This window comes from Thalassolituus sp. UBA3500 (assembly GCF_002377545.1).
In the GTDB taxonomy this organism is placed as follows: domain Bacteria; phylum Pseudomonadota; class Gammaproteobacteria; order Pseudomonadales; family Oceanobacteraceae; genus Thalassolituus.
The window spans coordinates 23,757-66,511 of record NZ_DFQB01000028.1; the positions used below are offsets into that span (position 1 = coordinate 23,757).

The window sequence follows — 42,755 nt, forward strand, 5'->3', positions numbered from 1 at the left end:
ACTCGACCGCGGCCACGGCATTCCTTATCAGGGCAACTACACCACCTGGCTTGAAGCGAAAGAAAAGCGATTAGAGCAGGAGAAGAAAGAAGAAGAAGCCCACACCAAAGCGATCAAGCATGAGCTGGAGTGGGTACGCAAAGGTGCAAAAGGTCGTCAGGCTAAGAGCAAAGCGCGCCTGGCTCGCTTCGAAGAAATGAACTCCCGTGAGTTCCAGACCCGTAACGAAACCAACGAAATCTACATTCCACCGGGTCCGCGTCTGGGCGACAAGGTCATCGAGTTCCACAACGTGACTAAGTCGTTCGGTGACCGCGTTCTGATCGATAATCTCGATTTCGCCGTGCCACCGGGTGCGATTGTCGGCATCGTCGGCGGTAACGGTGCAGGTAAGTCGACTTTGTTCCGTATGATTGCGGGTACAGAGCAGCCAGACTCAGGCGAAGTGGTCATCGGTGAGACCGTGAAGCTGGCCTTCGTTGAACAGCTTCGTGACGAACTCGATGACAGTAAAACCGTGTGGGAATCTATTTCTGACGGCCTCGACATGCTCGATATCAACGGCAAAGAGTACCCAAGCCGTGCTTATATCGGTCGCTTTAACTTTAAAGGTGGTGACCAGCAGAAGCGCGTCGGTGAGCTGTCTGGTGGTGAGCGAGGACGTCTGCAACTGGCGTATACGCTGAAGCAGGGCGCTAATGTACTGCTGCTCGATGAACCGTCTAACGACCTCGATGTCGAAACTTTGCGTGCGCTGGAAGAGGCCATTGATGCCTTCCCGGGTACCGTGATGGTGGTGTCGCACGACCGCTGGTTCCTGGATCGTATTGCGACCCACATTCTGGCGTATGAAGGCGACTCGAAAGTGACCTTCTTCGACGGTAACTACACTGAATACGAAGAGGATCGTAAAAAGCGCCTGGGCAGTGATGCGCAACCTAAGCGTATGAAATATAAACGTTTAGCCTGATAGTTCGGTCAGATCGCTGAAAAGTGACCTGACTGGAATAAATCGCATTCGCGAGCTTGCGGTTTTGCCATAACAGGCTAAACCTGTTGTATCCCAAACAGGAAACAACCATGGAACAACGACAAGCAAAGCGCGTTCACCTGTTTCAACGGGTTCAGGTAGACGACGGCACTCAGAAGCTTGAAACCTTCTGTCTGGATATCAGCATGCGAGGCATCCTGCTGGTCATACCAGAAAACGTCAGCTGGCAGCTGGAGCAATCGCTGAAGATCAGCCTGACGCTGGAAAACGGCGGTATTATTGATATGGACTGTTCTTTGGTTCATATCGATGATGATGTTGTAGGGTGTGCCTGCGATTCGATGGATTTCGAGAGTCAGGAAACTTTGCGAGGTGTACTTGAAAGCAGTCTTGAAGTGCCTTCTCAGGCAAACCGTGAACTTGCAGAACTGATTTCCTTTCCTGGCGGTAAATCCTGATTTTTAGCCCTGAGCAGTGATGAACCCCGGCGTGTTATAGTCGGGGTTTTACCTTGTTGCAGGTCGATTATGTTTACCCCTTCCCTTGATGGTGCGCCATTTTCATCGCCGGTTGGCAAGATTGTGTGCATTGGCCGTAACTATGCGGCACATACAGCAGAACTGAATAATCCGGTTCCCGACACCCCTGTTTTGTTTATTAAACCGGCCGATGCCGCATGCGACCTGCAGGCGCCGTTAAGCATTCCTCTGTCTCAGGGCGATGTGCATCACGAACTCGAAGTGGCGGTATTGATCGGCCAGAGGCTGACAGCTGCGTCTGAAGCTGATGTCGCTTCCGCGCTGGCCGGTATCGGTCTTGGGCTTGATCTGACCCTGCGGGATGTTCAATCCGTATTAAAAGAGAAAGGCCTGCCCTGGGAGCGCGCAAAAGCGTTCGACGGTTCGTGCCCTCTGAGCCCATTTGTATCTGCGGCGCGGGTATCTGACTGGCAGAACCTGAATTTCTCCTTGCATCGTAATGGTGCTCAGCAACAGTCAGGCAATAGTTCCGATATGCTGAATCCCGTTCTTTCTCTGATTGCTCATATGTCTCAGACTTTTACCCTGAACCCCGGCGATGTCGTCATGACGGGTACCCCTCCGGGGGTCGGGCCACTTGAAGCTGGCGATACTCTCGAACTGTCGTTAGAGGACTGGATATTGGTCACGACGAGCGTTTCGAGTCCAGATTCTGTGGAGGCCAAGTCATGAATCCTTGTGATCAGCCGGGATTAACTCCGGTCGATACAGCAATTGAGTATCTGTTATCGCAGGTAACGCCCGTTAGGGAGCAGGAGCTCTGCCCGCTTGAGCAGGCGTGTGGTCGTGTGCTGGCCAAGGACGTGATCAGCCCTGTGAATGTTCCCCCTGCGGATAACTCAGCCATGGATGGGTACGCTGTGAATCCTGGTTCTCTTGATAGTGGGCGTACGCCAATCGGTCTTTTCCGTCAGCGTGGCATCGTTCTGGCTGGTGAGGTCTTTGAAGGTGTACTCAGCGCTGGTGAATGCGTTCGTATTATGACCGGAGCCGTTGTTCCTGACGGCGCTAAGCTTGTGGTGATGCAGGAAAATACCGAGGTGGTGGATGCCGGTGTGCGGGTCGATCACCCGGAGTCTCTTCGCGACGGCGATAATATTCGTCGTGCCGGAGAGGATATCCGCCATGGCGAGGTTGTTCTGGCTGCAGGGCGTCGCCTGACCCCAGCTGATTGTGGTCTTCTCGCCAGCATTGGCATTGCTGATGTCGATGTTGTAAGACCGTTGCGAGTCAGTCTGTTAACTACAGGCGACGAGTTGGTAGCTCCAGGCAGTGAGTTACCTGCTGGAAAAATCTACGAGAGCAATTCCTTTGTATTGCGGCCGATTCTTGCGCGACTGGGTGCTGAGATATCTGCAGTTACTGCGGTGAGCGATACGCTTGAAGCTATTCAGGAAGCGCTGGAGACAGCCGCCGCGGATGCCGACATCATTATTACCAGCGGTGGCGTATCTGTCGGCGAAGCGGATTTTACCCGCACTGCGGTCGAGGCTCTGGGTAAGTTGGATCTCTGGAAGCTGGCGATGAAGCCGGGCAAACCGTTGGCGTTTGGGCGAATCGGCAAAACGCTCTTTCTGGGGCTGCCCGGTAACCCTGTATCGGCCCTAGTAACCCTACACCAGATCGGGCTGCCTGTGTTACGCAGCCTTTCTGGCGAGACGATATCTCCGCCTGTACGCATACCGGCTATTGCCAGCGAGCGCTTGAAAAAGCGTCCGGGTCGGGCGGATTACCAACGAGGCATTGCTGAATTACATGACGCTGGCCAGTGGCAGGTACGCAGTACAGGGCAGCAGGGCTCGGGAATTCTAAGTTCCGTCAGTAAAGCGAACTGTTTTATTGTGCTTGAGCAGGAGCGAGGCCATGTCGAGCCGGGCGAGACGGTGATGGTCGAAATGTTTGATCAATGGCTCAGCTGAAGTCGGATGTAGAGCGTGAAGAAAACAAAAAGCCCCGGCAACATGAGTTCCCGGGGCTTTTTTATGGTCAGGGCTGACCAGTGAATCAGCGTTCCAGATACTGGATCTTGTCTGGTACACCGTCCCATTCTTCTGCGTCTGGCAGAGGATCTTTCTGCTCAGTAATGTTGTTGTCAGCCCACTCTTCAGACAACTCAGCATTGAGTTCAATATACTGTTCCTGTCCTGCTGGAACTTCGTCCTCAGAGAAAATCGCTTCGGCAGGACACTCTGGCTCACAGAGTGCGCAGTCAATACACTCGTCCGGGTGAATAACGAGGAAGTTCGGGCCTTCGTAGAAGCAGTCTACCGGGCAGACTTCAACACAGTCTGTGTACTTACACTTAACGCAGTTATCGGTTACGACGAAGGTCATCTGATCTTCTCCTGAATCATCATTCGGGGCTCTTCGGCCCTGCTTATCACGGTTGCGGGTATTCTAGGTAGTCGGCGATGGTCAGGCAAGGCGCCGGGTCTTCTTTTGTTGGGGAAAATTCGGGAGACACCGTTCGGTTATACCGAACAATGCTCCTCATTTATCCTCTATATCAGGTCCTTCAATGAGTAGACCAGCTCCAGTGCCTGTCGCGGTGTCAGGTCATCCGGATTAACCTTTGCCAGTGCCTCTTCAGCCGGGCTGGGGCCTGCGGCAAAAAGATCGGACTGCATTGGTGCCGGTTCGCTGTTGCGCCCGGTTTTGATGGGTACGACAGGCGTGACTGGGCCTGTTTGCTGCTCGAGTTGTGCCAGTTGTTGACGGGCATTGGAGATAACGGCAGGTGGAACCCCCGCCAGCTGTGCGACCTGTAAGCCGTAACTCTGATTGGCCGGGCCTTCCTCCACACTGTGCAGAAAGATAATCCGCTCATCGTGCTCGGTCGCCTTAAGGTGAACATTGATGGTGTTGGTGTATTGCTCGGGCAGAGCGGTCATTTCGAAGTAATGCGTCGCGAACAGCGTAAAAGCTTCGGTATTCTCGGCGAGATGAGCGGCGGCTGCCCAGGCGAGGGACAGGCCATCAAAGGTTGAAGTGCCGCGTCCGACTTCGTCCATTAACACCAGGCTGTCGCACGTGGCGTTATGCAGGATATTGGCAGTTTCTGTCATCTCGACCATAAAGGTAGAGCGACCACCGGCGACGTCGTCAGCCGAACCCATGCGGGTGAAAATACGGTCGATGGGTCCGAGCTTGCAGAATTCAGCCGGTACGTAAGAGCCGATGTGTGCCAGCAAGGTGATCAGGGCAACCTGACGCATGTAGGTCGATTTACCGCCCATGTTCGGCCCGGTAATAATCTGCATGCGGCGTTCGCCATCCAGGCAGGTATCGTTGGCGACAAACGGATCGGTAATCAATGATTCGACCACCGGATGACGCCCCTGGCGGATATCAACCACACTGTCATCAACCAACTCCGGAGCATTAAGGCGGAGTGTCTCTGCCCGTTCCGCCAGGCAGGTAAGCACATCAAGTTCCGACAGGGCAGCTGCAGCTACCTGCAGTGGGATAAGGTCTTCAGCGAGGTCTGTGAGCAAGGCGTCGTAGAGCATTTTTTCACGGCTGAGTGCCCGTGCTTTCGCGCTCAGCGCTTTATCTTCGAATTCTTTCAGCTCCGGGGTGATAAAGCGTTCGGCGTTCTTCAGTGTCTGGCGACGGATATACTCGGTGGGCGCAGACTCAGACTGCGCCTTGCTGATTTCAATGTAGTAACCGTGCACACGGTTGTAACCCACCTTGAGGGTACTGATGCCTGTGCGTTCACGTTCGCGTTCTTCCAGTTTAACCAGATAGTCGCCTGCGTTCTCACTGAGGGAACGTAGTTCATCAAGCTCAGCGTCATAGCCTTCTGCGATGACACCACCGTCGCGGATAACGACCGGCGGGTTATCTATAATCGCTGCTTGTAAACGGCTCACCCATTGCGGAAATTCTGGGGCTCGCTCACAGATATCGGTTCCGAGGGGCGCTTCCAGTTCAGACAGCCGCTGACGTATGTCCGGAATAACCGCAAGTGCATCACGCAGCCTTGCAAGGTCGCGGGGACGGGCGGAGCCCAGGGCCACACGAGAGAGAATACGTTCAATATCACCGACCTGCTTAAGATGCTGATGCAGATCTTCATGCGCGTATTGTTGCAGGCATTGTGCGATCAGGTTTTGGCGAAGCCCCAGAATCGTATGATCGCGCAGCGGACGATTGAGCCAGCGGCGCAACAAGCGGCTTCCCATTGCAGTGGCTGTTTTATCGAGCACCCAGGCGAGCGTGTAGAGATTGTCGCCTTTCTGGTTGATGTCGATTTCGAGATTACGGCGGCTGGCCGGGTCGATGATGATGGCATCGTCTGGCTGCTCTACCGTTAAAGAACGAATATGGGGCAGGCTGTTGCGCTGCGTCTCTTGGGCATAGTTGAGCAGGGCGCCTGCGGCACGAATGGCTGTCTTCATGCCTTCGCAGCCAAAACCGCGCAGATCGCGGGTCTTCAACTGAGTCGTCAGCAGGCGCAGTGCCGTATCGGACTCATAATGCCATGGTGCTTGTTGGGTGGCACCGGCACGGTTGGCAACCGCCTCCGGAAAAATCTGATCTTCCGGCAGTAGCAATTCTGCCGGGCGGAGTCGTTCAATCTCTGCCAGTAGGGCATCCTCACCATCAACTTCAAACACACTGAAACGGCCAGATGAAATCTCAAGAACGGCAATGCCGTGGCGCTGTTGATGAGAGCACACAGAGACAAGCAGGTTATCCAGGTGCTCATCGAGCAGGGCTTCATCGGTCAGGGTGCCCGGCGTCAGAATACGCACAACTTTGCGCTCTACTGGGCCCTTGCTGGTGGCTGGGTCGCCAACCTGCTCTGCAATGGCAACCGATACGCCATTTTTAACCAGCTTCGCGATGTAGTTTTCTGCCGCGTGAAAGGGTACTCCAGCCATAGGAATGGGTTGTCCGCCACTCTGTCCACGGGCCGTCAGCGTAATATCGAGAATCTGCGCAGCGCGTTTGGCGTCATCGTAGAAAAGTTCGTAAAAGTCGCCCATTCGGTAAAACAGCAAGGTGTCCGGAAATTCAGACTTAATCTTGAAGTACTGCTGCATCATCGGGGTATGTGAAGACGCCTTGCTCATTCCTGTGTTTCCTTGGGCTTGAGGATGAGGGCGGATTGTACGGCAAACCTTTTTGATTCTGAAATGCGCTGCCGTACAAGGCGTACCGATACGACTGTCAACCCGCGGTAAAGCCACACAAAGACAATGTAACGGCAATGTAACTGAATGCGTTTTCAGGTATAAAAGCAATCATCAGAAATCTGTGACTGTCGAGGGCTTTATGTCCGGGGGACACACGTTTTATCACGATGTGATCAGATGGTCTGAAATGACAGCTTGTAAAGAAGAAGCGTGATCATCGCTCTGCCATGACAAGCTACAATTATGGAAATCAAAATAATACTGCGGCCGAAATGCCCAGCGGGCATTCGGTAACATTTGGAAAGTTGGCAGTATTCTAATTATTGAGCAATCGTAAGGACCCATAGATGTCCCGTTTTTTTAAGGCAAGTTGTATCGCCGCGTTGGCGTATGCCTCATCTCTTCACGCTGAAGAAGTGCTCCCACTCAGTAATTCACAAGTCACTGTTGATACCATGGCAGAGTTGCTTGCCGGGCCGGGCGTTTCGGTGTCTGGCGCAACATATTCGACAAGTTACCAGGTACGAACCGGGTGGTTTACTTACGTGTCGAACACTCAACAGGGCGGACAGTTCAGCGGATATAGCACTCTGTTTGGCAGTGCTTTTGATTCTGGCGTTATTCTCAGTACGGGGAATGTCGAATCGGTTGTTGGTTCGAATGACGCCTCAAACACCACAACAGCCTGGTCTAACAGTGCAGTAGATGACACTGATTTAGGTGATGGCCTTTACGACGTTGTTAAGTTCTCGTTCGACGTTGTTCCGGAAAATGACGTTTTAATTATCGACTTTATCTTCGGCTCGGAAGAGTACCTTGAGTATGTTGGCGACAGTTATAATGACCTTGCGCGCGTGCTGGTTAACGGTAACAACTGCGCACTTACGCCAGCGGGTGATGAAGTGCGGATTAATAATATCCACTCGCTGAATCTTCCTGCACCTGAGGGAGCTAACAACTATCCCAATAATACGGACGGCGTGAGCAACAGTGGTATCTATGTAGACAATACCAATAGTGGCATCAATACGGAGATGGATGGCTTCACGCGCAGGCTTTCCTGTCGTGTACCTGTGACTCCGGGTCAGAGCGTCAACGTCGTTACTGGCCTCGCAGATGTCAGTGATGCAGGTTACGATACCTGGATCTTTTTCAGAGCAGATAGTATACGTTCTGAGCCTATCAGTGATTATGGCGATGCCCCGGATAGTTACGGAACCTTGGCTTCATCGGGCGGTGCCGAGCACGACATCGTTGAAGGTGTGCATTTAGGGCCTGTAGGCTTGACAGGTGACGTTGATGGCTTTGTTGACGGAGTTGATGACTCTCAAGGTGGAGCCGTAGATGACGCAGACAATGCTTTAATTGATGTTCCGAATATCAGCCTTTCCGAGACGAGCTATAGTGTCACTTTTGCTGCTACCTCCATTAACGGCAGCAGTTCGGATGTCGTGGGGTGGATTGATTTTGACCGTGACGGGCAGTTTCAGCCGGATGAGGCGTCTACTTTAGCGCTGGTAGATAGTGATTCGTACGAAGTGCCGGTTACGCTGACCTGGAATGACATTGGAACAGCCGGCGCAGACGTTGTTGCTGGCCCAACATACCTCCGTTTACGTATTGCCAACCTGGGGCTTACAGCATCTACGCCGGCGGGGGCATTTGCTTCGGGTGAAGTCGAAGATTATTTCGTAATTATTTCGGACGGCATGAGCCCCTCTATCTCAGGTTTAACAAGGTTGAACCCGGCGGAGGAATTTACTAACTCAAGCGCCGTTACCTTCCGTGTCAGCTTTTCGGAATACGTTGAGAATATTGACACTACTGATTTCGTTACGACGCTCGGAACGATAGCGTCCGTAACGCCTGTTTCTGAAACCGTGTTCGATGTTACCGTTTCTAGTATTTCGGGAGCTAATGGCACACTGGCACTGTCCCTTTCAGACGCTCAGAACATTGTTGATGCTGAGGGCAATGCAGCTTCCGTCACACTCCCTGCTGATGCAGAAACCTACACGCTTGACCAGACCGCACCAGCCGCGCCTGTTGTCTCTTCCATCTCGGCCGACACTGGTTTATCCGACAGTGATCAGGTTACTAACGACACATCTCTGGTTTTCTCTGGTACTGCAGAAGCGGGAAGCACCGTTGCTGTTCGTATCGACGGTAATCAGGTCGCAACCGTGGTTGCCGATGCCAGTGGAAGCTGGTCGTATGATCACTCAGATACAGAGCTTGATGACGCGATATACTCAGTAACTGCAATCGCGACTGACAGTGCGGGCAATACCAGTGGCGAATCTGATTCATTGACTGTCGTCGTCGATACCGCCGCGCCTGCTCCTACGGCAATCACGGGTATCAGTGACGATACCGGGCGTTCGAACAGTGATGCTCTGACTAACGATACTACGCTGGTACTCACAGGGCAGGCGACTGCGAATCAGCGTATTTCAGTGTTTGTCGATGGCGGCTTTGCTGGTTTTGTGGACACCGACCCAACTGGGGCATGGGCCTATGATTACTCGTTCGTAAGCCTGAGTGACGGAGAGCATGTCTTTACGACGGTGGCGTCTGATATCGCGGGCAACACGTCGACGGAGTCAGCATACACAGTGACTGTCGATACCGAAGCCTCTGCAGCGCCTGTGATTTCAGCAATATCTGATGATACGGGTACGCCGGGCGATGGTATTACCAGTGACAATACTCTACGCATTCTGGGTACAGCAGAAGCGTTTGATGATGTGGTTGTTTCAATGGACGGTAGCGTCGTTGGCACTGTCCAGGCAGACGGTAATGGCGATTGGGTTTATGACAACCGGGCAGTCGTTCTGGACGACGGCAGCTATGTGATCACTGCCGTGGCAGTGGATGCTGCAGGCAATGGATCTGCTGTGTCTGATAATTACTCCATAACTGTTGATACGACGGGCCCTGTAACGCCAGCCATCACTGCAATCACCGATGATACGGGCGTTGCGGATGGCATTACTTCCGATGCGACTCTGCTTATCCGTGGTAGTGGCGGAGCTGACACCAGAATTACGGTCTTCCTCGATGGCGCTGCTATCGGAACCACGACTACCACGGCTGCGGGTAGCTGGACGTTTGATTACTCTGGCGTAGAGCTTACTGAAGGCACCTATCAGCTGACAGCCCAGGCAGAGAGTCTGGCAGGCCTGATGAGTCCTCTTTCTGTGGCTTACTCTCTTATCGTGGATCAGACAGCACCGGACGCACCGCTGGTTTCTTCTGTGACTGAAGATACTGGCATCGCCGGGGATCAGGTCACTTTTGATAACACGCTGATTCTGAGTGGCACCGCAGAAGCGGGAGCCGATCTTGATATCCGGATTGATGGCGCTCTCGTCGGTATGGTGAAGGCGAACGCTAGTGGAGATTGGACGTTCGACTATTCCGGGATCGTGCTGGCGGATGGTTCGCATCAGATCACTGCCATCGCCACTGACATCGCAGGTAATCAGAGCAACGAGTCGTCAGCACTTGTGTTGGTTGTTGATACGCAGGCACCTGATGCGCCTATCGTCAGTGGCATTCTTGATGATACCGGCGCATCGGCTGCCGACGGCGTGACGTCAGACAACGTTGTTGTGTATGTGGGAACGGCAGAAGCGGGCAGCGATATTGATATCCTGCTGGATGGTAGCGTTATTGGTTCGACTCAAGCGGGTGACGCGGGTCAATGGCAGTTTGATAGCGCTCCGCAGGCGTTGCCAGATGGCACGTATCAGGTGATTGCGCGAAGTCGAGATTTGGCTGGTAACCAGTCAGACAGTCAGCCTTTGCAGCTTGTCATTGATACCACTGTGCCAGCGCCAGCGACTCTCGCGGGTATCAGTGATGATACGGCGACGCCAAATGATCGTATTACGGCGGATAACGAACTGATTATTTCGGGTTCGTCGGAGCCATCAAGCCAGATCGAGGTCTTTGTCAATGGTAATCCTGCGGGCGTTGTTGCGGCTGACGAAGCGGGCCAGTGGCAGCTGGATTACACCGACGTCGCTCTGACGGACGGCGAGTATCAGATCACAAATCAGGTCACTGACCTGGCTGGCAATACCGGCGTTGTTTCTGCGCCTGTTCTGGTCGTGGTCGATACGACCACGCCAGAAGCGCCTTCCATTACTGGGATTTCAGGCGACACAGGCGCCGACAGCAACGACGGCCTGACCTCTGATAATAGTCTGGTGATCAGCGGTACAAGTGAGCCGGGAGCAGAGATTAACATTTATCGTGATGGTAGCCTGATCGGCAACGTTATCGCCAATGCGTCCGGTGAGTGGAGTCTCGACTATGGGCAGACCGCACTGGATGATGGTGAGTATTCACTGACGGCCACTGCCACGGATGCCGCGGGTAACCTCTCTGGATTGTCAGAGTCGTTCGCTATTACGATTGATACCATTGATCCGGTTGAGCTGTCGCTTACCCAGGATGGCACCACGATTGTGGATTATACGCCGGAGCTGTCTGGTAATGCAGAAGCAGGAACTCAGATTACAGTATCCGTGAATGGCAATGATTACGAAACCAGCGCAGATACGAATGGCCTCTGGAGCATTACCCTTGTCGATGCGCTGGATAACGGTAGCTATCCAGTGACCGTGGTGTCTGAAGATGGGGCAGGAAATACGCGCGAAATCATTGGCCAGATCACCATTGAAGTGCTGGTCAGCGCTGACAATTCATCCACCTCTGCAACGCCTTTGTCGGTTCCTGCCGATGGTTCTTCTGCATCAGTAATCAAGGTCATTGTTCGTGACACTGCAGGCGACATAGTGACTGAGGTACCGGCCGAGTTCACCACGGATCTGGGGGCACTCTCTGCCGTGACAGATCAGGGCAACGGTGTTTACACCGTTGAACTGACTTCGCTTTTTGAGGTGGGCACTGGGACGGTATCCATCAGTGCTGCAGGCGAAGCTCTGACGCCAGTGATGATTGAATTCTTTGCTGCAGACGGTGATGGCGATGGCCTGACCGACCTTGATGAAGACAGAAATGGCGATGGCGATCCAACCAACGACGACCTCGATCGCGACGGCACACCAGATTACCTTGACGACGACGATGATGGTGATGGCCGTACGACGGAAGAGGAAGATGTTAATGGTGACGGCGATCCAACCAATGACGATAGCGATGGCGATGGTATCCCGGACTATCTAGACCGTGATGACGACAGTACCGATGGTACCAACGACAGCGATGATGACGGCATCCCGGATACCGTTGAATGTCCGGATGGCATTCCTTGTCAGGACAGTGATGCGGACGGTATCCCGGATTACATGGATGAAGACGACGACAACGATGGCATTCTGTCAGCCGAAGAAGGCGGCGAGCGCGACTCTGATGCAGACGGCATGCCCGACTTCCGTGATGAAGACGATGACAACGATGGCATTCTGACGCGCGACGAAGACCTGAACGACGACGGTGATTTCACCAATGACGATCAGGACAGCGATGGCATCCCTGCGTACCTTGATCCGAACGACGCGGATGACACTAATGCAGGCGACAGCGACTCTGATGGAATTCCTGATGATGTCGAGTGTGCTTCCGGGCACCCATGTACTGACATCGATAACGATGGCATCCCCGATTTCGCTGACGCCGACGACGATGCTGATGGTATCCCGACGCTGAGCGAAGGTTCAAATCGTGACACCGATGGCGATGCTGTTCCTGATTATCTGGATCGCGATGATGATGGCGATGGCATCGCCACAATTGACGAAGATAGCAATACCGATGGCGACGCGAATCCTGCGACGACGCCGGGGCCGGATGCAGACAATGACGGAATCCCAGCGTATCTGGACCCTAACGACAGCCTGACGGCGGCGCCTGGTGATGCTGACGATGACGGCATCACAGATGATCGTGAATGTGCTTCTGGTCTGCCGTGCCGTGATAGCGACAACGATGGTCGTCCGGACTATATGGATTCAGACGATGACAACGATGGAATTCCTACCCGTACTGAAGGCGCCGAAACCGACTCTGATGGTAACGGTGTCGAAGATTATCTTGATAATGACGATGATGGTGATGGCACTCTGACCCGCGATGAAGATGCTGACACAGATCTTGATGGGAATGCCGCGACCAATCCGGGCCCGGATGCAGACAGCGATGGTATACCAGCGTATCTCGATCCTAACGATGGTGAGGCTGGAGTAGGTGATTCGGATGGCGATGGTATCGCGGACAACACCGAGTGTGGTACCGCGTTACCGTGCCAGGATACCGACTTCGACGGCATTCCTGATTTCCGCGATGAAGACGATGACGGGGACAGCATTCCAACCACTCAGGAAGCGCCGGGGCGTGATACCGACGGAGATAATATCCCGGATTACCTCGACGCTGATGACGACGGTGATGACATTCCAACACCGACGGAAGATGCGAATACTGACCTCGATAACAATGCGGCGACCAATGCCGGACCTGATTCAGACGGTGACGGCATTCCGGCCTACCTCGACGCTAACGACGGTGTAAGTACGTCACCGGGCGACGGCGATGGAGACGGTATTCCAGACAACATTGAGTGCCCGACAGGGGTTCCTTGTATCGATCGTGATTTCGATGGCGTGCCGGATTACATGGATGCCGATGACGACGGCGATGGTATACCGACTGCAGACGAAGACGCGGACCTGGATGGCGACGGCAACCCAGCCACCAATCCAGGGCCTGACGGCGACGATGACGGCGTGCCTGATTACCTTGATCCTGACAGTACCGATGACGATGGCGATGGCCTGACCAATCTGGAAGAGGACGCCAATGGCGATGGTAATCCGGATAACGATGACCTCGATCGAGACGGTATTCCTGACTACCTCGACCCTGACGATGATGGCGATGGCCGTACAACGGCCGAAGAAGATCTGAACGGGAATGGCAATCCGCGCGACGATGATGCAGACGGTGACGGCATTCCAGCGTATCTGGACCCGAACGACGAACTGAACGGCTCGCCGGGTGATGCTGATGGCGACGGTATCTTCGATGATCTTGAGTGTGACACTGGGTTCCCATGCCGGGATACCGATGGTGATGGCCTGCCTGATTATCTTGATGCTGATGACGACAACGATGGTGTGCCAAGCAGCATTGAGGGTTATGAGCGCGATACGGATAACGACGGTATACCAGACTTCCGCGACGCTGATGACGACGGCGATGGCGTGAATACACGCAGTGAAGACGATGACACCGATGGCGACGGTAATCCATCAACTCAGGCAGGCCCTGATTTCGATGAGGATACTATTCCAGCGTATCTGGACCCGAATGACAGCGACATCAGTGGGCCGGGTGACAGTGATAATGACACCCTGTCAGACCTTGCAGAGTGTCAGTCAGGCGCGCCATGTAAAGACACCGACCAGGACGGTCAGCCGGACTACTACGATCCGGATGACGACAATGATGGTCGTATGACCCGTGCCGAAGATCCGAACGACGATGGCAATCCGGCGAATGACGATACCGATGGTGATGGTATTCCTGACTACCTGGATCGTGACGATGACGGCGATGGCGTTCTATCCGATGAAGAAGGTAACGGTGACGCTGATAGCGACGGCATTCCGGATTATCTCGACCCGGATGGCAGCACAGCGTCAGGAACCGGCGGTGATTCTGATGGCGATGGAATTAATGACATTACAGAGTGCCCGACTGGTATCCCGTGTCGTGACACTGATGGTGATGGCACACCTGACTACGCCGATGACGACGACGACAATGACGGGCGTCCAACTCTGGAGGAAGGTCCGAACCGAGATACCGATGGTGATGGCATACCGGATTACCGTGATGAAGATGACGATAACGATGGGTTCAACACCATAGACGAGGGCACTGGTGACAGTGACGGTGATGGTATTCCGGATTATCTCGATCCATCCGCTGGCGATTCAGACGAAGATGGAGTTCCAGATGGTGCCGAGTGTCCGGACGGTGTTCCGTGTCGTGATACAGACGCCGATGGCGTTCCGGACTATCTCGACGAGGACGACGACGGTGATGGCATTCCTTCCATTGAGGAAGACCTGGGCGCGGATGGCAATCCTGTGAACGATGACACCGATGGTGACGGACAACCGGACTATCTGGATCGCGATGACGACAATGATGGTGTGCCGACGGATGACGAGCAGGGGCTGGATGCCGATAACGACGGTATCCCAGACTACCTCGATCCGGATGACAGTAACGAAGCCATGACTCCGGATGGTAGCGGTGATAGTGATCGCGACGGCGTGAGTGATGCCCGTGAGTGTCTGACCGGTATTCCTTGCCCAGACAGCGATGGAAACGGTGCTCCGGATTACCTGTCTGAGGATGATGACGGAGACGGTATTCCGACCGTGGACGAAGATCGCAATGGTGACGGTGATCCGTTGAACGACGATACCGATAATGACGGACGTCCAGACTACCGCGATCCTGACGACGACGGTGATGGTGTACCGACCGCAGAAGAAAATGAGGGCGACAGCGACTTTGATGGTATTCCGGATTATCTGGACCCGTCAGGTGGTGACTCGGACCGTGATGGCATCAGTGATGCTATTGAGTGTCCGGGGCTGATTCTCTGTTGGGACAGTGATGGCGATGATTTGCCGAACTTCCGCGATCCGGACGATGATGGCGATGGCGTTGCGACGGCATTTGAGGATGCCGACGGCGATGGTAATCCACGCAATGACGATACCGACAATGACGGTATCCCTGACTACCTTGATCCTGATGACGACAACGATGGCATCCTCACCAGCGAAGAAGGTGGCACAGGTGACGCCGATGACGACGGCATCCCGGATTACCGTGACCCGGACAGCAACAATGCTGCAGGTATGCCGGATGGTTCGGGCGACTCTGACGGTGATGGCATCAGTGACCGTCAAGAGTGCGGTACTGGCGTTGCATGTGCGGACTCCGATGGCGATGGTACGCCAGATTACATGCAGGTACCGGATGCCGAGCAGGCCCCTGAGCTGGTGGAGAATATCGTACCGGGTAAAGGGGAAGTGAATGCATCATTACCAGGCCTTGGTAGTCAGAGCCTGCTCTGGACATTGCTCAGCCTGCCGTTGGTGCTGATGCGCCGCGGAGCACGTAGACGCTCGCTTCTGAAGCCCGGTGCGTCACTCGTGTTCGCGATACTCACAATGTTGCCGCTGACCTCACAAGCCTTTGAATCGGAGGAGACGTACGTTGGTTTCGGGTTGGGGGTCAGCCGTCTGACACCGGGAACCAGCGATAGCGTCTATGACAACGTCGATGACTCCGGAGTGGGTTTTCAGTTGTTCGGTGGTTATCGCCTGAAAGAAGACCTCTCGGTTGAATTGCATTACACCGATCTCGGGAATGCAGTGCTTGAGGACGGTGATACAGGGGATGAATCTGACTTCGGTTACAGTGCTCTTGGCGCCGCATTGCACTGGTACCCCTGGCAGACCAGTTGGAACGGCAAAAACTCGCTGAACGCCTATCTTGAAGCTGGTCTGGCATCACTATCAACAGACTCTGACGTCGACTACAGCAAGGAAGCATCCATGGCTCTGGGGCTCGGCATAGGAATCGAGTACAGCTTCAAAGACAGTTGGACGGCGCGAATTTCAGGGCAGTCATTCACACGTGATGCTCACTTTGTGGGGCTGTCCGTTATGAAACGCTTTGGCACAAGTGAGCCGGTGCCGCAGCGTCGTCGGGTAGTTAAGCCGCGCCCATTGCCTAAGCCAGAACCCGTTCGTGAGCGGGTAGTCATCATGGCTGATAGCGATGACGACGGAATTGTCGATGATATTGATGATTGTCCGGGGACGCCTGCAGGCATGTCAGTGAACCACCGTGGATGCTCCGTACTGGATGCTCGCCTCGATGGTGTTTACTTTGCCAGCGGATCAGCCGAACTGACGCGCGGTGCAACCCGTGTTCTTGAGAAGGTCGCAGATACCTTGCTGGAGTACCCGGATGCCCGAATTGAAATTGGCGCTTATACCGACTCCCTCGGTGCAGCAGCAAATAACCAGCGCCTGTCAGAGCGCAGAGCGAACGCTGTGATGCAGTATCTGGTTAATATGGGCATTCAACCTATGCGTCTGGAGGCTCGAGGTTACGGCGAAGAAGACCCTATCGCCAGTAATGATACACCGCAGGGGCGCGCCGAAAATCGCCGTGTAGAAATTCGCGTAATTAAGTAGCCTGAGAATGACAGAACAGACATGCCAGGAGAGCATGTCTGTTCTCATTTCATCTGATATCCTGTGCCTCAGATACTGACGCCGGAAATATCATGCCCGCCATTGCCGATCTTCTGAGTGAACTGTCAGCACAGTTGTTAGCCCGCAAACTCAAGCTTGTCACCGCAGAATCCTGTACCGGAGGATTGATCGCTTCAGCCTGTACCGACCTGGCGGGAAGCAGTCAGTGGTTTGAGTGTGGCTTTGTCACCTATTCGAATGCAGCCAAAGAGCGCGATCTTGGTGTGCCCGCAGAAATATTGAATTCATACGGTGCGGTGAGTGAAGAAACCGTGAAAGCCATGGTGAAAGGCGCTGCGCGGTATGGAGACCTGAGCATCGCAGTCAGTGGTATCGCTGGCCCCGGTGGCGCTGTCGCGGGTAAACCCGTGGGTACCGTATGGATTGGCTGCGGCAGTGAGGAAGTTCAGCGAATAACCCTCTTTCAGTTTGACGGTGACCGGGACGCGGTCCGCCAGCAGTCTGTAGCAAAAGCGCTCGAGATGTTGCTGGAGTTCGTTAATGACGCCGCTCATTGATATTCACTTAAGTAAAAAAGTACTGAACAAATAACCAGTGTTTTGTTGACATTAGAAAACGCTGTGATTAAATACTGGTTAAATCTACAGTGATCAAAGATTGCTGGACAATATTCCTGATTAACGACTGAATACGACCAAGGAACCGACCATGGATCAGAACAAACAGAAAGCTCTGGATGCAGCCCTGGGCCAGATCGAACGCCAGTTCGGTAAAGGTGCCATCATGAAAATGGGTGAGCAGCCACGTGAAGCGATTCCGGCAATCTCCACAGGTTCTTTGAGTCTGGATATTGCGCTCGGTATTGGTGGTCTGCCAATGGGTCGTATTGTCGAAATCTACGGCCCGGAAAGCTCTGGTAAAACCACGATGTGTCTGTCTGCGATGGCTCAGGCACAGAAAGCGGGTAAAACCGTGGCAATTATTGATGCCGAACATGCGCTCGATCCACTGTATGCTGAAAAGCTGGGCATCGACCTGGATAGCCTTCTGGTCTCGCAGCCTGACACAGGCGAACAGGCACTGGAAATCTGTGACAGTCTGGTGCGTTCAGGCGCTGTTGACGTGATCGTCGTTGACTCTGTGGCGGCCTTGACGCCGAAGGCAGAGATTGAAGGTGAGATGGGTGATAGCCACGTTGGTCTGCAGGCTCGATTGATGTCTCAGGCGCTGCGTAAAATTACCGGTAACGTAAAAAATGCCAACTGCCTGGTTATCTTCATTAACCAGATTCGTATGAAAATCGGTGTTATGTTCGGCAGCCCAGAGACCACGACTGGCGGTAACGCACTGAAGTTCTACTCCTCTGTTCGCCTGGATATTCGCCGTACAGGCTCTGTAAAACAAGGTGATGAAATCGTCGGTAACGAAACGCGCGTTAAGGTGGTGAAGAACAAGGTATCTCCACCATTTAAGCAGGCAGAATTCCAGATCATGTACGGAAAAGGGATTTACCACATGGGTGAAGTTATTGATCTGGGCGTGAAGTGCGGTATTGTCGAGAAATCAGGCGCCTGGTACAGCTATCAGGGCGATAAGATCGGACAGGGCAAAGCGAACGCATCCCAGTACCTTGAGGATCATCCAGAGATGGCCGCTGACATCGAAGGTCAGATCCGTGCACAGCTTTTGAATGTACCATCAGAGCAGCCAGAGTCTGAGGATGCAGAAGCCGAAGCCTGAGCCTCTTGACTATGCTGGACTGAAACACGCGGCGGTAGATCTGCTCTCCCGCCGTGATTACTCTCGCCACGAACTGTGGCGAAAGCTCTCTCCTAAGGCAACTTCTGCCGACGACCTTGAACAGGTATTAGACGAACTTGCTGAAAGTAAGTGGCAGTCTGACGAGCGCTTTGCATCTATGTTTGTCCGTTCCCGCGCATCTCGTGGAGTAGGTCCTATGAGGCTGAAGCAAGAGTTGAAGGAAAAAGGTGTCGATGGTCAAACTGTCTCTTCTGCGTTTGAAGAGTCCGAGGAAAATTGGCACGAGAAAGCGCTTGAGGTGGCCCAAAGAAAGGCGCGTTCCATTGGTATTGATAGTCCCGATTTTAAAGCGAAGCTTTGGCGCTTTCTGTCATATCGCGGCTTCAGTAGCGATCAAATCAGCTCCGCCATCGACACCTTACTGCATGAAAGCTCTGAGTAATTCAGTTTATAGACGTAAATTCGTGCCTAACCGGGCAGTGTCGCCTCAGTCTATTGACTCAGATGGCGCAGGTACGGAACATTCGAGTTTGGCAGAAAAAGAACAAACGTTAACTGTCTGATTGTTCATAGGATTCGAATGTTGGGGAAGGATATGGCGCCGACTGCTCAGGTCGATATTGTACTGGTACAGCACCTGCTGAATTACTGGAACGGCCGCGGCGTGGATATGAATCAATTGTGGCCTATCCTGCGGATAGACCCAGAACTTCCACTTCCACGGTGGGTTGATACAGATCGTGTTGCAGATGCATACGATTTCGTCGCGCGTTTTCTTAATGATGAACTGCTGGCCTTTGACCTCGGTAACTATATGGCGCGCCGGGAGATGCCTTTGCAACGACTTCTGCGTTGCGCTCCGTCGCTACGCAAAGGTATCGAGGCTCTGATTCCGTATGTGTACCTGTCGACAGGCAGTCTACGCTACGAGATTGATACCTCTCAGAGCGATATAGTGCTCATTTCTGTAGAACGTCACCCAGAGCGCCATGTGTCGCCTCTGCAACTATCTGCCGCCGTGGTTATTATGGCTGGCGTTTGCCGTGATGCGTTGGGCGAAAGCTTTGAAGCTGAAGATCTCTGTATGCATCTCCCACAGAGTGAAATCGTGGATGCCGCAAAAGCGACCGATATTACCGGAATTCAGGTCGCGGCGACTGACGGCTTTTACATGCTGGAGATCAGTCAGGTGGCATGGAACCGGGCGGGACCCGATCCTCAGCCTGTGCTTTTCAAAAGTGTTCAACGTGAATTAATCCGCCAGGATCAGAGGTTCCGTGAACACCTGGCACTTTATTCTGAACTGAAAGATATTCTTGAAATGTGCCTGATCCGCAGAAATGTTTCTCAAGAAGGCGTCGCAGACCAGTTGGGAATCAGCGTGCGCAATCTTCAACGACGCTTGCGGGCTCTGGGGACTACTTATCAGAACTTATTAGACGAGGCGCGTCAGGGGCTTTCAATGAAACTTATCTGCGAAGGCGATATGCCTTTGTATGAGGTCGCTTATAAAGTGGGTTACACGGAGCCAAGTGCATTCTATAAAGCGTTCAGACGTTGGACTGGGTCAACGCCCGGCGATTACCGCCAGGCGTATCTTTCAACGATTAATGCAATTTCAACCGAGGACGAATAACTTTATTGATGTGTCCAACCAGCGTTAGCAGCAGGGTATGCCAATACCCGTGTAACGCAACCTGATGCAACCGATAAAGTGATACGTAGACCAGGCGTGCTAAGCGCCCCTCGATCATCATCGAACCTTTGGTGAGGTTCCCCATCAGGCTTCCAACCGTACTGTAGCGGCTGAGTGAAACCAGAGAGCCTTTGTCTTTGTAAACGAAATCCGGCATCGCTTTGCCCTTGTGGCGTGCACTCAGCGCTTTTACCAGGTGAGAAGACTGTTGATGAGCGGCTTGTGCGCGCGGTGGTACAGGCTTACCGGTTGCCTGATCAATCACGCTGCAGCAGTCACCCAGTGCAAAAATATCGTCGTCCTCTGTCTGCAGGCTGTTGTTTACCACAAGTTGATTGGCGCGGTTAGTCTCCAGCCCAAATTCTTTCATGAACTCAGGGGCTTTTACGCCTGCTGCCCAGACCCGGATCACCGCCGGAATCTGTTCGCCTGATTTATTCACAAAACCTGACTCCGTGACTTCGGTGATCATGGTCGACGTCAATACCTCAACCCCGAGTGATTCAAGCTCGCGAGTCGCGGCTGCGGATAGCCGCGGTGGTAGTGCCGGTAGAATTCGCTCACCGGCTTCGATTAAGCGCACCTTAAGTTGTTCTGGCGAGACATTCTTAAGACCGTACGAGGCCATGACCTCGGCGGTGTTGTACAGCTCGGCTGAAAGTTCTACGCCGGTTGCCCCCGCGCCAACAATCGCTACCTCAAGAGGGCGTGGTTCTTCAAGGTTGCTGCAGCGCAGAAACTCGTTAAGCAGTAATTTATGGAAGTGCTCGGCTTGATCCCGGCTATCCAGAAAAATACAGTGCTCTGCAGCGCCTTTCGTGCCGAAGTCGTTTGTGACACTTCCCAGCGCCATAACCAGGGTGTCGTAATCAACCGTTCGTTCGGGCAGCACTTCCTTGCCATTCTCATCGAGCATTGCCTGAAGAATAATGCGCTTATTGTCACGCTCTAAGCCGCTCATTCGTCCGATCTGAAAATGGAACCCGTGTTTTTTACCATGAGCTCGGTAGTTCAGTTCATCAATCCCCGAGTCCAGTGCGCCTGTGGCTACTTCGTGCAGTAATGGTTTCCAGAGGTGGGTTGGCGTGGCGTCAATTAACACGACTTCAGCCTTCTTTTTACGGCCGAGCTTGCGCCCAAGTTGAGTCGCTAATTCCAGTCCACCTGCGCCGCCGCCGACAATGACGATTCGTTGCATGGAGTACTCCCTATATATGAAATTGGCAGCATTATACGGGGAAACGGGAAAAAAGTCGGAGAATTGTGGCGGTTAACGACCCCCTTCTGTTAAAAGGAGGTTATTAGCCGCGCAACAAGAAATCAGGCTGGATGAGCAGAGAAGTGCTCAAGCAGGCGTTCAGAAACTTCGTCAGGCTTGTCGTGTGCAAGCCAGTGCGTCGCGTCCGGATAGGTTGTCAGTGAGCCATTTTCGAGAAACTTTTCACTGTCTCTCGCCATATCAAGTGTCAGAGCGAGGTCATGTTCACCCCAGAGAATCTGCGTCGGCGTTTTAATTTGATCGCCTTTTTTCGATTTGGGCTGGCTGCGCATCGCTGAGCGATAGTAGTTAACCATGGCACGCATCGCACCGGGGATTCGCCAGTGTTTTTGTAGCTCACGGAAATCTTCGTCGCTGTAACTGCCTTTATTCGACGTGCGCTTCAGGATATCCCGGAAAAAGAAGAACTTATTAAACGGCAAGGTCAGCTCAGGCAGACGCGGAATCTGAAAGTAAAAGACGTACCAGCTCTTCAGCATTTGTATCGGACTTTTACGTAACGTCCCAAGAAATACGGAAGGGTGAGGGACGTTCAGAATACTCAGGCTGGCCAGCTGTTCAGGTTTATTCAACGCGAACCACCAGGCGACCATGGCCCCCCAGTCGTGCCCGACGAGGTGAACTTTCTCGACGCCGGCGAAGCGGCGGATGGCGTCGACATCTTTAATCAGCTCATCGACGTGGTAGTCGCTCACGTCGGCAGGTTTGGATGAGTGTCCGTAGCCGCGCATATTGGGCACAAATACGCGATAACCGGCGTCTGCTAAAACAGGGATCTGGTGTCGCCAGGTACTCCAACATTCCGGAAATCCATGCAAAAGAATGACGACGTCACCGTCAGCAGGCCCTGCGTGCCGGGTTTCCAGTCCTATCGGGCCGTTATAAATGTGGGTAGTGTCCATGATGCCTCTCAATCAGCTGGGTTGTCTGCGGAGGTGGTGAGATCAATGATGCCAAGCATTTGTGCAGCTCCCGTCACCAGAACGGCGATGCAGATTACCTGGATTATTATTCTTAGTAATTTGGGTACACGCAGGAAAGCCAGGTGGTGTTTTATCATGCTCGGATGACCGAAGGGCCCAATGCCAAGATGGAGCATAGTAAGCGCCATAGCAGGGAGCATCATCAAATAAATCACACCGCTGTTTTCCATTGCTTTTAATCCTTATTCAGAGATTTAAGCGCACGCTGACAGTGCATCTGGTTGAGCGCATCTTCTGCATTGACTGGCTCAATAGCCATGCACGTGTTCAGTAGTTTGCGTATGTCTTTGCGAAAGTCATCCTCATCAAGACGGATCAGGCCAACAGAAAATTCGTTGTAAACGATCGCCATGTCAGGCAGCAGTTTCTGTGCTTTCTCGAAGTTCTCGATGGCGCTGCTCTCGGTAGCTCCGTAGGTAATGCTACCCAGAAACGAACCTACCCGCTCAACGATACCGGCTTCGAGACCGCCGCGCGTCAAAGGGTAAGCGCCGCGATCCGGTGCGTATTCCTGTAATTTATCCAGCTTGTCCTGGGCAATGGGGATATATCCCGAGCTACGGGCTTCTCCTGTGCTCATCAATTCAAGCATGCGTACTTTGGCGTAGACCAGTCCGAATTCTGCAAACCGGTATTCTGGTGCCAGTGCCAGGCCTTCGTTAGAAAGCGCTGCGGCCTCTTCGAACTCTTCCATTTTGTCATCGTGGTCATCGATCAGAAGGGTTGCGTGTACCAGGCGTGAGTAAATGGCTGGAACTTCTCCGACGGGCCCAAGCTGCATACCTAGTTCATAGGCTTTTTCGTATTGGCCTGAATAGTGTAGACGCCAGACTTCCTGGACGGCTTGAGCGAGGTCGGAATAGTCACTTTCCTGAATGGCTTTGAAGACCGCAGGGTGCGCTTCAGGGTCGGAGCCCAACACCATCATGTGATGTGCCAGGCGAGGGTAATCCGCCATCATGGATGTAATCCAGTCAACGTTCGGGTATTCGACCCGCGTTAACTTGGTCAGGCCTTGCCACTGTTGCTGCAGCTTATCTCCCGAAAAGTCGAACTGTTTAAGTTCTTCCGGGTAGTCTTTCCAGTCTGTGGAGAAGGCTGGAAGGCATAGAAATACGGAGAATGTAAAAACGAGAATGCGTTGCATAAAACCCCCAATAAAGAGGGCCAGTATACATACGCTTTGTTACCTTGGCGTGTGGTATTCCGCCAAAGCTTGAAGTGCCCCGGCGGCAGGGAACGACGAGCTTTGTCAGGAGTACTTTTCAGTTGAAAGCACAGCCGGCTTTAACGCCGAAGCCTTTCAGGATTCTTGCCAGAGGACAGAATCCGGTAAACGCCGCCTGCAACATATTCAGGCCCACGAACGCGGTAAACAGTAGCCAGTAAACAGAGTGCAGCTGAGATAGCGCCAGGCTGGCCAGAATGAATGAGCCAGCGATGGCAAAGACGAGGCGATCAATGTTCATGGAGTTTGACCTTTATAATGAGATAACCAAGTAGTTATATTATGCATTGTTTAAAAAACCGTCAAGCACTCCCTTGATGTGGGACTCAGGCCCACAAACCGCTATACTGCCCGGCTTATTATCTCTGAACTCGTTTGGAATCACGCAACCGTATGAAAAGCTCAGAAATCCGCCAGGCGTTCCTCGACTTCTTCGCATCGAAGGGACACGAAATCGTTGCATCCAGCCCACTGGTGCCGGGCAACGATCCGACGCTGCTGTTCACTAACGCCGGTATGGTGCAGTTTAAAGACTGCTTCCTTGGCAACGACGTGCGCAGTTACACCCGTGCCGCGTCCTCGCAGCGCTGTGTCCGTGCAGGCGGTAAGCACAATGACCTGGAAAACGTGGGTTATACGGCACGTCACCATACTTTCTTTGAAATGCTGGGTAACTTCAGCTTCGGAGATTACTTCAAAGAAGATGCGATCAGTTATGCGTGGGAATTCCTGACCTCAAAAGAATGGTTGAACCTGCCTGTCGAAAAACTGATGGTCACGGTGTATGCAGAAGACGACGAAGCGTTTGATATCTGGAATAAAAAGATGGGCATTCCAGAAGATAAGATCGTGCGTATCGGTGACAACAAAGGCGCACGTTACGCATCGGATAACTTCTGGCAGATGGGTGATACTGGTCCTTGCGGGCCGTGTACCGAGATTTTCTACGACCATGGCGAGCACATCTGGGGTGGGCCTCCGGGCACGCCAGAAGAAGACGGCGACCGGTTCATTGAAATCTGGAACAACGTTTTCATGCAGTTCGAGCGTAAAGCTGACGGCGAAATGCTGCCACTGCCTAAGCCTTCGGTTGATACCGGTATGGGGCTTGAGCGTATCTCGGCCATTATGCAGGGCGTGCACAGCAACTACGAAATCGATATTTTCCAGGCGTTGCTGAAAGCCGCAGGAGAACTGACCGGCTGTAAAGACACCGAGAACAAGTCACTGCGTGTGATTGCTGACCACATTCGTTCTACCAGCTTCCTGATTGTCGATGGTGTGCTGCCATCCAACGAAGGGCGTGGTTACGTTCTGCGTCGTATTATTCGTCGTGCAGTGCGTCATGGGCATATGCTGGGTGCGTCAGCAGGCTTCTTCAATAAGCTGGTTCCTGCCCTTTGTGAGCAAATGGGCGAGGCCTATCCTGAACTGGTTAATCTGTCTGAGCATGTTCAGAAAGTACTGCGTATTGAAGAAGAGCAGTTTGCTAAAACGCTCGATAAAGGGATGGCGATTCTCAACGATGCGATTGCAGACATGAGCGGTGACACGATTCCGGGTGAGACAGCGTTCAAACTCTACGACACCTACGGCTTCCCGCTCGACCTGACGGCGGATGTGGCGCGTGAACGTGACCTGAAGGTTGATGAAGACGGCTTCAACGTTGCGATGGAGAAACAGCGTGAAACAGCACGCGCTGCGGGTAACTTCTCTGCGGATTATGGCAAAGGTCTGGAACTCGACGGTGAAACCGGCTTCCTCGGTTACGAGTCGCTGGAAAATACTGGCACAGTGAAAGCTCTGTTTGTAGGTGGTGAAAAAATTGAGCAGCTGAACGCTGGCGATGAAGCTGTTCTGGTGCTCGACGAGACGGCTTTCTACGCAGAAAGCGGTGGTCAGGCAGGGGATACAGGCTTCCTGAAGGCGGATGGTGTTGTCTTCCAGGTGAAAGACACGACCAAAGAAGGAAAGAACCACCTGCACAAAGGTGTGCTGGTTGAAGGTTCTGTAGCCCTCGGTGATCAGCTGACCGCAAGCGTGGACGCAGAAAAGCGCGCCTCCACAGCTATTCACCATTCGGCGACGCACCTGTTGCACGCTGCACTGCGCAAGGTTCTGGGTGAACACGTCGCACAGAAAGGCTCTCTTGTAACCTACGACAAGTTGCGTTTTGACTTCTCTCACCTCGAAGCGGTGAAACCCGAAGAAATCAACGAGATTGAAACACTGGTGAATGCGCATATTCGCGCTAACACCCCTGTAGCAACACGCCTGATGAACATCGACGATGCCAAAGCGGCGGGCGCGATGGCTCTATTCGGCGAGAAGTACGACGACGAAGTTCGTGTCCTTTCTATGGGGGTGGATGACTTCTCAATTGAACTCTGTGGCGGTACTCACGCTCAACGCACCGGTGATATAGGCTTGCTCAAGATCAGCTCAGAGAGCGGTATTGCCGCGGGTATTCGCCGTATTGAAGCCGTAGTAGGGCAGGCTGCTCTTGATTTCGTAGCCCGTGAAGAAGCGACGCTGACAACCATCGCTCGCGCTCTGAAAGGCTCGACTGATAATGTGGGTGATAAAGTTGAACAACTCATCAGCCGTAGTCGCCAGTTGGAAAAAGAACTGGACGCACTGAAGAGTAAGCTCGCTTCCAGTGCTGGTTCAGATCTGGCAGGGCAGGCGAAAGACGTCAACGGCGTGAAAGTACTGGCTGCTGAACTTGAAGGCGCAGATGTCCCAGCGCTGCGCAACACCATGGATCAGCTAAAGAACAAGCTAGGTTCTGCTGTGATCATGCTGGCCTCTGCCAATGAAGGAAAAGTGACTCTGCTTGCCGGTGTGACTAAAGATCTGATTGGCAAGGCCAAGGCCGGAGATGCGGTAAAAGAGGTTGCGGCCTATGTTGATGGTCGTGGTGGTGGTAAGCCAGAAATGGCTCAGGCCGGAGGCCAGAAGCCAGAAGGCATTGCCGATGCGCTCAAAGCGTTCGAAGAGTGGACTTCAGCTAAGCTCTGATCGTCTGCCTTTGCTTTACCGAGAGCCCGCACTTGTGCGGGCTTTCTTGTTTTAGCGTACTAATTTCAGAGTCTGGCCTGAATTGTTGTGTATGTGGCAGAACAGTCTCGTCCAACGTCTACAGATTGCTTTTCTCGTGCTCCCATTTATTGTTTAATTGCGACCCTTTTGATCATTTGCGCAGATATCCCCATATGGCGTTGTACGTACAGAAATATGGCGGCACCTCGGTCGGCACGACGGAGCGTATTGAAGCCGTCGCAGATAAGCTGAAAGCTTTTCACGATGAGGGCCATCAGTTGGTGGTTGCTGTCTCAGCGATGAGCGGTGAAACGAATCGTCTGATCGGTCTGGCCGGTGCGATTACAGATAGCCCCTCTCCTCGTGAGATGGATGTTCTTGTATCGACAGGTGAGCAAGTCACGATTGCTCTTCTGGCTATGGCGCTGGAAAAACGTGGCATCACTGCGCGTTCATTTACTGGCTGGCAGGTCGGCATCAAAACCAACAATGCCTTTATGAAAGCCCGTATTGAAGATATTGAAACCAGTAAGATGCGTGAAGTTCTGGATAACGGCGGTATCTGCATTGTTGCTGGTTTTCAGGGCGTCGATGACGACAACAACATCACGACGTTGGGGCGTGGCGGCTCAGATACCACCGGTGTTGCTCTAGCTGCAGCACTGAAAGCTGATGAATGCCAGATCTACACTGACGTTGACGGTGTCTATACGACAGACCCCCGCGTGGTGTCGGCTGCGCGTCGTATGGAAACTGTGACATTTGAAGAAATGCTGGAAATGGCCAGCCTGGGGTCTAAAGTACTGCAGATCCGCTCGGTTGAATTTGCCGGTAAATACAAAGTTCCTTTGCGCGTGCTGTCCTCATTCAAAGATGGCAATGGCACACTGATTACAACCGAGGAGAACAGCTCCGTGGAAAAACCCGTTATCTCTGGTATTGCGTTTAACCGTGATGAAGCAAAAGTAACTGTCCAGGGTGTACCTGACGTACCGGGCGTAGCGTCACGAATCCTTGTTCCTGTCAGTGATGCGAACATTGAAGTCGATATGATCGTACAGAACGTCTCCGAAGACGGCTCGACTGACTTTACCTTTACCGTGCACCGCAACGACTATCAGAAAGCGCTGAAACTGCTGAAAGAGCTGGCTGCAGAGCTTAATGCAGAAGGCGTTAACGGAACTGATGACATCTGTAAAGTGTCTCTAGTAGGGGTAGGTATGAGATCCCATGCCGGTGTGGCCAGCAAAATGTTTAAAACGCTGGCGGATGAAAGCATCAATATCCTTGCGATTACGACCTCTGAAATCAAGATTTCAGTCGTGATTGAGGAAAAGTACCTTGAACTTGCTGTTCGTGCGCTGCATACCGCGTTCGGACTGGATGCAGAGGTTACTGAAGAGCACTAAGCTCTATGGTTATTAGTGGGCGGCCCATGAAGGAATGCCTACTAATAACAAAAAGTCCTCACTCTGCGCAGGACCCGGCTTTAAAACTGGCTGAACTGGTCAATACTGGAAGAGTGGGACACAAAGGTGACGAATGTCACAGCACCCTATACAGAAACTGGAATCTGAGGAGAACCTCTATGCTTATTTTGACCCGCCGTGTTGGTGAAACACTGATGGTTGGTGACGAAGTCACCGTGACCGTTCTGGGTGTTAAAGGAAATCAGGTACGAATTGGTGTTAATGCCCCTAAAGAAGTTGCAGTACACCGTGAGGAAATTTACCAGCGCATCCAGCGCGAGAAGGACGGTGGTGAACCTAGCGGTAACTACTAACGCCTTAATTTTCTTGAATTTTTCCTTTGAAAATTCTCTGAACGTGGTATGATGCGCGCCGTGATGTGGAGAGATGGCCGAGTGGCTGAAGGCGCGCCCCTGCTAAGGGCGTATAGGTTTACCCCTATCGAGGGTTCGAATCCCTCTCTCTCCGCCACGTTCTTTCTGCTTCGGCAGAAGCGTATTTAAGTCGTTGACACCTATCTCAACAACCCTATAATACGCGCCCCACGATGCGCGCTCGTAGCTCAGCTGGATAGAGTACCTGGCTACGAACCAGGCGGTCGGAGGTTCGAATCCTCCCGAGCGCGCCATTCTTTCTTTGAATGCTTATATCGTGATTTTCTGACGCGCGCTCGTAGCTCAGCTGGATAGAGTACCTGGCTACGAACCAGGCGGTCGGAGGTTCGAATCCTCCCGAGCGCGCCATTTCAGAAACCTTCCCCCGAAGTACCAAAATTTCCCTGATTAATCCGCTCTACTCGAAGGCACTATTGCGCTCGGGATGGACGAGAACCTCTGATAGGTTCGGCTGATTGCCGGGAGCAATCAGGACCGCGTCAGCGCCCGAAGGGGCGAGGGCAGGACGCCCGAGAGTCCATCCTCCTTCCCGAGCGCGCCATTTCAGAAACTCTTCTTCGAAATATTTCCAGTTTCCGTTTTTACCATCGCTCTCGAAAGTACATTCACTTATTCGCTATTCATCCAATGGATGAGTTCATCCGCCATGTCGGACGTGAAGCAGCTAATCCCATGTTGTTTTAACAGGGCTGTTGTGACGCCATCCCCTGTCGTTATGTTTCGGGAGTGGCTGCCATCGTATATCTCGCCAACCCCGCAGGATGGTGATCTTGCAGCAAGCAGTGCGCCGCGGCATTGATGGCGCTGCGCAGTGGCGAGCGTTTTTTCTGCGCCTGTGACAAACGCCTGGGTGACATCCTCGTTATGGTACGTCTGCACCTTTGCTATGCCTGCGAGTACGGCATCTCCGCCGCCGTTTTCTGCTTCTGCAGGCGGTCTAGGCGTTGGCAGGCCGCCTAATGTTTCAGGGCACACAGGAACAACACGTCCTTCTGCCATCCATTGGTCGAGCAGGATTTTCAGGTGCGAGACTTTATCTGCGTTGTTATCGCCGTCATAACGCAGTGGTTCACCCAGAAGACAGGCACTGACCAGTAGCTTCTTCATTGAGCTTTCCGCAGTAAGAAGTGCACGTACCGCCCAAGACGCCGATGAGGTTCCTGAAGGCCGGTTTCGAGGTCTGAGCGATTGACTGCATCCTGACCGATACGTTCGCGGATTTTCTGGTGCATGTGATCATGAACGCAACGGATGCCGCGCCAGCGTATCAGTTCAAATCCAAGCCCCGTCATCGCTGACTCAATGTCATCCGGGTTCAGGGGGTGCTGAGGTGCATTGCCTTCTTTCCGTAAGCGCGGATTTGCTGATTCGGGGGCATGCGTCCGGCCATTCATAATCTGGCGCCACTGGTGGCCATGCAGGTTGTAAAACATCAGTGACAGCCAGCCGCTGGCTTTCACTTTACTGGCCAGCACGGGCAGAGCTTCAAAAGGATGCTCCAGCCACTCCAGAACCGCATGGTTAAGCACGATGTCGAATTGTCCGGGAAAGATCGAGTCAACGTCTTGCAGGCGCCCCGAGCGAGCCGTTAAGGGCTGACTCTCAGCGTCGAAGAGATCTTCGGCGAGCCGCAGCATCTCGTCAGAAATATCACACAGACTGATGTCACCACCTTGCCTAGCCAGAGAAAGGCTGAACTGTCCCTGGCCGCCGCCAATATCAAGAATCTGCTTACCTGCAATATCCACCTTGCAGTCGCTGAAGTCCTGCTCCAGCGCCATCAGGCGAAGCTGACCGCGTGGTGTGGCGTAGATGGTGCGGCTGAAACGTTCGGCAAGATCGTCAAAATTCCGATCTTTCTGGGTGTCTGAATTCTGTTCTTTCATAGCTATCGTCCGGAGTGTCAGCAGATAATACCAGTAGCAGAGCAGAATTCTGTAGCTGGGCTACACTTAAGGTGTTTACCGCCTTTTAAATCAGCCGCAGGGAAGTGTTGTACCCGTATGTCTCCAGAGGATATGTCCGTCGAGAAGCTCAGCTGCCCTGTGGGTGAATCCCATTGCGTTCTCTTTGATGAGGTGGCAACGCTTCGCAAACAGGTGGTCACGGACCCTCTTACCGGACTGTTTAACGTCCGCCATTTCCGTAAAAGTCTGGAGCACGAGCTGGAACGAACCCGTCGCACCGGAATGACGACCGCGCTGGTGATGGTTGATCTGGACCACTTTAAAAGTGTGAATGATACCTGGGGGCATGAGGCGGGAAATCTGGTGCTCCAGACGGTTGCTCAACTGCTGCAGGATCAGACCCGCAAACTTGATATCTGTTGTCGTTATGGCGGCGAGGAGTTTGCGGTGATACTGCCTTCGACAGAGCTGATGCTGGCGCGTCAGGTCGCTGAACGTTGCCTGAATGCTTTGCGCAATACCTTGATCCCCCTTGAATCCACCGATCTGCAGGTCACGGCAAGTATTGGTGTTGCCGTTGCGGATAACAGTTCCCAGACTTCTGATCGCCTGATCGAGGATGCCGATGAATGCATGTATGACGCGAAAAAGGGTGGTCGCAATCAGGTCGTGAGTAAACGCCCGCAACCATCCCAAAGTGCCGTCAGTATTGACGAGCGGGATGCCCTGCGCGGCTTGTTTGGCGACGATTAAGCGTTCACACCTCACGCTTTCGGTATTGGGCAGGCGTCATGCTGTGCCACTTTTTAAATGCCCGGATAAAGGCCGCCGCCTCGGTGTAGCCTAACTTTCCTGCGATCACTTCGATGCTGTCTTCGGTGGTATCCAGTAAACGGCACGCTTTCTCGGAACGAACAGATTCGAGTAGCTGCTGAAAGGTTGTGCCTTCTTCTTTCAATTGCCGTCTGAAACTTCGTTCGCTGGTACTGAACGTATCGGCACATTCGTTGATCGACGGGTAGCCTTCCCGGAACATGCCAAGATATTTTTTAACCCGGTCACTGAGATTATTCGTTTCTGGCTGACGGCGCTGTTTCAGTAGTTCATCGCATTGTTGCCGATACAGACTGAGCGCTGTGGGGTTCGCGTTCGGTAGTGGTTGATCCAGCAGCGCAGCGTCAAAGACGAAGCGCGCAACGTCGGTTCCGAATTCTACCGGGCAGGCAAAGGTATCGCGGTAAAAGTCGGCTTCGAAAGGCTCTGGGTAGGGCACGGATATCAGCTTCTGCATTTTCTGCTGGCCGAGCATCGTTTGCATCATGCTCAGGAACTGAAAGGTGCCGGCGACATCGCGGTCTATAATAAAGCGGTGCAGCTCTTCGGGAACGTGGTACGGATGAAGCAGCAGTGCAGCCTCATCGCCGTTGACCTCAAAGTCGAGACGGCTGAACAGGTAGCTCAGTTCCTGATACCGGATTCCAAGTTCAATCCCCTCTTTTACCGTACTGCAGCTCATTAACATCATCGCGAAAGCACCGTACGCGGCAATACCGAAAGTGCTCGAAAGCTTCATTGCAGCCAGCGGATCATGACGCAGATCAACATAAAGGTCAGAAAGCACAGCCAGTTCATCGGCCTGTGAGATCACCGCTGAGGCATCAATCTGATCCGGATTGATTCCGTTGCGAGCCAGAGCTGGCGCAGGATCTATGCCATATTTCTTATGTATCTGTTCAGCGGTAAAGCTGAGTGCAAGTATCGATCTTAAGGTCATGGTGGCCGAAATTGTTAATTCGCAGGAAATTCCTGACATGGTTGAGCGCCGAATGCTCCGGCTAAAGTACACAACATAATAACGCGACGGAGCAGAAAACAATGAAAGAAATGAACAGCACTCTGCCGAAGTATACAGACACAGTGATCATCGGCGCAGGCCTTGGCGGTCTGGCGATGGGCATTGGTATGCAGAAAAAAGGCCTTAACGATTACATCATTATCGAGAAGTCCACCGAAGTGGGTGGCACATGGCGCGATAATTCATACCCGGGTTGCGCCTGTGATGTTCAGTCGCACCTGTATTCATACTCTTTCACAAATAAGTCTGACTGGACCAAGCGCTACGCGCCATGGAACGAGATTCAGCAATATATTCTCGATACTGTATCAGAATATAACGTGCGTCCGAATATCCGTTTCGGGCTGGAAGTGAACAGTGCTGAATTTGACGAAAAATCAGCGATCTGGACGGTAGGCACTGCGGATGGTCAGACGGTTCAGTGTCGTTACTTTGTACTGGCAACAGGGCCTTTGCATGTTCCTCAGATTCCGAATATCCCAGGTCTGGATAAGTTTAAGGGCAAGGTCATGCACTCGGCGCAGTGGGACCACGACTATGATCTGAAAGGTAAAAAGGTAGCGTCGATAGGTACCGGTGGTAGTGCAATTCAGTACGTGCCTGAGATCGCTCCGGATGTAGAGCAGATTGATGTGTATCAGCGTACCGCGGCCTGGGTTATTCCTCGTGACGAGCGCCCATACAGTGGTGTCAGTAAATGGGTATTTAAGAAATTTCCATCACTGCGTCGCCTGTATCGTTCGCGCCTGTACTTTACGAATGAAATGCGTGTCTGGCCGATTTTTAATCCAGCCATTGCTAAGGGCGTCGAGTTTTTCGCAAAACGCTTTATTAAACTGCAGGTTAAAGACCCTGAAGTGCGTGCGAAACTGACGCCGGATTACACCATTGGCTGTAAGCGTATCCTGATTTCAAACAAGTGGTACAAAACGTTCAACCGTAAAAATGTTGATCTGGTTACAGATGGCATCAGCGAAATTCGTGAAAACAGTATCCTTGATAAAAATGGCGTCGAACGCGAGTGCGATACCATTATTCTGGGTACCGGCTTTATCGTTGATCCACGTGGATATATGAATAAATTCAATCTGAAAGGCCTGCCAGGCCACGACATTCTGGAAGATTGGAAAGACGGTGCTGAAGCATATCTGGGCAATACCGTTACAGGTTATCCGAACATGTTTGAGCTGGTCGGACCAAACTCTGGTCTGGGTCACAACTCCATCATCTTTATGATTGAAGCGCAGGTTCACTACATTCTTGAATGCATGAAAGAAGCGAAGAATCGCGGCGTTGACTACCTGAACGTGAAAAAAACCGCGCAGGATCAGTTCAACGAAGAGATTCAGGAACGTATTAAAGGGTCAGTCTGGACGTCTGGCTGCTCCAGCTGGTATCAGCAGTCCGACGGTAAAAACTTTGTACTATGGCCGTATTCAACACTGGAGTTCTGGAAGCGTAACAAGAGCGTCGCAACGGCTCACTATGATTGGGTAAAATTAGATGCGGCTACGAAAGGCAATAAGGTGACTGCTGCGAAAGCGAAAAAAGCAGAAGCGGTTGCCTGATAAAAGTTAGTCATACGGTAGGCGGGTCTTACAGACCGATCGAAGCCTGCTCTTTGCGGCGCTGAATCAGCGCCGCTTTTTTATTTCTTCGAGAATTTCCTCACTCGGAATTCCAGGCGTTCGCCGACCTTCTTCGATATCTTTAATTAACTCAACAAGCGTCAAATTGGCAGGTGCTTGCAGCCCCAGTGCCTGAGCGGCTCTGACAACGGCGCCATTAATGTAGTCAATTTCGGTTGCTCGTTGGTTATTAAGGTCTTCCCACATTGATGATCGCGCCTGAGGGTCAATGGCGAGCATTGAGGAAGCGAGCTTCTTAAACCATGAGTCAGGTGCACGCAGAAGCAGAGGAATCCAACCGGCAGGCAGTTTGGTTAATTTCGGCAGCTTCAGCTGTTCTTGTTTGGTAACTTCTATTAACTCGCTCATCGCCAGGCTGAGAATGGTCCGGTAACCGCGGGTTTCAAGCTCCTGCTTCAGTGGCAGGTTACTCACTGCGTTAATCGCATTATTGAGGTTCAGCTGCAATTTTGCCCACTGTAAGGCTTCGAAAGCGGAGGTCGTGTGTAGCCGGAACCCCATGTCATGAAAGGCGCTATCGAGTTGCTCAGCGATGGCACTATCAATCAGCGATTCACAGTAGACATCGCCTTCGGTACCCCGGTGATAGCGGCAATTATCCAGAGGCGCAACATTGAAACCGACGATGCCGCGGATGACCGGGCTCTTCAGCTGCCGCAGCATGTCGTCGCTGCCTATACCGTTCTGCAGGCTTACAATGGGCGTCGTCTCCGCCGCAAATGCCTGTAGTTGTTGAGCTGCTTCGTGGACCGCCAGACATTTTACCGTGAGCAGAATAAGATCTGCGGAGGCCAGAGCATCTGTCGAATCCGTGACTGTCAGGTTTGAATACTGGCAATATCTTTCCTGATAATCGCTCAGAGCCATGTGTCCAGCACGGTTGAATGCATTGATCAGTCGCTCACGACCAATCAGAGTAACTTCGTGGTGATTACTTAATACTGCGCCAAGGTAACAACCGATTGCGCCTGCGCCCAGAACTGCAATTTTCATTAAGCCCCCCGTTTTGCGCGGGCCAGCCAACGGTCCAGCGAATTGGCAAAGGTTTGCTTATCTTTGTCTGAAAACGCCGCAGGGCCGCCGCTCTGAACACCCGAAGAGCGTAGAGTTTCCATAAAGTCGCGCATCTGTAGCTTCTGACGTATCGTCTGAGGGTTGTAGGTCTCGCCTCTGTTATTGATGACGTCGACCTTATTCTCCATGACCTCGGCAGCCAGCGGGATGTCCTGGGTAATCAGCAGGTCACCCGCGACGGCTTCTTGAGCGATGTAGTTATCTGCCACATCAAAGCCTGGCTCCACTTGATGTGACGTGATGCACGGGTGCGGTGTCACCGGAACCCGGTGGTTGGCGACAAAGCGAGTTGTCATTTCAGTGCGGATGGCCGCCTTGCAGATAATCTCGCGTATGGCCTTTGGCGTGGCGTCAGCATCGACCCAGATTGTTGGCATAGTTGATCAGCCTGTTAGTTATTTGCCTGTCATTATGGCTTAAACCGGTATTTTTTTTCACCGGAGATTGTTTGCTTTCCACCTGTTGCCGGTGCTCGTCTCGGGCGACTATAAATAAAACACAACAACAGATGACATAAACCTGTTCTGACAGGAGGACACTATGACAGCAACTGCAGATCATCCGGCCATCAAGCCGCGGCATATGTCGATGCCATTCGAGCAATTGGATACGCCTTATTTCTTCGACAATAACGCATTACTTTCTGCATTTTTCGCCGCATTGTCGTCCACCTTCCCGGCGGGCGAAGGTGAATTTATCGCATCTGTTCGACAGTACCGCGACAAAATTAAAAGCCCGAAGCTGAAAGAAGAGATTCGTGGCTTTATCGGTCAGGAAGGTCATCATAGCCGTCAGCATGAGCGTGCCAACGAGACGCTTCGTGATCTTGGCTTCGATGCGGTTGCTTTGGATCAGGATCTGGCGAACTACATTCAGAAGCACGTCGTGAACCGTTCAGATAAGTTCCGCCTCGCCATGACTGTGTGCATGGAGCACCTGACTGCTATTTTGGCAGAGCACCTGCTGACTTACCCAGAGACGCTGGAGAATCTGGCACCATCGGTTCAGGACCTGCTCTACTGGCACGCGGTTGAAGAGATTGAGCACAAGTCTGTCGCCTTTGACACCTTCATGAGCATCGAAGGTGATCAGAAATATCTGCGCTGGTGTCAGGTCTACGCGACCTTGTTCTTCTTCCATCGCATTGGCTGGTACACCATCAAACTCTTGTGGTGGCAGCGTAAGATGCCGTCCTGGAAAGAGTTCAAAGGTTTCTGGCGCTTTATGACTGGTAAGAAGGGGATGTTCACGGGTGTCACCAAGAACTACCTGGACTGGTTCAAGAAAGGCTTCCACCCTTGGGATCACGACAACATGGATCTGATCGAACGCTGGAAGACGGAGTTCTACCGCGAAGATCAGGACATGAAACTGCAGAAAGAAAAAGACAAGCTGAAAGCGGCCAGTTAATTGACCAAACTTGAAGCTTAGTCACATAAAGGCCGCCGACGAGCGGCCTTTTTTATGGTCAGCTACACCCTGACCTCTATATTTGGACACAAACCACCTTGTCATTCGTAAATGACCTACCTATCGTAACAGGCACAAGAATAAACACCTCTGGAGAACCCCTATGCAAGGTCTGATGATGGATCGCCCACTGCTGGTATCAACACTGTTGCAGCATGCGGAAGCGACCTACCCGAATACTGAAATTGTAAGCCGTCGCTGTGAAGGTGATATTCACCGTTACACCATGAAAGACGCTGCCAGCCGTGCCCGTAAAGTGGCCAATCTGCTGACTCGCCTTGATATCCAGGACAGCGACCGTGTAGCGACACTGGCGTGGAACAACTATCGCCACTTCGAACTGTATTACGGTATTTCTGGTTTTGGTGCGGTACTGCACACCATTAACCCGCGCCTGTTCGCCGAACAGTTGGTGTACATCATCAATCATGCCGAAGACCGCTACATTTTTGTCGACCTGACCTTCGTGCCACTGCTTGAGGCGATCCTTCCACATATCGGTAACGTCGAAGGCTTCATCATTCTGTGTGATGAAGACAAAATGCCAGAAACAAAGCTACCTAATGCGCTGTGTTATGAAACGCTGCTGGCGGCAGAATCCGACGAATTTGAATGGCCTGAGTTTCCTGAAACCAAAGGTGCCAGCATGTGCTACACCTCAGGTACTACGGGTAACCCGAAAGGCGTTCTCTATTCACACCGCTCGACCTGCCTGCATGCGTTTGCTTCTGTCGGTGAAGAGGTGATGGGCCTGTCATCCAGCTCATGCTTCCTGCCGGTTGTTCCTATGTTCCATGTGAACGCCTGGGGCACGCCGTACTCTGCATGTATCACTGGGGCCAAGCAGGTATTCCCGGGGCCAGGTATGGATGGCGCTTCTCTGTGGGAACTGATCGAAGCGGAAGAACCTGATCTGTTGTTAGGTGTTCCGACGGTATGGCTGATGCTGCTGAACCATATGGACAGCATTGGTAAGAAATTGGAATCAGTGAAGAACGTGATTGTTGGTGGTGCTGCCGCGCCTCTGCAGATGATTAAAGACTTTGATCAGAAGCACGATGCCTTCCTGATTCATGCCTGGGGTATGACCGAAACCAGCCCGATCGGTACGATTAATGCGATGAACCCGATCATGGCGAAGCTGCCTAAAGAAGAGCAATACCAGCTTCAGCGTAAGCAAGGTCGCCCGATTTTTGGCATCGAAATCAAAATTATCGATGACGAAGGTAATCGCCTGCCGCATGACGGTGAAACCTACGGTCGTCTGATGATTCGTGGCCCTTGGGTGGTGAATGGTTATTACAACAACGACGACAAATCCAGCTTTGAAGACGGCTGGTTTGATACCGGCGACGTGGCAACCATAGACCCAGATAGCTACATGAATATTGTTGACCGCTCTAAAGACGTCATTAAATCAGGTGGTGAGTGGATCAGCTCGATTGACCTTGAAAATACCGCGGTAGGCCACCCGGGTCTGGCAGAGTGCTGTGTGATTGGTGCTCGTCATCCGAAATGGGATGAGCGCCCGATTCTGCTGGCGATCAAAAATGAAGGTTCTGACGTTGATGAAGCAAGCGTGCTTGAGTATCTCGAAGGTAAAATCGCCAAATGGTGGATGCCAGATGCCGTGATTTTCGTTGAGTCTCTGCCGCACACTGCCACAGGTAAATTGTTGAAAATAGACCTGCGCAAAGACTATGAAAACTATCTGATCGAAAACGCCAACTGAGCATCAGTCAGTCGCTTTTGATTAATAAGTTATAAAGAAAGCCCGGCTTGCTTATGCAATCCGGGCTTTTTTGTATTTGAGGGGTCAGGCAGGGTAAGGAAGGTCTTCCGGGCGGTTAACGTCAGAGTGGATCATAGAATCACCGATCATCACATTAACGTAGGGGGCGTCCGGAATCAGCCGAGTCTCTGTCCTGTGACCGTGGAGCTGCATCAGTTCGAAGGCGTGTTCTTTTCTGAAGCCAGTTGGATATCCGGGCTGACCATATTCATCAACAGGGCGGGCGCAATCGTGGTCTTCGAGATGGGACGCTAATACCCGGTAGGTTTCGGCGGTAATCCACGGCATATCAGCACGGGCAATGATCCAGCCATCCCAGTCCTGATTGGCGTGCACGCCAAAGGCAATGCTGTCACCGATGCCGCGTGAGGCATCCGGGCAGACGCCTGCTTCAGCCCCATCGTCGATACAGTGGTCGAGTATGGATTGATCGCCTTCATGCAAGACGACGTAACATGGCAGGCCAGAGAGAAGGGCGTTTTCAATGCTGGCTTTCAGCATACAAGTCTGGCCCGGCCAGGGGGCGCATCGTTTGTCGCTGCCAAAGCGGGTGCTGCGACCCGCGGCGAGAAGGATAATGCCTGTTTTCATCGTTAATCCTCCCTGTCAGAGGTGTTCGATTCTTATCCGACGCTATCACAGGCTATTGACCGACAGCTCAGTAAAAATGTTACTGCCTGCCGGTTACACAAGAAGCTCTTGTGTCGGTCAGTCTGATGACTCAACGTCATCCCACCAGGGATAGACATCGGGCATATCTGTACTGACGCGGCCCTGAAAGTCGGACGGGCGTTTTTCTAAGAAGCTCGCAACACCTTCTTTGCCGTCTTTCAGGCTGGTGTAGAACATTCCGAGCGACTCAATCTTATGTGCTTCTGCCGGATGAGTCATCGCACTGTTGCGGTACATCATCTGGCGAATCATGGCCACAGACACCGCAGAGCGCTGAGCTATGCTGGCTGCAAGCCGTCGGGCTTCCGGTAGCAGTTCGTCAGCGGGAACGACTTTGCTGACAAACCCCGCATCTTTGGCTTCATCTGCCTTAAAAATGTCTGCCGTCATCGTCCATTCCAGTGCTTTCGATATGCCGACAATCCGCGGTAAGAACCAACTGGAGCAGGCCTCTGGCACGATACCGACCTTACTGAACACGAAGCCGATACGAGTATGCTCACAGGCAAGACGAATATCCATGGCACAGGTCATGGTTGCGCCTATTCCTACTGCGGCACCATTCATCGCTGCAATAACAGGCTTAGTGCACCGGAAAATAGCCAGAGCAACGCGGCCGCCGGTATCACGTACGCCCTCGACGATGTCTTTGTCGCTGAAGCGTTCGTTCAGATCGCTTAAGGTTGGCTGCTGAGATTCGTCCAGCCCGAAGACGTTCCCTTCTTTTGACAGATCCATACCGGCACAGAAGGCCTTACCTGCACCGGTCACAATGATGGCGCGAACATCGTCATCTGCACTGGCACGATCAAAGGCATGAATCAGCTCATTACACATTTCAACGGTAAACGCGTTCATCTGGTCAGGGCGGTTCAGTGTCAGTGTCAGAACGTGCTCACTGACGTTCCAGGCGAGAGTAGAGTAGGTGTGACTCATCAGAAGTCTCCAGTGAAAGAAGAAACAGCGTTCTGGTATTCGGCTTTCAGGCGCGCGACCAGTTCGGCGGTTGTCGGTACGTCAGCGATGCTGCCAACCCCATGCCCGGCGGACCATAGGTCTTTCCAGGGCTTAGCGCTGGTGGCCTGAGCCATTTTTTCAGTATCCAGTTCTGCACCAAAATCGACATGATCGGGTTTTTGGTGCGTGGCAAGGTCAATATCGTGGGTGTCCAGTGACGGCTTCAGGAAGGACGCATTCACGCCGGAGATTTTCGGTGTATAAACAATGTCGCCAGCGCTGCTGGTGGTTAGCATTTCTTTGTATTCAGGCTGTACCTGACATTCCTGAGTGCCTATAAAACGCGTACCCATATACGCCATGTCGGCGCCCATCATCTTGGCTGTGGCAACGTCCCGTCCGGTACTCAGGCTGCCCGCCAACAGAATAGTTTTATCAAAGAACTGCTTCAGCTCATTAATCAGCGCAAACGGGTTCCAGTCACCGGCGTGGCCACCGGCACCGCCACAGACAGCTATTAAACCGTCCACGCCAACGGAGGCAGCCTTGCGCGCGAAGCGGGTATTAACGACATCGTGAAAGACGACACCACCGTAACTGTGTACGGCATCCACAACATCCTGAACTGCCCCAAGGGAGGTGATTACCAGAGGCACCTTGTGCTTAACAATGATTTCCAGATCCTGCTGCAGGCGGGCGTTACTTTTGTGTACGACCAGATTAACTCCAAACGCTGCGGCGGGTTCACCGGTTTGCTCTGCGTGAGCATCGAGATCCGCGCGGATTTCGGTCAGCCACTGATCCAGGCCTTCGCTTGAGCGCTGGTTTAATGCCGGAAACGTACCAATCACACCGGCTTTGCAGCACTCAGTGACCAGGCTAGGGCCAGAGGCCAGAAACATAGGGGCAACCACCACGGGTAATTTGAGGCCGGGTCGCAAAGAATCGGGCAATGACATGAACAGTCTCCGGAAAATAAAAAACGGGGAATGATATTCTCATTCCCCGTGATTGGATTAAACAGTCGATTGTGCCAAATCAGGCTCTGACACGCCCTGTCAGCAGAGGTGCAGAGAGCAGGGCCAGCAACCAGAATATGGCACCGCCTCCAGAACCGCCACCGCCAGAAGAGGCTGCAGGCGCAGGGTCCACGTTTGAAAGCACCCGGATCGTCATCTCTGCCGAGTCACTGAGTTTCGGAATGCCGTTATCAGTCACAGTAGCTGAAATTGTGTAGTCCCCTGCAACCAAACCATCAGAGCTGAAGGTGATGCTGTTACCTAACTCATAGGAGTCAGCCAGGTTAATATCGTTGGATGACCACTCGATAAAATGAGCATCCCAGTCGTCCTCATCAGAAATAATCGCCTCGATAGTAACGTCGCCCATTCCCTCAACGATGGTCGCTTCTTCTCTACCTGCCTGAGTTAGAATTAAAGCTACGCTAGGAGCATTCAGATTCACATCCAGTGTGCCGTCGCCATCACTGTCGCGATAAACAACACCGTTCATGATGAGCCCCGGAAGTTGTCGGTCTGAGCCGAAATCCCACACATCACTATCCCAGTTTTCGTAAAGCCTGCCATTGCCAGTACAGGTACTGTTGTTCGCAGCGGTCGGGCACTGGAGTTCGCTTAGTAATGCTCCGAAGTAGGAGTCGTTAGTGCCGGCGCTTGTTGTTTGGCTACTGGTGTCAGTCGCCCAGTACAGGTATGAATTGTCATTACTACTGCTGTAGCTTAACAGACCTCCACCGCTCTTAACGTACCCCGTCGACAGGCTGTTAGAGAGGTAGCTTCTATAGGCACCACCTAATATGCCGCCTTGTTGACCGCCTTCCAGGATGTCTGCACTGGAGAAAACGTTACTCACGCTACTGTCACTGGTTCTGCCTGCAAGGCCACCCCCATTCCTACCGTCGTTGACCACCCCGGAGACAAAAACGCTATCAATCTCAGCATAGGTCACACTACCCGCGAGTATACCTACATGATAGCTACCGGTGATCGAAGTCATTGGGCCGGTAATAGCTACCCGAGTAACTTCGACCAGTTGTTTTGAGGTGCCTACGATGTGACCAAATAATCCAGAATAGCCGAATCTATCTACGTAAAGGTTACTTATCCGATGGCCGTTACCATTAAAATTCGTACTGAACGCAGCCGATGTAGACAAACCTATCGGCTCCCAGCCCTCACCATCATTCCAGTAGGTATCAAGTTCGTTCATCTGACCATCGCCGTTCGTATCGAAATCCAGATCAGCAATCAACTCGTATCCGTGGCAGCGCTGCTGCGCGATGCCTTCCCAAAGTATGATCGGGCAGCCCGAGTTATCCCAGAGACCTTCGTCGATCATTATTTGCCCTGAACCATCAAGCGCGAACCGGATTGCATTAAGTTCTTCTAGCGAAGCAATATCTATCAGGCCGTCAGAGTCGGCGTCGGCATCAACGATGCCATCGTTGTTATCGTCAGTATCAATAGCATCGCTGATGCCGTCATTATCATGATCATTTGGATAATCATCATAGGATAAACCGCTGTTGGTCTGGCAGGTTGTGTCGCAGCTG

Annotated in this window: 31 protein-coding genes, 3 tRNA genes and 1 pseudogene; 19 read left to right on the forward strand and 16 right to left on the reverse strand. The window is 52.6% G+C overall.

Annotation, left to right across the window (positions count from 1 at the left end; translation table 11 throughout):
* The 4 genes from B2R29_RS06940 to glp form a co-directional block, all read left to right on the forward strand.
* Positions 1-970 (forward strand): ATP-binding cassette domain-containing protein (locus B2R29_RS06940; RefSeq protein ID WP_301180379.1); only part of this gene is annotated, 970 nt, incomplete at its 5' end.
* 110 nt (positions 971-1,080) lie between these two features.
* On the forward strand, positions 1,081-1,449 hold the full coding sequence (locus tag B2R29_RS06945; RefSeq protein WP_301180380.1) for a PilZ domain-containing protein: 369 nt from the start codon (positions 1,081-1,083) through the stop codon (positions 1,447-1,449).
* Between the two features lie 69 nt (positions 1,450-1,518).
* The gene (locus tag B2R29_RS06950) at positions 1,519-2,202 is read left to right on the forward strand and encodes a fumarylacetoacetate hydrolase family protein (RefSeq protein WP_301180381.1); all 684 of its coding nucleotides are present in this window, start codon (positions 1,519-1,521) and stop codon (positions 2,200-2,202) included.
* The gene (gene glp, locus B2R29_RS06955; RefSeq protein ID WP_301180382.1) at positions 2,199-3,449 is read left to right on the forward strand and encodes a gephyrin-like molybdotransferase Glp; all 1,251 of its coding nucleotides are present in this window, start codon (positions 2,199-2,201) and stop codon (positions 3,447-3,449) included. The genes B2R29_RS06950 and glp overlap by 4 nt, the downstream gene beginning before the upstream one ends.
* Positions 3,450-3,534: 85 nt before the next feature.
* On the opposite strand, the gene fdxA is transcribed toward glp, so the two are convergent.
* Positions 3,535-3,864 (reverse strand): ferredoxin FdxA, encoded by a 330-nt coding sequence (gene fdxA, locus B2R29_RS06960; protein ID WP_068442541.1) that lies wholly within the window; start codon positions 3,862-3,864, stop codon positions 3,535-3,537.
* A 167-nt stretch (positions 3,865-4,031) separates the two neighbouring features.
* Positions 4,032-6,611, reverse strand: coding sequence for a DNA mismatch repair protein MutS (mutS, locus tag B2R29_RS06965; protein WP_301180383.1), 2,580 nt, complete (start codon positions 6,609-6,611; stop codon positions 4,032-4,034).
* 410 nt (positions 6,612-7,021) lie between these two features.
* On the opposite strand from mutS, the gene B2R29_RS06970 reads away from it, so the two are divergent.
* The 5 genes from B2R29_RS06970 (at position 7,022) to B2R29_RS06990 (ending at position 20,351) form a co-directional block, all read left to right on the forward strand.
* Entirely contained in the window at positions 7,022-16,933 is a 9,912-nt protein-coding gene (locus B2R29_RS06970) for an Ig-like domain-containing protein (protein WP_301180384.1), read from the forward strand.
* Between the two features lie 92 nt (positions 16,934-17,025).
* The gene (locus B2R29_RS06975) at positions 17,026-17,511 is read left to right on the forward strand and encodes a CinA family protein (protein WP_301180385.1); all 486 of its coding nucleotides are present in this window, start codon (positions 17,026-17,028) and stop codon (positions 17,509-17,511) included.
* A gap of 151 nt (positions 17,512-17,662) precedes the next feature.
* Entirely contained in the window at positions 17,663-18,694 is a 1,032-nt protein-coding gene (recA, locus tag B2R29_RS06980) for a recombinase RecA (protein WP_076515593.1), read from the forward strand.
* A complete protein-coding gene (gene recX, locus B2R29_RS06985; RefSeq protein WP_301180386.1) occupies positions 18,675-19,157 on the forward strand; it encodes a recombination regulator RecX in 483 nt (160 codons plus the stop codon). The genes recA and recX overlap by 20 nt, the downstream gene beginning before the upstream one ends.
* A 138-nt stretch (positions 19,158-19,295) precedes the next feature.
* Positions 19,296-20,351, forward strand: a complete 1,056-nt coding sequence (locus B2R29_RS06990; protein WP_301180387.1) for an AraC family transcriptional regulator — start codon at positions 19,296-19,298, stop codon at positions 20,349-20,351.
* On the opposite strand, the gene B2R29_RS06995 is transcribed toward B2R29_RS06990, so the two are convergent.
* The 5 genes from B2R29_RS06995 to B2R29_RS07015 all read right to left on the reverse strand — a co-directional run bounded on the left by B2R29_RS06995 (position 20,323) and on the right by B2R29_RS07015 (position 24,142).
* Positions 20,323-21,609, reverse strand: a complete 1,287-nt coding sequence (locus B2R29_RS06995) for an NAD(P)/FAD-dependent oxidoreductase (RefSeq protein ID WP_301180388.1) — start codon at positions 21,607-21,609, stop codon at positions 20,323-20,325. The genes B2R29_RS06990 and B2R29_RS06995 overlap by 29 nt on opposite strands.
* Before the next feature lie 122 nt (positions 21,610-21,731).
* Positions 21,732-22,592: an alpha/beta fold hydrolase gene (locus B2R29_RS07000; protein ID WP_301180389.1), complete on the reverse strand. Its 861-nt coding sequence runs from the start codon at positions 22,590-22,592 to the stop codon at positions 21,732-21,734.
* A gap of 8 nt (positions 22,593-22,600) precedes the next feature.
* On the reverse strand, positions 22,601-22,843 hold the full coding sequence (locus B2R29_RS07005) for a hypothetical protein (protein WP_301180390.1): 243 nt from the start codon (positions 22,841-22,843) through the stop codon (positions 22,601-22,603).
* Positions 22,844-22,848: 5 nt separating this feature from the next.
* On the reverse strand, positions 22,849-23,820 hold the full coding sequence (locus B2R29_RS07010; protein WP_301180391.1) for a hypothetical protein: 972 nt from the start codon (positions 23,818-23,820) through the stop codon (positions 22,849-22,851).
* A 118-nt stretch (positions 23,821-23,938) separates the two neighbouring features.
* Positions 23,939-24,142, reverse strand: a complete 204-nt coding sequence (locus tag B2R29_RS07015; RefSeq protein ID WP_301180392.1) for a YgaP family membrane protein — start codon at positions 24,140-24,142, stop codon at positions 23,939-23,941.
* A gap of 152 nt (positions 24,143-24,294) precedes the next feature.
* Between B2R29_RS07015 and alaS the strand changes: the two genes are divergently transcribed.
* The 6 genes from alaS (at position 24,295) to B2R29_RS07045 (ending at position 29,155) form a co-directional block, all read left to right on the forward strand.
* Positions 24,295-26,922 (forward strand): alanine--tRNA ligase, encoded by a 2,628-nt coding sequence (alaS, locus tag B2R29_RS07020; protein ID WP_301180393.1) that lies wholly within the window; start codon positions 24,295-24,297, stop codon positions 26,920-26,922.
* Between the two features lie 194 nt (positions 26,923-27,116).
* On the forward strand, positions 27,117-28,352 hold the full coding sequence (locus tag B2R29_RS07025; RefSeq protein WP_301180394.1) for an aspartate kinase: 1,236 nt from the start codon (positions 27,117-27,119) through the stop codon (positions 28,350-28,352).
* A gap of 179 nt (positions 28,353-28,531) precedes the next feature.
* Entirely contained in the window at positions 28,532-28,726 is a 195-nt protein-coding gene (gene csrA / locus B2R29_RS07030; protein WP_221800900.1) for a carbon storage regulator CsrA, read from the forward strand.
* Between the two features lie 67 nt (positions 28,727-28,793).
* Positions 28,794-28,883, forward strand: a tRNA-Ser gene (locus tag B2R29_RS07035).
* A gap of 80 nt (positions 28,884-28,963) precedes the next feature.
* Positions 28,964-29,040: transfer RNA gene (locus B2R29_RS07040), tRNA-Arg, on the forward strand.
* 38 nt (positions 29,041-29,078) lie between these two features.
* Positions 29,079-29,155, forward strand: a tRNA-Arg gene (locus B2R29_RS07045).
* Between the two features lie 261 nt (positions 29,156-29,416).
* Here B2R29_RS07045 and B2R29_RS07050 read toward each other — a convergent pair.
* Complete coding sequence (locus B2R29_RS07050; RefSeq protein WP_301180395.1) at positions 29,417-29,914, reverse strand: DUF523 domain-containing protein; 498 nt, start codon at positions 29,912-29,914, stop codon at positions 29,417-29,419.
* A complete protein-coding gene (locus tag B2R29_RS07055) occupies positions 29,911-30,693 on the reverse strand; it encodes a methyltransferase domain-containing protein (protein WP_301180396.1) in 783 nt (260 codons plus the stop codon). Before B2R29_RS07055 ends, B2R29_RS07050 begins: the two co-directional genes overlap by 4 nt.
* Positions 30,694-30,810: 117 nt before the next feature.
* On the opposite strand from B2R29_RS07055, the gene B2R29_RS07060 reads away from it, so the two are divergent.
* A complete protein-coding gene (locus B2R29_RS07060) occupies positions 30,811-31,467 on the forward strand; it encodes a GGDEF domain-containing protein (RefSeq protein WP_301180397.1) in 657 nt (218 codons plus the stop codon).
* A 4-nt stretch (positions 31,468-31,471) separates the two neighbouring features.
* On the opposite strand, the gene B2R29_RS07065 is transcribed toward B2R29_RS07060, so the two are convergent.
* Positions 31,472-32,527, reverse strand: coding sequence for an AraC family transcriptional regulator (locus B2R29_RS07065; RefSeq protein WP_301180398.1), 1,056 nt, complete (start codon positions 32,525-32,527; stop codon positions 31,472-31,474).
* 62 nt (positions 32,528-32,589) lie between these two features.
* Here B2R29_RS07065 and B2R29_RS07070 point away from each other — a divergent pair, with 62 nt between their 5' ends.
* The gene (locus B2R29_RS07070; protein ID WP_301180399.1) at positions 32,590-34,137 is read left to right on the forward strand and encodes a flavin-containing monooxygenase; all 1,548 of its coding nucleotides are present in this window, start codon (positions 32,590-32,592) and stop codon (positions 34,135-34,137) included.
* 66 nt (positions 34,138-34,203) lie between these two features.
* On the opposite strand, the gene B2R29_RS07075 is transcribed toward B2R29_RS07070, so the two are convergent.
* Entirely contained in the window at positions 34,204-35,211 is a 1,008-nt protein-coding gene (locus B2R29_RS07075) for a 2-dehydropantoate 2-reductase (protein WP_301180400.1), read from the reverse strand.
* Entirely contained in the window at positions 35,211-35,669 is a 459-nt protein-coding gene (locus B2R29_RS07080; RefSeq protein WP_068442493.1) for a YaiI/YqxD family protein, read from the reverse strand. Before B2R29_RS07080 ends, B2R29_RS07075 begins: the two co-directional genes overlap by 1 nt.
* 163 nt (positions 35,670-35,832) lie before the next feature.
* On the opposite strand from B2R29_RS07080, the gene B2R29_RS07085 reads away from it, so the two are divergent.
* Together B2R29_RS07085 and B2R29_RS07090 are read left to right on the forward strand one after the other, a co-directional pair.
* Positions 35,833-36,702: a metal-dependent hydrolase gene (locus B2R29_RS07085; protein ID WP_068442490.1), complete on the forward strand. Its 870-nt coding sequence runs from the start codon at positions 35,833-35,835 to the stop codon at positions 36,700-36,702.
* 163 nt (positions 36,703-36,865) lie between these two features.
* Positions 36,866-38,494: a long-chain-fatty-acid--CoA ligase gene (locus B2R29_RS07090; protein WP_297531023.1), complete on the forward strand. Its 1,629-nt coding sequence runs from the start codon at positions 36,866-36,868 to the stop codon at positions 38,492-38,494.
* A gap of 84 nt (positions 38,495-38,578) precedes the next feature.
* Here B2R29_RS07090 and B2R29_RS07095 read toward each other — a convergent pair whose 3' ends face one another.
* The 4 genes and pseudogenes from B2R29_RS07095 to B2R29_RS07110 form a co-directional block, all read right to left on the reverse strand.
* Positions 38,579-39,145: a nucleotidyltransferase family protein gene (locus B2R29_RS07095; RefSeq protein ID WP_301180401.1), complete on the reverse strand. Its 567-nt coding sequence runs from the start codon at positions 39,143-39,145 to the stop codon at positions 38,579-38,581.
* Between the two features lie 117 nt (positions 39,146-39,262).
* Entirely contained in the window at positions 39,263-40,162 is a 900-nt protein-coding gene (locus B2R29_RS07100; RefSeq protein ID WP_301180402.1) for a crotonase/enoyl-CoA hydratase family protein, read from the reverse strand.
* A complete protein-coding gene (locus B2R29_RS07105; RefSeq protein ID WP_301180403.1) occupies positions 40,162-41,142 on the reverse strand; it encodes an NAD(P)H-dependent flavin oxidoreductase in 981 nt (326 codons plus the stop codon). The genes B2R29_RS07100 and B2R29_RS07105 overlap by 1 nt, the downstream gene beginning before the upstream one ends.
* 79 nt (positions 41,143-41,221) lie before the next feature.
* A pseudogene (locus tag B2R29_RS07110) lies at positions 41,222-42,755 on the reverse strand (autotransporter subunit C); the annotation flags it as partial.

Bases quoted from the DNA above. Each gene is read 5' to 3' on its own strand.
- B2R29_RS06945 (WP_301180380.1), top strand. From the start codon at position 1,081: ATGGAACAACGACAAGCAAAGCGCGTTCACCTGTTTCAACGGGTTCAG.
- B2R29_RS06950 (WP_301180381.1), top strand. From the start codon at position 1,519: ATGTTTACCCCTTCCCTTGATGGTGCGCCATTTTCATCGCCGGTTGGC.
- glp (WP_301180382.1), top strand. From the start codon at position 2,199: ATGAATCCTTGTGATCAGCCGGGATTAACTCCGGTCGATACAGCAATT.
- fdxA (WP_068442541.1), bottom strand. From the start codon at position 3,864: ATGACCTTCGTCGTAACCGATAACTGCGTTAAGTGTAAGTACACAGAC.
- mutS (WP_301180383.1), bottom strand. From the start codon at position 6,611: ATGAGCAAGGCGTCTTCACATACCCCGATGATGCAGCAGTACTTCAAG.
- B2R29_RS06970 (WP_301180384.1), top strand. From the start codon at position 7,022: ATGTCCCGTTTTTTTAAGGCAAGTTGTATCGCCGCGTTGGCGTATGCC.
- B2R29_RS06975 (WP_301180385.1), top strand. From the start codon at position 17,026: ATGCCCGCCATTGCCGATCTTCTGAGTGAACTGTCAGCACAGTTGTTA.
- recA (WP_076515593.1), top strand. From the start codon at position 17,663: ATGGATCAGAACAAACAGAAAGCTCTGGATGCAGCCCTGGGCCAGATC.
- recX (WP_301180386.1), top strand. From the start codon at position 18,675: ATGCAGAAGCCGAAGCCTGAGCCTCTTGACTATGCTGGACTGAAACAC.
- B2R29_RS06990 (WP_301180387.1), top strand. From the start codon at position 19,296: ATGTTGGGGAAGGATATGGCGCCGACTGCTCAGGTCGATATTGTACTG.
- B2R29_RS06995 (WP_301180388.1), bottom strand. From the start codon at position 21,609: ATGCAACGAATCGTCATTGTCGGCGGCGGCGCAGGTGGACTGGAATTA.
- B2R29_RS07000 (WP_301180389.1), bottom strand. From the start codon at position 22,592: ATGGACACTACCCACATTTATAACGGCCCGATAGGACTGGAAACCCGG.
- B2R29_RS07005 (WP_301180390.1), bottom strand. From the start codon at position 22,843: ATGGAAAACAGCGGTGTGATTTATTTGATGATGCTCCCTGCTATGGCG.
- B2R29_RS07010 (WP_301180391.1), bottom strand. From the start codon at position 23,820: ATGCAACGCATTCTCGTTTTTACATTCTCCGTATTTCTATGCCTTCCA.
- B2R29_RS07015 (WP_301180392.1), bottom strand. From the start codon at position 24,142: ATGAACATTGATCGCCTCGTCTTTGCCATCGCTGGCTCATTCATTCTG.
- alaS (WP_301180393.1), top strand. From the start codon at position 24,295: ATGAAAAGCTCAGAAATCCGCCAGGCGTTCCTCGACTTCTTCGCATCG.
- B2R29_RS07025 (WP_301180394.1), top strand. From the start codon at position 27,117: ATGGCGTTGTACGTACAGAAATATGGCGGCACCTCGGTCGGCACGACG.
- csrA (WP_221800900.1), top strand. From the start codon at position 28,532: ATGCTTATTTTGACCCGCCGTGTTGGTGAAACACTGATGGTTGGTGAC.
- B2R29_RS07050 (WP_301180395.1), bottom strand. From the start codon at position 29,914: ATGAAGAAGCTACTGGTCAGTGCCTGTCTTCTGGGTGAACCACTGCGT.
- B2R29_RS07055 (WP_301180396.1), bottom strand. From the start codon at position 30,693: ATGAAAGAACAGAATTCAGACACCCAGAAAGATCGGAATTTTGACGAT.
- B2R29_RS07060 (WP_301180397.1), top strand. From the start codon at position 30,811: ATGTCTCCAGAGGATATGTCCGTCGAGAAGCTCAGCTGCCCTGTGGGT.
- B2R29_RS07065 (WP_301180398.1), bottom strand. From the start codon at position 32,527: ATGTCAGGAATTTCCTGCGAATTAACAATTTCGGCCACCATGACCTTA.
- B2R29_RS07070 (WP_301180399.1), top strand. From the start codon at position 32,590: ATGAAAGAAATGAACAGCACTCTGCCGAAGTATACAGACACAGTGATC.
- B2R29_RS07075 (WP_301180400.1), bottom strand. From the start codon at position 35,211: ATGAAAATTGCAGTTCTGGGCGCAGGCGCAATCGGTTGTTACCTTGGC.
- B2R29_RS07080 (WP_068442493.1), bottom strand. From the start codon at position 35,669: ATGCCAACAATCTGGGTCGATGCTGACGCCACGCCAAAGGCCATACGC.
- B2R29_RS07085 (WP_068442490.1), top strand. From the start codon at position 35,833: ATGACAGCAACTGCAGATCATCCGGCCATCAAGCCGCGGCATATGTCG.
- B2R29_RS07090 (WP_297531023.1), top strand. From the start codon at position 36,866: ATGCAAGGTCTGATGATGGATCGCCCACTGCTGGTATCAACACTGTTG.
- B2R29_RS07095 (WP_301180401.1), bottom strand. From the start codon at position 39,145: ATGAAAACAGGCATTATCCTTCTCGCCGCGGGTCGCAGCACCCGCTTT.
- B2R29_RS07100 (WP_301180402.1), bottom strand. From the start codon at position 40,162: ATGAGTCACACCTACTCTACTCTCGCCTGGAACGTCAGTGAGCACGTT.
- B2R29_RS07105 (WP_301180403.1), bottom strand. From the start codon at position 41,142: ATGTCATTGCCCGATTCTTTGCGACCCGGCCTCAAATTACCCGTGGTG.